Annotated in this window: 53 protein-coding genes (2 of these 53 only partly in view); 23 read left to right on the top strand and 30 right to left on the bottom strand. The window is 58.8% G+C overall.

Annotation, left to right across the window (positions count from 1 at the left end; genetic code table 11):
- From JM93_RS00545 to phnC, 7 genes are all read right to left on the bottom strand, one after another.
- A protein-coding gene (locus tag JM93_RS00545) for an alpha-2-macroglobulin family protein (RefSeq protein WP_155197513.1) crosses the window boundary here: on the bottom strand, window positions 1-5,090 show its 5' portion. Its footprint begins 433 nt before the window's first position; 5,090 of the gene's 5,523 nt are visible here — the first part of the coding sequence; it begins with the start codon at window positions 5,088-5,090; its stop codon lies off the left edge, out of view.
- Window positions 5,091-5,184: 94 nt separating this feature from the next.
- Complete coding sequence (parA, locus tag JM93_RS00540) at window positions 5,185-5,835, bottom strand: ParA family partition ATPase (RefSeq protein ID WP_145340111.1); 651 nt, start codon at window positions 5,833-5,835, stop codon at window positions 5,185-5,187.
- 123 nt (window positions 5,836-5,958) lie between these two features.
- Complete coding sequence (locus JM93_RS00535) at window positions 5,959-7,161, bottom strand: lytic murein transglycosylase (RefSeq protein WP_145340110.1); 1,203 nt, start codon at window positions 7,159-7,161, stop codon at window positions 5,959-5,961.
- A gap of 257 nt (window positions 7,162-7,418) precedes the next feature.
- Window positions 7,419-8,756, bottom strand: a complete 1,338-nt coding sequence (phnE, locus tag JM93_RS00530; protein WP_145340109.1) for a phosphonate ABC transporter, permease protein PhnE — start codon at window positions 8,754-8,756, stop codon at window positions 7,419-7,421.
- An 11-nt stretch (window positions 8,757-8,767) separates the two neighbouring features.
- Window positions 8,768-9,616 (bottom strand): phosphonate ABC transporter, permease protein PhnE, encoded by an 849-nt coding sequence (gene phnE / locus JM93_RS00525; RefSeq protein WP_145340108.1) that lies wholly within the window; start codon window positions 9,614-9,616, stop codon window positions 8,768-8,770.
- Between the two features lie 79 nt (window positions 9,617-9,695).
- The gene (gene phnD, locus JM93_RS00520; protein WP_145340107.1) at window positions 9,696-10,610 is read right to left on the bottom strand and encodes a phosphonate ABC transporter substrate-binding protein; all 915 of its coding nucleotides are present in this window, start codon (window positions 10,608-10,610) and stop codon (window positions 9,696-9,698) included.
- 60 nt (window positions 10,611-10,670) lie between these two features.
- The gene (gene phnC / locus JM93_RS00515) at window positions 10,671-11,507 is read right to left on the bottom strand and encodes a phosphonate ABC transporter ATP-binding protein (protein WP_145340106.1); all 837 of its coding nucleotides are present in this window, start codon (window positions 11,505-11,507) and stop codon (window positions 10,671-10,673) included.
- A 302-nt stretch (window positions 11,508-11,809) separates the two neighbouring features.
- Between phnC and JM93_RS00510 the strand changes: the two genes are divergently transcribed.
- The 4 genes from JM93_RS00510 (at window position 11,810) to JM93_RS00495 (ending at window position 14,187) form a co-directional block, all read left to right on the top strand.
- Complete coding sequence (locus tag JM93_RS00510) at window positions 11,810-12,463, top strand: LbetaH domain-containing protein (RefSeq protein ID WP_244300732.1); 654 nt, start codon at window positions 11,810-11,812, stop codon at window positions 12,461-12,463.
- A gap of 62 nt (window positions 12,464-12,525) precedes the next feature.
- A complete protein-coding gene (locus JM93_RS00505) occupies window positions 12,526-12,897 on the top strand; it encodes a VOC family protein (protein ID WP_145340105.1) in 372 nt (123 codons plus the stop codon).
- Window positions 12,898-12,931: 34 nt separating this feature from the next.
- On the top strand, window positions 12,932-13,504 hold the full coding sequence (locus tag JM93_RS00500) for a helix-turn-helix domain-containing protein (protein WP_145340104.1): 573 nt from the start codon (window positions 12,932-12,934) through the stop codon (window positions 13,502-13,504).
- Window positions 13,505-13,557: 53 nt separating this feature from the next.
- Window positions 13,558-14,187 (top strand): HD domain-containing protein, encoded by a 630-nt coding sequence (locus JM93_RS00495; protein ID WP_145340103.1) that lies wholly within the window; start codon window positions 13,558-13,560, stop codon window positions 14,185-14,187.
- Between the two features lies 1 nt (window position 14,188).
- Here JM93_RS00495 and JM93_RS00490 read toward each other — a convergent pair whose 3' ends face one another.
- The 3 genes from JM93_RS00490 to JM93_RS00480 all read right to left on the bottom strand — a co-directional run bounded on the left by JM93_RS00490 (window position 14,189) and on the right by JM93_RS00480 (window position 17,845).
- Window positions 14,189-15,232, bottom strand: coding sequence for a hypothetical protein (locus JM93_RS00490; RefSeq protein WP_145340102.1), 1,044 nt, complete (start codon window positions 15,230-15,232; stop codon window positions 14,189-14,191).
- A 298-nt stretch (window positions 15,233-15,530) separates the two neighbouring features.
- Window positions 15,531-16,379, bottom strand: coding sequence for a class II glutamine amidotransferase (locus JM93_RS00485; protein WP_145340101.1), 849 nt, complete (start codon window positions 16,377-16,379; stop codon window positions 15,531-15,533).
- Window positions 16,379-17,845 carry an aminotransferase class V-fold PLP-dependent enzyme gene (locus tag JM93_RS00480; RefSeq protein WP_145340100.1) on the bottom strand — a complete coding sequence of 489 codons (1,467 nt, stop codon included), beginning with the start codon at window positions 17,843-17,845 and terminating at the stop codon, window positions 16,379-16,381. The genes JM93_RS00485 and JM93_RS00480 overlap by 1 nt, the downstream gene beginning before the upstream one ends.
- A 104-nt stretch (window positions 17,846-17,949) precedes the next feature.
- Here JM93_RS00480 and JM93_RS00475 point away from each other — a divergent pair, with 104 nt between their 5' ends.
- Window positions 17,950-18,411 carry an Lrp/AsnC family transcriptional regulator gene (locus tag JM93_RS00475; RefSeq protein ID WP_145340099.1) on the top strand — a complete coding sequence of 154 codons (462 nt, stop codon included), beginning with the start codon at window positions 17,950-17,952 and terminating at the stop codon, window positions 18,409-18,411.
- Window positions 18,412-18,445: 34 nt separating this feature from the next.
- On the opposite strand, the gene JM93_RS00470 is transcribed toward JM93_RS00475, so the two are convergent.
- The 4 genes from JM93_RS00470 to JM93_RS00455 all read right to left on the bottom strand — a co-directional run bounded on the left by JM93_RS00470 (window position 18,446) and on the right by JM93_RS00455 (window position 24,247).
- On the bottom strand, window positions 18,446-21,115 hold the full coding sequence (locus JM93_RS00470; RefSeq protein ID WP_145340098.1) for an SH3 domain-containing protein: 2,670 nt from the start codon (window positions 21,113-21,115) through the stop codon (window positions 18,446-18,448).
- 241 nt (window positions 21,116-21,356) lie between these two features.
- Entirely contained in the window at window positions 21,357-21,977 is a 621-nt protein-coding gene (locus tag JM93_RS00465; RefSeq protein ID WP_145340097.1) for a substrate-binding periplasmic protein, read from the bottom strand.
- Between the two features lie 427 nt (window positions 21,978-22,404).
- A complete protein-coding gene (locus JM93_RS00460) occupies window positions 22,405-23,526 on the bottom strand; it encodes a Gfo/Idh/MocA family protein (protein WP_145340096.1) in 1,122 nt (373 codons plus the stop codon).
- A gap of 10 nt (window positions 23,527-23,536) precedes the next feature.
- Entirely contained in the window at window positions 23,537-24,247 is a 711-nt protein-coding gene (locus JM93_RS00455; protein WP_145340095.1) for a GntR family transcriptional regulator, read from the bottom strand.
- 101 nt (window positions 24,248-24,348) lie between these two features.
- Here JM93_RS00455 and JM93_RS00450 point away from each other — a divergent pair, with 101 nt between their 5' ends.
- From JM93_RS00450 to JM93_RS00420, 7 genes are all read left to right on the top strand, one after another.
- Window positions 24,349-25,503, top strand: coding sequence for an LLM class flavin-dependent oxidoreductase (locus JM93_RS00450; protein WP_145340094.1), 1,155 nt, complete (start codon window positions 24,349-24,351; stop codon window positions 25,501-25,503).
- On the top strand, window positions 25,503-26,393 hold the full coding sequence (locus tag JM93_RS00445) for an aldo/keto reductase (RefSeq protein ID WP_145340093.1): 891 nt from the start codon (window positions 25,503-25,505) through the stop codon (window positions 26,391-26,393). Before JM93_RS00450 ends, JM93_RS00445 begins: the two co-directional genes overlap by 1 nt.
- Entirely contained in the window at window positions 26,393-26,911 is a 519-nt protein-coding gene (locus JM93_RS00440) for a flavin reductase family protein (RefSeq protein WP_145340092.1), read from the top strand. Before JM93_RS00445 ends, JM93_RS00440 begins: the two co-directional genes overlap by 1 nt.
- Window positions 26,912-26,965: 54 nt before the next feature.
- On the top strand, window positions 26,966-27,556 hold the full coding sequence (locus tag JM93_RS00435; protein ID WP_145340091.1) for a TRAP transporter small permease: 591 nt from the start codon (window positions 26,966-26,968) through the stop codon (window positions 27,554-27,556).
- Window positions 27,556-28,845, top strand: a complete 1,290-nt coding sequence (locus JM93_RS00430; protein ID WP_145340090.1) for a TRAP transporter large permease — start codon at window positions 27,556-27,558, stop codon at window positions 28,843-28,845. The genes JM93_RS00435 and JM93_RS00430 overlap by 1 nt, the downstream gene beginning before the upstream one ends.
- A gap of 25 nt (window positions 28,846-28,870) precedes the next feature.
- A complete protein-coding gene (locus JM93_RS00425; protein WP_145340089.1) occupies window positions 28,871-29,929 on the top strand; it encodes a TRAP transporter substrate-binding protein in 1,059 nt (352 codons plus the stop codon).
- Between the two features lie 141 nt (window positions 29,930-30,070).
- Complete coding sequence (locus JM93_RS00420; protein ID WP_145340088.1) at window positions 30,071-30,874, top strand: ORF6N domain-containing protein; 804 nt, start codon at window positions 30,071-30,073, stop codon at window positions 30,872-30,874.
- 6 nt (window positions 30,875-30,880) lie between these two features.
- Here the strand turns inward: JM93_RS00420 and JM93_RS00415 are convergent, their stop codons facing one another.
- Window positions 30,881-31,351, bottom strand: coding sequence for a tetratricopeptide repeat protein (locus JM93_RS00415; protein WP_244300731.1), 471 nt, complete (start codon window positions 31,349-31,351; stop codon window positions 30,881-30,883).
- A gap of 18 nt (window positions 31,352-31,369) precedes the next feature.
- Between JM93_RS00415 and JM93_RS00410 the strand changes: the two genes are divergently transcribed.
- The 3 genes from JM93_RS00410 to metG all read left to right on the top strand — a co-directional run bounded on the left by JM93_RS00410 (window position 31,370) and on the right by metG (window position 35,458).
- Entirely contained in the window at window positions 31,370-32,698 is a 1,329-nt protein-coding gene (locus JM93_RS00410) for a cytochrome-c peroxidase (protein WP_208994843.1), read from the top strand.
- A 17-nt stretch (window positions 32,699-32,715) separates the two neighbouring features.
- On the top strand, window positions 32,716-33,711 hold the full coding sequence (locus JM93_RS00405) for a YeiH family protein (RefSeq protein ID WP_145340086.1): 996 nt from the start codon (window positions 32,716-32,718) through the stop codon (window positions 33,709-33,711).
- A 211-nt stretch (window positions 33,712-33,922) separates the two neighbouring features.
- Window positions 33,923-35,458, top strand: a complete 1,536-nt coding sequence (metG, locus tag JM93_RS00400; protein ID WP_145340085.1) for a methionine--tRNA ligase — start codon at window positions 33,923-33,925, stop codon at window positions 35,456-35,458.
- A 110-nt stretch (window positions 35,459-35,568) separates the two neighbouring features.
- On the opposite strand, the gene JM93_RS00395 is transcribed toward metG, so the two are convergent.
- The 5 genes from JM93_RS00395 to JM93_RS00375 form a co-directional block, all read right to left on the bottom strand.
- A complete protein-coding gene (locus JM93_RS00395) occupies window positions 35,569-37,470 on the bottom strand; it encodes a PhoX family protein (RefSeq protein WP_145340084.1) in 1,902 nt (633 codons plus the stop codon).
- Between the two features lie 382 nt (window positions 37,471-37,852).
- Window positions 37,853-39,121 (bottom strand): kynureninase, encoded by a 1,269-nt coding sequence (kynU, locus tag JM93_RS00390; RefSeq protein ID WP_145340083.1) that lies wholly within the window; start codon window positions 39,119-39,121, stop codon window positions 37,853-37,855.
- 26 nt (window positions 39,122-39,147) lie between these two features.
- Window positions 39,148-39,879, bottom strand: a complete 732-nt coding sequence (locus JM93_RS00385) for a GntR family transcriptional regulator (RefSeq protein WP_145340082.1) — start codon at window positions 39,877-39,879, stop codon at window positions 39,148-39,150.
- 74 nt (window positions 39,880-39,953) lie between these two features.
- Window positions 39,954-40,991, bottom strand: a complete 1,038-nt coding sequence (locus JM93_RS00380; protein ID WP_145340081.1) for a phosphotransferase family protein — start codon at window positions 40,989-40,991, stop codon at window positions 39,954-39,956.
- Window positions 40,992-40,994: 3 nt separating this feature from the next.
- The gene (locus JM93_RS00375; protein WP_145340080.1) at window positions 40,995-42,215 is read right to left on the bottom strand and encodes an acyl-CoA dehydrogenase family protein; all 1,221 of its coding nucleotides are present in this window, start codon (window positions 42,213-42,215) and stop codon (window positions 40,995-40,997) included.
- A gap of 176 nt (window positions 42,216-42,391) precedes the next feature.
- Here JM93_RS00375 and JM93_RS00370 point away from each other — a divergent pair, with 176 nt between their 5' ends.
- On the top strand, window positions 42,392-43,240 hold the full coding sequence (locus JM93_RS00370; RefSeq protein WP_145340079.1) for a methyltransferase family protein: 849 nt from the start codon (window positions 42,392-42,394) through the stop codon (window positions 43,238-43,240).
- Between the two features lie 49 nt (window positions 43,241-43,289).
- On the opposite strand, the gene JM93_RS00365 is transcribed toward JM93_RS00370, so the two are convergent.
- The 3 genes from JM93_RS00365 to JM93_RS00355 form a co-directional block, all read right to left on the bottom strand.
- On the bottom strand, window positions 43,290-44,144 hold the full coding sequence (locus JM93_RS00365; RefSeq protein WP_145340078.1) for a substrate-binding domain-containing protein: 855 nt from the start codon (window positions 44,142-44,144) through the stop codon (window positions 43,290-43,292).
- A 127-nt stretch (window positions 44,145-44,271) separates the two neighbouring features.
- Window positions 44,272-45,123 carry a hypothetical protein gene (locus tag JM93_RS00360; protein ID WP_145340077.1) on the bottom strand — a complete coding sequence of 284 codons (852 nt, stop codon included), beginning with the start codon at window positions 45,121-45,123 and terminating at the stop codon, window positions 44,272-44,274.
- A 122-nt stretch (window positions 45,124-45,245) separates the two neighbouring features.
- Window positions 45,246-46,139 (bottom strand): LysR family transcriptional regulator, encoded by an 894-nt coding sequence (locus JM93_RS00355; RefSeq protein ID WP_145340076.1) that lies wholly within the window; start codon window positions 46,137-46,139, stop codon window positions 45,246-45,248.
- A 96-nt stretch (window positions 46,140-46,235) separates the two neighbouring features.
- Between JM93_RS00355 and JM93_RS00350 the strand changes: the two genes are divergently transcribed.
- From JM93_RS00350 to JM93_RS00320, 7 genes are all read left to right on the top strand, one after another.
- Complete coding sequence (locus JM93_RS00350) at window positions 46,236-46,526, top strand: putative quinol monooxygenase (RefSeq protein WP_145340075.1); 291 nt, start codon at window positions 46,236-46,238, stop codon at window positions 46,524-46,526.
- A gap of 48 nt (window positions 46,527-46,574) precedes the next feature.
- Window positions 46,575-47,588: a zinc-binding alcohol dehydrogenase family protein gene (locus JM93_RS00345; RefSeq protein WP_145340074.1), complete on the top strand. Its 1,014-nt coding sequence runs from the start codon at window positions 46,575-46,577 to the stop codon at window positions 47,586-47,588.
- A 142-nt stretch (window positions 47,589-47,730) separates the two neighbouring features.
- Complete coding sequence (locus tag JM93_RS00340; RefSeq protein ID WP_145340073.1) at window positions 47,731-48,618, top strand: LysR family transcriptional regulator; 888 nt, start codon at window positions 47,731-47,733, stop codon at window positions 48,616-48,618.
- Between the two features lie 99 nt (window positions 48,619-48,717).
- Window positions 48,718-49,530: a putative hydro-lyase gene (locus JM93_RS00335; RefSeq protein WP_145340072.1), complete on the top strand. Its 813-nt coding sequence runs from the start codon at window positions 48,718-48,720 to the stop codon at window positions 49,528-49,530.
- Between the two features lie 39 nt (window positions 49,531-49,569).
- Window positions 49,570-50,607, top strand: a complete 1,038-nt coding sequence (locus JM93_RS00330; protein WP_145340071.1) for a TRAP transporter substrate-binding protein — start codon at window positions 49,570-49,572, stop codon at window positions 50,605-50,607.
- A 23-nt stretch (window positions 50,608-50,630) separates the two neighbouring features.
- Window positions 50,631-51,209, top strand: a complete 579-nt coding sequence (locus JM93_RS00325; RefSeq protein ID WP_208994842.1) for a TRAP transporter small permease subunit — start codon at window positions 50,631-50,633, stop codon at window positions 51,207-51,209.
- Window positions 51,206-52,489, top strand: coding sequence for a TRAP transporter large permease (locus JM93_RS00320; protein WP_145340070.1), 1,284 nt, complete (start codon window positions 51,206-51,208; stop codon window positions 52,487-52,489). The genes JM93_RS00325 and JM93_RS00320 overlap by 4 nt, the downstream gene beginning before the upstream one ends.
- Window positions 52,490-52,550: 61 nt before the next feature.
- Here the strand turns inward: JM93_RS00320 and JM93_RS00315 are convergent, their stop codons facing one another.
- The 7 genes from JM93_RS00315 to hisD all read right to left on the bottom strand — a co-directional run.
- Window positions 52,551-52,961: a universal stress protein gene (locus JM93_RS00315; RefSeq protein WP_145340069.1), complete on the bottom strand. Its 411-nt coding sequence runs from the start codon at window positions 52,959-52,961 to the stop codon at window positions 52,551-52,553.
- A 63-nt stretch (window positions 52,962-53,024) separates the two neighbouring features.
- Window positions 53,025-54,035 carry an Ldh family oxidoreductase gene (locus JM93_RS00310; protein ID WP_145340068.1) on the bottom strand — a complete coding sequence of 337 codons (1,011 nt, stop codon included), beginning with the start codon at window positions 54,033-54,035 and terminating at the stop codon, window positions 53,025-53,027.
- Between the two features lie 125 nt (window positions 54,036-54,160).
- Window positions 54,161-55,342, bottom strand: coding sequence for a UxaA family hydrolase (locus tag JM93_RS00305; protein WP_145340067.1), 1,182 nt, complete (start codon window positions 55,340-55,342; stop codon window positions 54,161-54,163).
- Between the two features lie 13 nt (window positions 55,343-55,355).
- Window positions 55,356-55,646 (bottom strand): UxaA family hydrolase, encoded by a 291-nt coding sequence (locus JM93_RS00300; RefSeq protein WP_145340066.1) that lies wholly within the window; start codon window positions 55,644-55,646, stop codon window positions 55,356-55,358.
- Between the two features lie 10 nt (window positions 55,647-55,656).
- Window positions 55,657-56,652 carry a zinc-dependent alcohol dehydrogenase gene (locus JM93_RS00295; protein ID WP_145340065.1) on the bottom strand — a complete coding sequence of 332 codons (996 nt, stop codon included), beginning with the start codon at window positions 56,650-56,652 and terminating at the stop codon, window positions 55,657-55,659.
- A complete protein-coding gene (locus JM93_RS00290) occupies window positions 56,649-57,401 on the bottom strand; it encodes an SDR family NAD(P)-dependent oxidoreductase (protein ID WP_145340064.1) in 753 nt (250 codons plus the stop codon). The genes JM93_RS00295 and JM93_RS00290 overlap by 4 nt, the downstream gene beginning before the upstream one ends.
- Window positions 57,402-57,405: 4 nt before the next feature.
- Window positions 57,406-57,671 carry the final stretch of a histidinol dehydrogenase gene (hisD, locus tag JM93_RS00285; RefSeq protein WP_145340063.1) on the bottom strand. Its footprint extends 1,048 nt past the window's final position, so only the last 266 of its 1,314 coding nucleotides appear in the window; the start codon falls outside the window, past its right edge; it ends in the stop codon at window positions 57,406-57,408.

Below are 57,671 nucleotides of genomic sequence, written 5' to 3'. Positions count from 1 at the left end.
ATGGCATAATCCCGGCCAACTTCGGGTTCAGGGGTCAAGGGCTGCCCTGATACACTGACGAGCATATCAGCCGCGGCCTGGCCGGTGTTTTCCGCCCGAACCTGCTCATTGGCAATCTGCTCTCCGGTAAAGTCCCAGATGAGCCGGCCCGTCTCAGTCTCGCCGTTGATCGTGACGGCATCATCTGCGGCGGCCGTATTCAACCCATCGGCGGCGAGCAGCATCCATGCCATATCCTGCGTCGAGAAATGGCTCCTGTTTTGCTGGGCATCGCGCACATAGCGCGTTGCGGGCTCGCGGAATGCGCCCGCATCCGGGGTTGAGGCTGCGTAGGTCAGAACGCCCGCACCGTCACGCAAGGCAGACCCGTAATCCGAATAGGTTCCGTTATCCGGGCGCAAGCCGAGGCTTGCGACTGCATCTGAAAACGCTATCTGTGCTCGTTCGCCCTCGCCATAAAGTGCGATCGCCGCCCCGAGCTGGGCTTTTGCCAGCGGCGTGCCGAACGCGTCCAGTTGCGCATCGATATAGTATCTAAGATCTCCCATGGAGGCCCGTCCATTGCGAGCCAGAACATAAAGCGCATAGGCCACGCCCTCCCCGCCATCATTGACATCGGTGGTATAGGCGACCCGGTTCTCAAGATTGTCGAGGGCACTGGAGAACGCGGTTTCTGCGACGCGGTACCCCTGCTCGAGCGCGCGCGTCAAAAAGTCGGCGATATAAGCATCGAGCCACAGATCGCCGCCGCCATAGCTGTTCCACAAGCCGAAGGTTCCACCGGCCGACTGATTGGCAAGCACATTTCCAATCGCCTCTGTCACCCTTTCGCGGATGGCCGCATCTTGGCCAAGCCCTGCCGCTTCGGCGACTTCGTTGAGATAGAGCAGCGGCAAGGCCCGGCTGGTGGTTTGCTCGGTACAGCCATAAGGATACCGGTCCAGCGCCTCCAGCAGTCCGGCAACATCAATACGGGCCGCACCGCCAGTGGTCAGCGTGATCTTGGCAGTCTCCGGACGCAGGCCCGCCGTTATATTGCTGTCCAGCAGCAAGCTTTCACCCTGATTGAGAGCGAAGGACGACCGGCGCACGACGTTCGGAGACGGATCCCGCACATCAAACCGCAGGGTTTCGCTGTAGATCTCCCCATCCGGCGCGGTCAAGAGCGCAGTGACTTCGCCAGATCCGAGACCGGCGCGTGTTGAAACCGGCAGAGAGATTTGCTGCCGTCCACCCGCCCCAAGGCTGAATTGTGCCGCATCCGCGGTCAGGCTGGCCGCAGCAACCGGGCCGTCCTCCACGATCTCCAGGCTGTAGCTTCCTTCCGGACCGTCGACATTGTCGATGTCGAACAGAACCCGTGTGCTGTCACCCGGCGCAAGAACGCTTGGCCCGCTGGCGGTGATGACAACCGGCGAGCGCACTTCGACGTCCGCCTCACTGTGACCGACACCGTCGGCCGACCAGGCGACCGCCATCAGGCGGATGGCGCCGTTGAACTCGGGGATCTCGAAAGACACAGTCGCCTTGCCGGCACCGTCCAGTTTTACCGGCCCGGAAAACAGCGCAACCGGCTCTTGTTCGGGTGGTGGTGCGTCCAGCCGCATGGCCCCGGCGTCTCCGCCAGACCTCACGCGGCCGCGGGAGCCCGCTGTCCGGTCAATCAAAAGACCGTAAAGATCCCGGATGTCCGTACCCAGACGGCGCTGACCGAAATACCAGGCATCCGGGTCCGGTGTCTCAAAGCCGGTCAGATTAAGTATGCCAATATCGACGGCGGCCAGAGTGACATAAGCGTCAGCGCCATCCGGGAGGTTGGAAATTTCAACAGGCACATCTAACGTTGTCGAGGGCAGGATCCGGTCCGGCGCGGACAGAGCAATGTCCAGAACACGGTCTTGCGGATCAAGCTGAAGCCACGACAACCCGATCGCACGCGCCGGCATTTGACTTTGGGCAAGGTCCATCGGCCGGTAAAGGCTTGCAGTGACATATGCCCCTGCACCCCAATCCTGTGTAACCGGAATTTCGATTTCAGCTGTCTCGCCAGTCACCTCAACGGTCTGCGTCGACACAAGGCCACCGGCCAGGACGCTGATCGAGGCAATCCCGGGCGCCTGCGTCGTCAAACGCAACAAGGCCGTCTCGCCCGGCTGATATGTCTTCTTGTCCAGTCCGACCTCAAGGTAATCCGGCGTTTCAGAAGACGCATCCGCAGAATACCACCCGGCACTGAATTCCGTGCTGGTCGCAACGGGAATTGCACCTTCGCCAAGGATTTCAAGCCGGTAACGCCCCCACTCGACCGGCAGGGAGAGCCGGGCGGGCTGCCCTGCAGACACATTGACCTCTCCATTGGCGACACGGCGGCTTAGGGTAATCGGCTCATAGGCCCAGCGGCCATCGGTCCGGTACCATTGGTAGCGACGGTCGAGTTGAGAAAGTGTCCAGGACAAACCATCTCCGGAAATGCGTTCACCGGCGGCATTGATCACAATCACATCAAATTCCGCCGGACCGCCTTCGTCGACACCGCCGTCGAATGCCGGTTTGATGCCGATTTTCGGCGCATCACCTGCCACAGGCAACTCCAGGCGGCGTTCAACATACCGGCCGCCGGCCTCAACCAGCCGGGTAACAAGCTCTCCTTCGTAAAGAGCTGTTGTCTCCGGCAGATCAGGCAGTGTGACCTCGAAGTTCAGCGCGCCGGAACTGTCCGTCGTCAGTCCCTCCGGAAGACCGTTGCGGCTTGGATAACTCTCAAGATCGCTCAAGCCAAAGACATAACCCGGGTAGCGCATCAGAGCCCGGCTCGGCCGGACGATAATATCCCCTTCCAGGCTTTGCCCGGAGGCCGGAGCCCCATACAGGAACGCAGCCGTCAGGGAGACGGATGTCGCTCCCGTGCGGCTGAAGGCGGCCGCCTCTGTTTCCAAATCGAAGTCGACCCGCTCGGGCTGATAGTCTTCGACCATGAATGTTTTCTGCGTAAGCGCGGTGTCGTCCGGGCTCAGGTGAACCGCAAAGGACCAGGTTCCTTGCTGGGCGGTGGCGCTCAACTCGAGATCGAGGAAATGCCCGCCTAGACCCGAATCTTGCACAACTTGCCTGAGATGCTCGACCCCATCCGGACGGTAGACGATAATGGTCATGGGCAGGTCGGATTGCGCGGCTGCCTTCGCGGTCCGCATGAGGACCTGCATGTGGACCGTGTCGCTGGCCTTGTAGATGCCGCGATCCGTCCATGCAAACACATCGATCGGTCCCGGTGCCGGACGGCCTTCGACGCCCCGGTCGCTCAAGTCAAATGACGGCTTCTTCAGATCCAGGAAGGAGTAGTCACCGGTATCGGTTTCCACGACCAGCAGGCCCGGTGCCATGCCTCCACGGCCTCTAAGCAGCCCGGGCTCAAACCGCGCAAAACCGTCGCTGCCGGTTTCCGTCTCGCCCAGGATCTCGTTGCTGACGGCAACAAGCCGAACCTTGGCCGCGACAACGCCTTCTGCGCTTGTAAGAGACCGGACATTGACCGTCAGGCCATTGTCCCCCGTGTAAGAGGCAAGCCCAAGGTCAGACACCAGAAACCATTGGGTTGCCAACGGCCCCCATTGGTCTTTGATGTCCAGTTTTGACCTGGCTGTCATGGCATAAATGCCCGGTTTCAGCTCGATCCCGGTTTCGCTGATCGGAATGGCCGTGGTGATCTCGGCATTCAACTCGTTTTCAGTTTCGACAATCCCGGACCAGACCTTTTCGCCGAGGTCGTCCTCGATCTGGTCGGACTGATAGTTGCCAATCTGGCGCAAGAACTTGCCGTCTCGAATGGTTGCAGCAAGCGCACGGTCGCCAATCCGGTAGATAGATGCCTCCACTTCCGTCGTGTTGACCGAAACAATCGGAATGGTCGGATCTCCGCCCGCGGGCAATACATAGGACCGGCCCATGAAATAGACCGTTGGCGACCGGTCACGGACATACACAGACAGGCTTGCCGATTTTTCCAGCTTCTCGCCATCGGCTGCGGGCAACCCGCTTCTGGCCAGGATCTCGTATCGGGCCCCATGATTTGCTCCATCGATACAGACTTGATTTCCCTCGGCCTCAATCGCAGTGGTACCGGGCCCTTGAACCGAAACATATGGCCCATAGTCAAAGGCGCTGGCCAGACGATCCGAGAACACCAGGCATATGCGCGGGGCAGCCGTATCCGCATCGACCTCGTGACTGACGATACGAAATCCGTGCCGGGCAATCATCTGGTCGTAGCGGCGACGCAAATCCGTCCGGTCTTCAAGCGTCAGGGCGAGCCGCAGGGATTTGATCGCCGGTTTCCAGTTGTCTTGCTTGGCAAGCGCGCGGCTTAACAGCTCAAGCGACCAAACCCGCTCCGATTCGGTGATTGCACGCATATATGCGTTGATCGCGGAGGAGACCGCATTGTCCCGCTTGGTCTGCCGGTCCTGCCAATTCTGCGGATTTTGAGCAAGCTGTGCCTCGGCCAGCTGGCTCCAGGCTGCGAAGTCCTCCGGTTCCAGCGCAAGAACGCCGGCGAAATCCTGCTCGGCCAGTTCTGCATTTTTGGCGGCCAGGGCCTCCTGTCCGTTGCGGCGCAGCTGATCCACCGTCTGGCCGGACAACCTTGCCTGCTCGCCGACCCGGCGCGCATACGTCGCCGCCCGGTCGATCAGGCCCGAGTCAAGGAACGCGACCTCCGCTTTCCGGTCGGCTTCCTGGGTTTCACGCGGCTGGCTGACCTCGACAACACGGCCGGCCACTGCGCCCTGAAACCCCTGAAGCTGTCCATAGTTAGCCTTTAGGAAACACCACCCCGCAGAGGTGTTGAAAGTAAAGGCGCGGCACGTCTGATCGGCAAGGCACACCCGTTTGCAAGCCTCCAGATCGACATCCTTTACCGTTCGGTAGTCTCCGCCAAAAAAATCGGCGTCATCAATGGTCACGATCCGCCGGTCTTGCGCCGCCGATGGGGTTGGAACGCCAAGTCCCATGAGGATCAGGAGGATCGGCAAGGCGCTTTTGGCCAAAAGCCCCGTGCCCTGGGCATTCTTGCGCAACAGGCCGGAAATAAACATTGCTCGTCCTCCCGATGAGACAGGAAGGATATCCGAACACGGCTTGATGACAATGCCAAGGCGCTACGGGGTAAGGACTAACCCGAATACCGGATCAGGTGGATCCGTTCACATGCTTGACGAGTTCGTCGATCAACGCCTGCATTTCCTTGGAAGCCTTGCCGGACGGGTCGGTTTCCATCACCGTGCGCCCCTTCCCCATAGAGGCGGCAAAACTCGTCCGGTTGCCGAGCCGGGCGGACAAGGCTGGATAACCGGAGGCGTTCATCGCATCGGCCATTTCCTGGGTCAGAGAGGCGCGCGGCGGTACACGATTCAACACCAAAATCGCGGGTGTATCCTCACGAGCGGCGAGTTGAAACGTCTGCTCCGTAGCCCACAGGTCCACCGGCGTCGGCTGGATAGGCACGATGACATGGTCGGCCGCGTCGATCGCCGGTTTTGCATCCGTATCGGTTTTTGGCGGCGTATCTATGATGACGAAGGCATGGTCGCGGGCAAGATTTCTGGCTTCCCGGCGGGCGCCCCACCCCGAAGCGGTGCGAAACGCCAGTCCGGTCTTATCTTCGCCCAGAACCTCTTCACGCGTTTCGAACCAGGTGCCGAGTGACCCCTGCGGGTCAACGTCCAGGATTGCAATGGGCCCATCCGCCTTCGACATCAGAGCAATGGCAAGGTGGGCAGCCAGGGTGGTCTTGCCCGATCCGCCCTTTTGCTGTGCGACTGTCAAAATGTGCCCGGCCATGTAATCCCCCAAGACTCGCTAGATCCGCATATTGCGATGCAGCGAAACCCTTGGCAACAACCCTTTCGTCGGGAACGCCAGCACCTGCGCGGCCAAGACGCGATTGTGGGCACCAAACCTTAGCTACCGCCCGCCCAGGGCATAATAGACATTCCAGGCTGGCCGGCCGGTCACCGGAAGTCCGTATTTCGCTTCCGCTGCGCGAATCCCCGCACGGGTTTTCGGGCCGACCTTGCCGTCGGGCTCGCCAACGTCAAAGCCGTTCCGGTTCAGGAGTTTTTGCAATTCCAGGCGCTGCGCGCGCGACAGCCCCGGATTATTGGTCGGCCACGGCGTCATGATTGGATCGCCGCCTTTGACCAGTTCCGACAGAAGCGCGATCGCAAGACCATAGGACGTCGAAGCATTGTAGGACCGCAGAGCGTTGAAGTTTCTGGTCACCAAAAAAGCAGGCCCGTTGACGCCCGCAGGTCGGATCAATGCCGTGTCGGCTTTGCTCCGAAACGTGCTGCCGTCCATGTTCCGCAGGCCCCGTTGTGTCCAGGTGCTCATGGACGCAAATTTCTTGCGCCCGGACGGGCCCGAATAGCCTTTGGGAACCTTGACCTCAAACCCCCAAACCCGGGTGTTCCGCCAACCGGCATTTTTCAGGAAATTCGCCGTGGAAGCCAAAGCATCGGGAACGGAGTTCACCAGATCTTTCCGGCCGTCGCCGTCAAAGTCGACCGCAAGACTGTTGTAGGTCGATGGCATGAACTGGGTCTGACCGAAGGCACCTGCCCAAGACCCCTGGAATTGATCGTGAGGGACATCTCCGCGCGAGGCGATCTGAAGGGTCTTGATCAACTCGCCCCGGAAATAATTTTGCCGGCGCTTACCCGCGCACACCAGATTGGCAAGCGCGTGCGGGGTGTAAAAATCGCCTCGGAACTGGCCATAGTCACTTTCAATGCCCCAGACCGCCAGAACCACATGCTTATCGACGCCGTAGCGCTGTTCGACCGCCTCCAGCGTCCGCCGGTGCTTTCTCAAAAGTGTTTTTCCGTCCTGGATCCGCTGTGGATCGACCAGAAACGCCATGTAATCCCAGATTTCGGTCTTGAACTCCGGCTGAGCCGTGGAGAACCGGATGACCTTTTCATCATATTTGGCGCCGGACAGCATCTTGTCGGCCACACTGGGTTGAACACCCGCGGCAACGGCCTGTTGTTTCAACGAAGCAACGCAGCTCTCAATCGCAAGAACAGGTGTCGACAAGGCAATTGCGCACCAACCGGCCGAAGCCACCAAGGTCGTTGCGCGTCCTGCGATCTTCGCGATGTGCATTCTCAGCCTCCCAATCGACGAATCGATGCAAATGACGCTGTCACGCTACCGCGACGGAAATGCGGCAAAAAGCGCTGTAGGCAGGATATCAAAAAGAAAGCCGGCTGCCTTCCTGACGGCCTGCTCGCTCAATCCCGGGACCCGGAATCGCTCGGCAACGTAGGGGCCGGATCTTGTGCGGGGCCATCTTGCCGCCCGCTCTATAAAAAACCCCGGGGGACGCCCGCCGGGGTTTCTTTGACAGTTGATGACGAAGGCTATTTGCCCTCGATGAGTTTCCGGCGCAGCCACCCCGACGTCTGGTCCATCATAATGACAACAATGATGGTCAAGACAATGATATAACTGGTGTTTTCCCAATCGCGCGAGGTTTTCATGGTCTCCACCAGCACAAGGCCGATACCACCCGCCCCCAGCGCACCGATCACCGTCGCGGACCGGGTGTTGGACTCCAGATAGTAAAGCACCTGGGACACGAACACGGGCAGAATCTGCGGGATCACGCCAAAACGATAGCGCTGCACCTGGCTCGCGCCGGTGGCCCGTACGCCCTCGACCTGCTTGTTATCGATGTTTTCCAGCGCTTCGGAAAACAGCTTGCCGAGCGAACCGGTGTCGGTGAATGCGATCGCCAGGGCCCCGGTCAGCGGACCTAGTCCGAAAGCGCGGATGAAGATCAGCGACCAGATCAACATGTCGATCCCGCGGAGAAAGTCGAACAGACGCCGGATCCCAAAACGCAACACAATCGATGGCGTGAAGTTTTTCGCAGCAAGAAACGCCAGCGGCAAACCGAATGCGGCAGCGGTAATGGTTCCCAGAACCGCCATCATGATCGTCTCGAACAGGGCAACCATGATCTTGCCGTGCTGCCAGTCCGGGTTATCCAGGAACTCATTGACGATGAACCACAAGTTGGATGTATTCGGATCCAGCCTGTCACCGCTCAACGCAAGCGCATACAGCTGGCCGGCAGACATTCCGTACAATTGGGAGTTAAACGGGAACCAGAAGTTCTCCCAACCGCCGAAATAGTTGTGCACCTCGATCTTTGTCCGCGTGATCTGCAGGCGCCGGTCAAGTGTGGGCCGGGCATCTAGCTTGCGCGGGTCGTCCCGCAGCCACTCCGGCACCGGGCCAGGCGGCAGTTCCGTTTCCACACCGTTGCTGACGGCCGTTGACAAGATCGTGCCGTACCCGGGCACTGTGAAACGTGCCGTCTGACCGTCTATTTCAATGAAGTACCCCTCACCCAGATCCACGTCGATCTGATCGCCATTCACCGAAACCCATTCAGGATAGTCGGTGGGATCATAGGTAGCGGTCCGTTCGCCCTCGATCGCGACCTCGACTTCGTCGCGGCGGATGTCCTTGACCACATGCACTTTGTAGGCAACCGAATCCGTTGCCAGAATAACAGCCCGCTCAGGGCGCGACTTTTCCAGAAGCTCGGGAACGCCGAAAGCAAACCACGTGTAGGTCAGATACGCGAAAATCGCGAGCGGAACGGCGACTGTCATCAGCGCACGGCGCTGGACATTGGCAAACACCGTATCGCGGTCGGGGACGTGTTCAGAAGTCGTATCAAGCGCCATTGGTCAGCTCCTCAATGCGCGCGATCGGATCCGACCAGCTTGCCCCGCATATAGGAGGAGAACTGGTCGATCAGCATGATGGTGATGAACAGGAGAACGAAGATGGCAGCGGTTTCATCACCGGCCCCTTGTCCCCAACCGATGGTCCTGCGCAGTTCCTGGCCGATACCGCCGGCACCGACGAAGCCCAGGATTGCCGACGCGCGGACATTGATTTCAAAGCGCAGCAGGAAATAGCTGAGGTAGTTTGGAGCGACTTGCGGCATCACGCCGAACCGGATGCGCTGAAGCCAGCTGGCACCGCAGGCAGACAGGCCTTCGATCGGCTTGCGGTCGATATTCTCGTTGACCTCGGAAAAAAGCTTTCCAAGCGCGCCAGCGGTATGAACGGCCACTGCGATCATCGCTGGAACCGGGCTCGACCCGAGAACGAAGATGAGAAACAGAGCGATGATTAGTTCCGGGAATGCGCGGGTGATATCCATGATCCGGCGGGTCACCGGAATAAGCGGGCCCCAGCTGTCGACATTGCGCGAGGACGCCATGGCCAGCACCACAGCCATCGCCCCGCCTATGAGCGTCGCCACTGCAGCGATGTTAAGCGTTTCCAGCATGGCCGGCATAAAACTGACGATCAGGCCGAAAAAGGCCGGACCGGACTGCCAGGCTTCAGCGACGATCTCTCCGGGATAGTCGAAAAACTGCGACAGACCTTGCAAAAATCCGCCAGAGTTCATCGAGTTCGATTTCGAATATCCGGACACGACGACAGCGATAACAAGCAGCACGCCGATCAGCGAATAAAGCTGACGGCGTTTGCGCAAGGACATGATCTCTTGCTCGAGGGCGGCAACGGCCATGGAAAAAACCTTTAAGGATTTGCCTTTGCATCAAAAACGCGGGCCGGTCACCCGGCCCGCGTTCAAGTCTTGAAAGCTCTTAATTTTTAGCTTTACGAGCTTCGATGATGTTGACGTAAGCCTCGTGCGTGATCGGCATGAAGCCTTTGGTTTCACCAGCTGCGATGTTGTACGCGCAATCCGGATCCATGGAGTTCATGGAGGCGATCAGGCCGGTCATCTTGATTTTGACGTCTTCCGGCAGCTTCTTGGACAGAACGATCGGGCCTTCCGGGATCACCGGGGACTGCCAGATCTGGCGCAGTTCGGTCATGTCAACCAAACCAGCGTCGGACGCCTTGCGCAGGGCACCGGAGTTGTAGCCGTCTTCCCAAGCGCCAAGACCGTCAGCCCAGGTAACACCGGCGTCGATGTCGCCGTTGGAAACCGCAACGATTGTCTGCTCGTGACCACCGGTGAAGACGACGTCGCCGAAGTATTCACCCGGCTTCATGGAGAAGCCTTCCTGCGGGATGGCGATGGACGGGATCAGGTAGCCGGAGGTGGAGTTCGGGTCACCAAAGCCGAACACCTTGCCCTTCATGTCTTCCAGCGAGTTGACTTCGCTGTCGTTGCGGGCAAAACCGATGGAGTAGTAGCCGTAGCCGCCGTCCACGTTGACCTTAACAAGGACCGGATCCACAGCTTCAGGATCGGTCAGGAAGACTTTCGCGTAACCGGATGCGCCGAGCCATGCCATGTCGAGGTTACCGCCGAGAAGGCCTTCGATAACGCCGTTGTAGTCAGCAGGTGCGAACAGCTTGACGTCAACGCCGAGCAGGTCGGCTGTCTTTTCTTCGAGGCACTCGTAAGCGCGCAGACGGTCGGAAGCGTTTTCGCCGCCAAGGATACCGATGCGGAATTCCGAGATTTCTTGAGCTTGAGCGCCGGACACAGCGTTCAGAGCAATCATGGAGACTGCTGCAAGCGCAGCAAACTTGGAAACAACGTTCATGTGGGACACTCCCCGTGACTTTTAATGAGGTGATGACGTTTGAAGGCCGGCGCGGGCTTTCTAGCCCGCTGCCGCTGCCGCCGGGGTCATCGCACCGGCGGAATTCTGTGTGCTGGATTGGCCGTTATCGATCGCGGTAGACGTTGCCGCCTCGTTGAAGCTCTCGTCCGCGCCGTAAATTTCCCGGGCGACATCTGTCGACAGCGCATCCGGGGCACCATCGAACACGATCTTGCCGTCCCGCATTCCGATCACGCGGTCGCAATAGGCACGTGCCGTATCAAGCGTATGGAGATTGCAAAGCACGATCTTGTTGTCGCGCTCGTGGATCTCCCGCAGCGCGTCCATCACGATCTTGGCATTCATCGGGTCGAGCGAGGCGATCGGCTCGTCCGCCAGGACCATGTGCGGGTCCTGCATCAGGGCGCGGGCAATCGCAACACGCTGTTGCTGGCCGCCGGACAACTCCTCGGCGCGTTTTGTGGCTTCCTGCGCAATGCCGAGGCGGTCGAGCGCCGCAAGCGCTGAATTGACGTCGTCCTTGCTGAAGATATTGAACAGGCTTTTCAAAGTGCCGTGTCCGTTCAGCCGGCCGAGCATCACGTTGGTGACAACATCCAGGCGGGGTACCAGGTTGAACTGCTGGAACACCATTGCGCAGTCACGCTGCCAGCGGCGCATCGTGGCGCCCTTCAGGCTCAAGATGTTTTCGCCCTTGAACAGGATTTGGCCGGACGTGGCCGGCGTCAGCCGGTTGATCATGCGCAAAAGCGTTGATTTGCCTGCGCCCGAGCGGCCGATAACCCCGATCATTTGCGGATGATCGATTGAAAAAGTGACCTTGTCGACGGCAGTGCGCACGCCGAAGGTTTTTGTGACGTCCTGGAACTGAATCACAAGCCGGCCCTGTTGTTGCTTTGCTCAATGTTGAGCGCACAAGAGCCACGGCTCTATTACAGTCACATGACAAGGCGGGGCGGCATCCTTGAAGTTTTGATGACTAAATTAAGTCAGTTCAATGAAGCACTTGGCAAAACAGGGTAAATTAATAAGCCGGATAAATTATAATCTTTTGCTCCTCAAGTTTTTCGGTGGTTAAAGTCGGCCTGCCTCCAAACTGGGCATTCCTCAAAAAATTCACAGAACTGTCGTCAAAATGTTGCGCGTCAAAACGGCTCACCCGCTAGGAAGACGGCTTGATGAGCCAGAACACACCGGAGCCGCGCATGCTTTCCCCCGCAGACAAACCCGCCCTCTCCTGCGATCCGTCAATCCACCCTGAAGCGCTGGTTCACGACTGCGAGCTTGGACGATGGACCGAGGTTGGCGCGTTTACGGAAATGCGGCAATCGCAAATGGGCGATTATTCCTACATCGTGCAAGATGGTGATGTGGTGTGGTCGTCCATCGGCAAGTTTTGCTCAATTGCCCGCAAGGTCCGCCTGAACCCCGGCAACCATCCGACCTGGCGGGCGTCTCAACATCACTTCACCTACAGAGCCGCCGCCTATGACCTTGGAGAGGATGATACGGAGTTTTTTGAATGGCGGAAAAAGGATTGGGTGACCATCGGGCATGATGTGTGGGTTGGCCATGGCGTGACCGTTCTTGCCGGAGTGACGGTCGGAACCGGGGCCATTTTGGCTGCTGGAGCGGTCGTTGCCAAAGACGTGCCGCCCTACACAATTGTCGGCGGTGTTGCTGCGAAGCCGATCAAGCGCCGGTTTTCGGAGCAGCAAGCAGAAGCACTGATGGACATCGCCTGGTGGGACTGGGACCATGCCATGCTCAAACAGCGCCTGCCGGACTTCCGGTCCTTGTCAATCGATGCGTTCATTGAAAAATACCGCTGAATTCAGCCTTTGACTGCAATTCAGGCGCGCCTTACTATACAGCGCATGAACAGAGTTGCATCATGCCACCGCCGCTGACACGGCTTACGCTATACGTTGCGGACACGACAGACGTGGCACATTTTTATGGTCGTCACTTCGGCTACATCGCGCATCCCAAACCCGGCGGTCTGATTGAGCTCCATCCTCCCGGTGAGGGAATTCATCTGCTGCTACACCCCCTTGCCAAAGGCCGAAAGTCCGGCCAAACGCTGGTCAAGCTGTCGTTTTACGTCGTGGATGTGGAGGAGGCCAAAGCAACCTTTGCCGCCCAGGGCCTGGATTTTGGCCCCACCCATCAAGGGGACGGATATCAGTTTTCCAATTCGCGCGATCCGGCCGGAAACGCGATATCGATCACCAGCCGTGTTTTTGCGCCCGAGCCGATTGCGTGACGGCCCGGAGGCACCGGCCAGCCATCATTTGCACATGAGCCAAACCGTCGAAGTCCTCAAGCAAAACCTCGGTCCGTCTGTGAAGCGGTGGCGGCTGGTCAATCGCGTCAAACAGGAGGCGCTCGCGCTGGATCTGGGCGTTTCACAGTCCATGATATCGCGGTGGGAAAGCGGACGCACCGAGCCAGAAGGGCGCGAGCGGTCGCGGCTTGTGCGGATTGTTCTCGCACGGCCCAGTACGGCGGCCGACAAAGCTCTGCTCGAGCTTGTTTCGGCATCAGCCGACCGCGTACACCTTGTCTGCGATCTCACGCACCGGCTGCTGGCCGTTTCCCCGGCGCGGGCGCGCGAATGGCATGCCCCGGTCTCGGCGCTCAAGGGTACCTCGCTTTGGTCGTTCGCGTCCGATGGCATCCAAGAAGCCGAACACCGCCTTGACGCGGCCGGCTGGTTCGAGCCACACGCGCCTGACATCGTCTTTCAGACCGAGCGCGCGGATTTTACGGCGATGACCATTCCCGAAAGCCGCGTGAAAATAACACGTGTTCCGCTATCCGACGGTTCGTATGCAAGGCTGGTGCGCGCTGTTGAGGTTGCCGCCGCCTGAATAAAAAATTCAGGGCATCGCCACGAACCGGGTCACTGCGTAGATTAGCGGCCATGACGCACAAAACCGACAGCGACGATCCCGCCACAATTGACCATGGCCGTTTGTCCGGCATTCTTGCTTTTTTGCAGGCAGCCGAACAACTCAAGGACACCTTGCGCTCCGGACGGACCCGAACCGGACGAGCGGAGAGCACTGCGGAGCACAGCTGGGGCCTGTGCCTGTTGGTTGTTTTGTTTGGCAGGGACCTGCCCGGAATCGATGTCGAAAAGCTCTTGAAGCTGTGCGTTGTTCATGATCTTGGCGAAGCCATTTCTGGTGACGTTCCAGCCCCGGCGCAAAAAAGCGGAGACCGTCGGCGGGAACGGGAAAGGCGGGATTTTCAAAGCCTTTGCGCGCCTCTGCCCTCCGCGCTAGCGGGCGATTTGCTAAGCCTTTGGGACGAGTACGCCGAGGGGCGGACCGAGGAGGCACGCCTTGCAAAGGCCTTTGACAAACTGGAGACGATGCTTCAGCACCTGGTCGGCAAAAATCCGCCGGATTTTGATTTTTCTTTCAACCTTGCATATGGGCGCCGGGAGACAGATTTTCATCCCCTAACCCGGGCCCTGCGAGAAAAAGTCGACGAGTTGACCCGGGCCAGACTGGACGAGCGCCGCCCGACACCAGCCCGGGGCGGTTGATTTAAACGTAGGCGCTCAAAGAACGAACGCGTACACCGGCGGTGCCGGATTTTACATCTACCTGGCCAGAATCGAGCGAGACAGCGCGCTGCCGCGCCTCCACCTGGTTTGAGCCGACCTTTAGATGCTCCAGTCCAACCATGATTTCGTTCCACTCGGCCGTACAGTTCGAGCTGCCGAATTTGGCGGTCACACGCTTCATCACCATGGCCTTCAAGTCGACCTGTGTGCCGACCCAATTGAAGCAGCCCCAGTTGGAAATGATGTTGTATTTGTCGAACTGCATGCGCAGGCCGTAAACGGATTCGCACTTACCACCATAATAGGTGTCCATGTTGAAGCCGTAGATCGACGAAAAATCCCAGCCGAACTTTTTTACGTAACTGGAGTCCTTGAAAGTCCGGGTCACCGGCCCGTGAAAGGTTTCGGTGGTCTCGCCCTTGATCGTGCGATCATGGTCCTTACCGGACAGCTCAAGTTTGCCTGTGTCACCACCTGCCTTGATCTTCAGGCTCTTTTTGGATCCGCTCTTGATCTGGATCGAGCCGTCCTCCGAGGTCAGCTCAATGGCATCCGACACCGTGGTGGTCATTGTGCCGTCGACATCAAGAGCATAGTCGCCATTGGTCATCTGGTGGTAGTCGGCGGTCTCGAGATACATTTTTTCGCCGGACCTGATCAGGATCCGGCCATCGCAAGCAAGCAGGATACCCTCTGCACCGCCCGCAGCCTGTGTGTAGGCGGCCTCTTCATCGCCTTCATCGTGAATGTGCTGCGCGGGATAGATGTCTTCCACCATGCCCTCCGCATGCGCACCGCGCTCAAAGTCCGAGTATTCGCCGAGCCGCAACACCGCACCTGGAGCATGCTCCGTTGTCTTGTCGCTGTTCGGCACGAACAGGAAGGCGTACCGCGTCTGCGCACGGTCGCAGCTCTCCTGAGGTGCATCGGGTGCGTCCGGCTGCTCTGGAAACGGCTTGTGATGGTGTGGCGGACGATGCGGATGGCGCAAAGTGTCCAAGTGATCCCAGGCATGCAGGGCCATGTGTCATTCTCCTTATTATTATTTTGCCGCAAAAAATTCCGGCGTCCGTTGTCAGGATTCACCGGAATAACTGCGATAAGCTGGAGTGACACACCTGCACCAAATCAGGATGTGCTGCGCGTCACAAATCAGTCATAAAACTGAATTTTTGTTACGCCAACTAACCTAAAAGCGAAGCAGGAACAGATGCTTAATAATAATGAAATCAAATTGACTTAACGCATTGTTTTCGTTGCGTAAGTTTGACTAATTGGTCAAATTTTAGCTTTTGAATACCTGCTATGCAGGCAGACTTTCGCTAGCCAGTACCGCTTTCGACGAACCCTCTGCCAACGTCAAAACAACCCTTTGGTGTATTTCCCTTCGAAGAGGCGACCTTGTCGGGAAAAAACCGGCCTACAGAAACTGTCCCATTCCGAACAGCGATAAAGCTGCCGCTTTCCACTTCGAGCCACTCGCCCGGAGCCTCATCAAGTGGTTCAGACACAATCGATATGCCGTCACCGTAGCAGCGGTAATAGAGCGTTGGTGCCAGATGGTCTGATGCATAACGCGCGGCATAGAGTGTTTCGCCGTCGGACCAGCAAGATGCAAAGCGCATGAAAGGCGCACCGCCTTGGGTCCGGGCCATGTCCTCGAGTTCGCGCACGGCCCTTGCCATGGCGGGCACGGGTTCTTCGGACAGACCATATCCGCATGCGATCAAGAACAGCGCTTCGCTGTCGGTCGCACCGGTCCGGTGCGCATAAAGAGCGTCGGGAATGAGATTGTCGATGCGGCGCCGAAAATGGTCATAGCCGCCAATCTGGCCGTTATGCATGAAACTCCACCGGCCGACCGTGAAGGGATGGCAATTGTCGCGTACTGTGGCCGTGCCTGTCGAGGCGCGCACGTGGGCAAGGAAAACCGACGCCTTCACATGATGCGCAAGCTGCAGCAGGTTCGGGTCTGACCAAGCCGGCCGAACATCCTTGTAGACGCACGGCGTGAGCCGTTCACCGTACCACGCCGCTCCAAAACCGTCCGCGTTCACGGACGTCTTGCAGCTCAAGGCGTGGCGGCTTTGTTCAATCAGGGAATGCTGGGGATCGCAAATCAGCTCTTCAAGGTATTTCGGAGCGCCGCTCCAGGCTGCCCATCTGCACATTATGCCGCCTCTTTCGACACCTTGAACCGTGCGGTGGTCTCATCACAGCTGTAGGACAGGCAAACCGGATAAGGGTTGCGGGTCAGTTCGTCGACCGCACCAATAACGAAATCGGCCTTTTCGCCGGTCATCAGAGCGCTGAGATTCAGCCGGGTCCAACCGGGCTTCTGCAGCTCTTCGCCATCCAAGATGCTTTGCCGGATGGCACTTGAATCTGCTTCGCCGATTTCGAGCAAACGGTGCGCATATGGGCCCGCACAGGCGCAGCCGCCCCGCGCTTGTATGCCATAAACATCCGACAGCATTCGGGTGACAAGCTGCTGGTGTATGTAGCCGCCGTTTTCGAGATCCTTTACCCGGAACGAGACCATCGGCAACGGCGCGTGCGCATTGGGCTTCCCCATAAATTCGATGGCCGGATTGTTTTTCCAGACGCTCAGAGCCTTTGCCCGCAGCTCCTGATGGCGCGCGTCGAGACAAGCTTGCCCGATCGCCTCCTTTACCAGAAACACCAGGGCTGCACGTATGTCGCCGACAACATTTGGTGTACCGGCCTCTTCACGAGAGGCAATGTTCTGAGAATAATCGTGTGCCCAAGGAGAGACAAAGCGGACGGTGCCACCGCCCGGAAACACCGGAATGTTTTTGGCAACGGCGTCCTTGCGCACAATCATGACACCTGAGGCGCCAGGGCCTCCCGGAAACTTATGTGCGGACACGACGACCGCATCCTTTTCCGCATCCGTGCCAGCCTTCATATCAATCGGCAAATACGGTCCGCTTCCGGCGCAATCCCAAACGCTCAACGCGCCATATTTTTTCAAAAGACGGGTGACGGCATCAGCATCAGTCACGATGCCGGTTACATTCGACATCAGCGAAAACGCTCCGACAATCAGTCGCTGATCTCCAGCCATATTCAAGACATGCTCGAGTTCGGCCAAGTCCGGGCCGCCGGCCGGTGCCTCACCGATCTCGACAACATCGGCGCCGCTCTCACGCCAGGGCAGAATGTTGGAATGATGCTCATACGGCCCAAGAATCACCAGCGGCATGGCCTGACGGCGCACGGCATCGCTGACACCCAAAAGATGCACCAGCCGATTAAGGCCGGCCGTAGCACCGGAGCCGGTGAAGACAGTCGCAAACGCATCCGTTGCGCCGCAGCAGCGCGCAATTTCAGAGCGCGCCCGCTCGCGCAGACGGGTCATGTAGCTGCCGCACCAAGATGCTTCGGTGTGACTGTTCGCATAGTAGGGCAAGACATTGTCCATCACGAAGGTCTCGATCTGGCGCAATGCGCGGCCGGAGGCGACGTAATCGGCATAGATAAGCGTTTTTGGACCGAACGGACCGTCAATGACAGCGCCCTCGCCGATCAATCCGGCCTGCAGGCGTGCGATCAGATCCGGCTTCTGCAAATCGGTTTTGAATGCATCCAGAGCAGACGGCTCATTCGTTGTCATGATCACCTCCAAGTCTATTTGAGACGATCATATGACCCTACGCACTGTGATTTCCTCACCTAATTTTATTGCTGTGACCCTAAAATTGTGTCATTTGAACTTTTATGAGCCAAAAAATCGATCATATTGACCGCGCGCTCCTGAGAGCCTTGCAAAAAGATGCCAGATTGTCGCAGCGTGACCTGGCCGACCAGGTAGGCCTGTCGCAAAATGCCTGTTGGCGGCGATTGAAATCCTTGAATGAAAACGGACTGGTCAAAAGCCATACCATCCGGCTCGATCCGGCAGAACTCGGGCTCACTTTGACTGTCTTCGTCATGATCCGTACCCGCCATCACTCGCGGGACTGGCTGGATACCTTCCGTACGGAAGTCTCCTCGATCCCCAATGTGATCGACTTTTACCGGATCGCCGGAGACTACGACTACATGCTCAAGGTCATGGCCGAAGACATGAACGCCTTCGACCGGATCTATCAGCGGCTGATCACCAAAGTCGATCTGGATACCGTAACCTCGTACATGACCATGGAGGCGATCGCGGACAGCCGCGATGTGCCGATTTGACGCCGCTTGGGGCTCTTCCCCCTCCGTTCTTGTGTTAGCGCCTGCGATGACCGCCGCCGCGGCGGGCGCCGCCCCCGCGGTTTGCAGGGCGCGCCTGCGGCCGCGACTGTGGCCTGTTCCGCTGAACAGTCCGCTGACGCTGTACCTGCCGGTTTCCGGCGTCCCGGGCCCTGTGATCCCGGTTCAGGTGCGCGGGCGCCTGCGGCCGTTGTGCCGGGCGGGTTGCAGGCCGCTGAGCCGGCCGATTGGCTGGACGGCTGACATTCGGGCGATCCGCCGGCCGGGTTTCGGCCGGACGATTGGCCGGACGATTCGCTGGGCGGTTGGCGGGCCGTTCGCCGGCAGGCAGGTTTGCCGGACGGTTCGGACGGTTCTGGATCCGGTCGCCTGCCGGACGGTTGGCGATGGCTGCCCCGACACCGGCGCCTGCCGCCGCCCCGCCGATCGCAGCGCCCAGATTGCCATTCCCGAGATTTCCTGCTCCAAGGTCATTGGCCCGGTCCCGGATCTGGTCCCGGCTCGGACGGGCAACTTCCGACCAGCGTCCGCCTTCAAATTTTTGCCAGTCCTCGCCGGTGCGCCGATAAACCGAGCCATCGCGACCCGCAAAGACATCTCCACGCCGGTCGAGCGAGGCAAGACGTCCCGCATTCCCGGTTTTCTGCCAGCGCTGCACGGCTCCCGCCTGAATGTCGCGTGTCCGTGCCCATTGCGGACCGGACACGACCGAACCGCCCCAGGAGCCATAGATCCCGCGCGCACCGCCAGCCACGACACGGTTCCCCGTGCGTGGATTGTAAGCGGAAATAAACCCGGCACTTCCGCGCGGACCGCTGATCGCGCCGCCGCGGATATACCCGCCGGTGCGTGGATTGTAGATCCCGCCGCCAGCAATGCCACGCCGCGGTCCGTAAGCGTATCCATACCGGCCATATGTGCCGCGTACAGGGTTGTAAAACGCCCCGATGCCGTAGGTGACCGGACGGGGAAAATAGATCGGCCGCACGCCAGGCCGGTACCATGGCCGGTACCAGTATCCGGTGCCATAAACGAAAACGCCCCATGATAGGAAGCCGGTCAGATACCCCATCGTGTACCCGTACCAGACGGCGTCCGGCTCGCTTTCATAAACACGGACATAGGTCACGTTATAGACCGGGGATGCCGGCGGGATGGTATAGATTTCGTCGGGAACGGCAGCCGCCACTTCAAACGGGCCTTGCGGGCTTTCGCCGACAAACCAGACACCGTTCTGCAACACATAATATTTGTCGCCGACCTTGATGACCTGCTCATTGGTGTTCACCGCGTAGGACATTCGGGTCCCGTCGATTTCGGCGAATTCCGGATCCCCGGCATAGGCAACATCGGCGCTGAGAGTGCCAAGTTCAACACGTGCCGTGGTGGGAATGCTGGCCTTCAGCCGGGCTTGCGCTGCCTCGGATGTAGACGGCACGGATGCGCGGACCGAATAATAGGGCGCATCTTCTGGAATATTCAGAAAATCGCTTGGAAGGTCCGGCGTCGTAAACACCCAAGGTCCCTCGAGAGACGCGGATTTGAACCAGCGGCCAGAGACCAGGATGTACCAGGTTGAGGTCTCTTTCAGGAAGAAAACATCGCTGTCGGTGTTGGAGGCCCATTCAAGCCCAGTGTTTGGCACCGGTTCGAGTTTCGGCTCTCCGTCGAAAACAATCATTTCCGCAGGCGTGTCGGAATAGATTACCTTTGGCGGTACGTTGTCCGGAAACGGCTCTGCCGGAATGGCCTCACGTGTCTCGCTCCAATTGTCGTCATCCGGCAGGTTTGTAATCGGATCGGGCAAGGTTTCAACGGGTGTCCAGCCGGTCTTGATATCGGAGCTGGTCAGCCAGGATTTTTCGTCGCGCAGATAAAATGCGCCGTCCCCGGTTTTTAGGATGTCCCAATTGGTATTGACGACAAAGCTGAGACCTGAATCCCCTTTCACCGGTCCAATGATAGGTTCACCATCAGTTTGAACCAAAATGGCGGGTTCGGTGCTGATGAAGATCGGTGGTGCGTCTTCACCCAGGCCCTGCACATCCTCCATACGTTTGTATTCGGCAAGGCTTGCGGTGATGCGGTCTTCTTGCAGCGTGATCGTACCCGTCGGCATAATCTTGCCGACTTGCAGGGTCAAATCGGTCAGGTCGGCCCGGTCAAGCGCAGAAAAATCCAACTCCGTGACCAGAAGATTGCTGACAACAACCTCTTCTGTACTCGTGTCGGCTTGCGTGTCACCACTGACCCCGATCACCCCAAAGACCGGATTGTCCTTGTCGTCTTTCACGTATTCGGCCGCAACGAGGGCCTTGAGCTTTTTGAAGTTCTCCCAATCGGTGATTTGCGGCTGATAGAGGACAAGTGTCGCGCCGTTGCCTGTCTCATAACTGCGCGGCCAGCCGGTTGTTTCCTCCGGTTCTGTCAGTTGCAGATAGTTGCCTGACACGAAGCCGTTTTGCCCGTTATATGTGACCGAACACCAGGCGCCGGAATCGTCGCACTCACCCAGCTCGACCTGGGATCCATTGGGCAAGGTCCCGAAAGACCCAAAGCCGGTCCCCGGTCCTTCCCGAAAATTCACATTTGCCGTCGTAACGGCAGGCGCAGCCAAAGCACCATTCACAAAAACGGTTTGTGCGGCCATGCAGCCGGAAACGAGCACAGTAATGAATTTCTTCATGCAAATACGGCTCTCCCTGAACGCGCCCGATCAGACATAGAGCCTGTGCCGGCGCAAGATGTATCTAGTCGGCAGCCTTATGAGACGGTTTGTTATGACGCCCTGAGAACGTTACGTCAGAACCGCAAAACGCGCGTACGTGTTTCCATGTAGGGGCGGCAAGAAGTTGGAAAGACGCTATCGAAATCCGGCGAGCTGCTCCGTTCAGCCCTGATGCCGGCGCAAAAACCCAACAAGACCGCTAGTTGGTGTAACGCTTAAGGATCTTTTCGACTGCCCCTGTCTCAACCAGGTGTGAAATGGCTGCATCCAGCATCACCACCACATCTTCGGGCAAATGGCGGCTAAACATGACCCAATGGTCATAGGAGTGGAACTTGGCTGGCGCGACGATCAACCCTTTGTCTTTCCACTCCTGGTCGAGATAATAGTTTAAGCCAAGACTATGATAATAAAACGCTTTCACGCGTCCTTCAGCGACCAGATGCAACGCCTCATCTGGCGTTTGAACCAGTATTGGCTTTTCATTGCCCGCCATTTTTCGCTCGAGAAAACGGGTCACTCCGGCTCCCCGCAACGCTACGATTGGGGAACCGTGTTTTGAAAGGTCTTCAAAACTTTGCGCCGGAGGTGCCTCTGACGCACGAACGCCAACCACATGGAAAACACTGTAAAGCGGCTGTGAACTGAAGATGAAGCGCTGCTCCCGAGAGGCGTTTTTAGCAGCACCACAATCTAGATCCGACGTCCCCTGATCAAGGTTGACCAGCATGCGTTTTCGCGGGGTAAATTGTTCGGGAAATTCAAAGACAACTTTGCCACCCAGGTGGGCTTCAATAGCGCGGTAAAGATCGGGACATATGCCGGAAGCCTACGGGTCTGTTGACCCGTACTTTGGCTGTGTATCTTGGAAATCGACGGTCAGACGAACCGGATTGTCTGACTTCGCCTCAATGGAAAAGAAAACCCAACAGACGGCAATCCACATGCAAAAGAACGTCTTAGGAAAGTTTCCGTGTAGAAACACAATCCGACACCTCTCGGTTTAGACTGGGCGCTTGTATGGAGTTGCAGCAGCTTTACGTATAGCACATCCGTTTTAAGCCGAACGAACAAATATCGATATTGGTATTATATTGAGCTTAAAGACCTATTGAGCAAAAAGCTTAAAATTGTAACCAACGCGCAACACTTGACCGAAACGACCCAACAAACACCGCCGGCCGTCAGGCTCCGGCTGCCCGCCGCCTCACTGCTCACATCCAGCCATCGCCCGAAACCAGATTGCCTCAGGCAGCAGACGACAGTTTGCCCAGTTGAACCGGAACGGTCTGCCCGGTACGGGCAGACTGCTGGGCAGCAAGGCCCATTGCAACAGCGCGCCAACCGTCCTCCAAGGAGACTTCAGGCACCGCCGTTTGACCGCGCACAAGCGCCAAAAACCGTTCGTGCTGATAAAAGGTCGACCCATTGTGGTCCCCGGCAGCAAGCAAGTCCGGATCAACCGGCACATCGATCACCTGAGGCCCCTTCGGTGCTCTCGGGCTGACAACAAGTTGCGGGACTGGCGGCTGGCCAAGGGTCGGCGGCCAGAACCTGCCCGGTCCGGGAACGAAGGCTTCGATTTTCCCCGCAGGTCCAACAGCTGAGATTTCTTCCTGATATCTTGCGCCCTCAGCAAACATGCAAAGTTCCAGCATGGCGCGCGCGCCACTCTGGAACTCTGCGATTACATAACCATGATCCAGAACGTCTGGCGTTTCCCCCTCGTAGCGCTCGGTCAAGTGGTTTGTCGCCTGCCCGCCCGAGGCCATGATCCGCACCGGCTCGGATTTCAGTATCAGGCGCATCAGATCAAAAAAGTGGCAGCATTTTTCAACGAATGTGCCGCCGGAATAGCGGTTAAACCGGTTCCAGGCGCCGACCTTGTCCAAAAACGGAAACCGGTGCTCGCGGATTGTCAGCATGGAAATACCTCCGGTCGCCTCGTGGGCGCGCTCGATCAAGGCGGCGATTGGCGGCATGTAGCGGTATTCCATCGCCACCCACACGGGCGCGGGATAAGCCGCCCGGAATGCCTCCAGACGCTGCAGATCCTGCGGATCGGTGAACAGCGGCTTTTCGACCAGAAGCGGCAGCGGACGGGTGGCGCGGATTTCCTCCATCTGAGCGACGTGATGGTGGTTCGGACTGGCGATCAAAATGCAGTCGAGAGAGGAAACCTCCAGCAGTTCGGCGACAGACCCGACCATCTGCGCGTCTGGCGCAATGCGCGCTGCGCGGGCGGCCATTTCGACATCGGGCTCAAATATTACGCTGACGCGGGCGCCGGGCAGCAATGCGATATTGTGCAAATGCTCCTGCCCCATCATGCCACAGCCGATGATGCCGTAGTTTACAGTCGCGGACATTCAATGCTCCTTACTTCAGACGCTGCACGTAGAGCGCCTTGTCCGGGTCGAACCAGGTTTTTGAAAACTCTATGGGCACTGGTCCGTTCGACCAGCTGAGCCGCTCAATGTAGCCGGTGACGGCTCCGGGCTCTTTCGGGAACCGGTCGGGCGCCCAATCCGGCACCGCGCCGATCCCGACCCTGTCCTCTGCCCGGGTAATCCAAAAGCCAAGCTGCTTTTGGTAGGTGTGATAAAGCGAATCCGAAATCTGCTCCAGGGTGAGCAGTCCTGCGCTGGCATCCAGCCAAATTTCCTCAACAGCGATGACCGCGTCGTTCAAATAGCGCAAACGGCGAATTCGGGTACCGGTCTCGGCAAGGCCGAAGTGTTTGAGATCCGCAGGCTTTTCAAGGCGGTCGACGCTCAGGATATCGGCGCGGGGCAACCCGCCGCCGGAATGCAATTCCAACCGGAACATGGCGTAAACGCTGTTGGTCTCGCCAGCCTGCCGGATGTAATTGCCCGATCCCTGAACCCGTTCCAGGAGCCCTTTATCGGTCAATTCGGCCAAGGCTTTGCGCAACGTGCCAACCGAGATGCCGAGGTCGTTCGCCATGTCCCGTTCGGGCGGCAAACGCTCGCCATCAATCAAGCGCCCAGCCGCGATGTCACGGATCAGCAGCTCGCTGATCTGAACATAAAGCGGCAGGGCATTCGCGCTTTGCGACGCGGAATTCATGAGGTGCAACAACCTGTCTTCCAAAAATTGATACACTATTGATTTACATCAAAGCGGATGCTACGCAAGAAAAAACGACACGGAATTTGGGGAGAACACATATGACCGTAGTCCCGGTCACATCACCAGATCTGGATGGGGCGGAAGTTTCCTGGTTTTCAGCGCTCTGCTCGGACGACTACCAGTTTCTCGGCATCCCCGAAGGTCACTTGCGCTCGTCCTGGGAGCACTGTTCTGAGATCGTAAAAACGGCTGAAATACAGGGCTTTCGCAACATTCTTTGCCCATCTTCCTACCAGGTCGGCCAGGACACACTGTCTTTCGTGGCCGGCTGCGCACCGATCACAGAGCACATCAACATGCTGGCTGCAGTGCGCTGCGGCGAGATGCAGCCGATCATGCTGGCACGCACCATCGCGACCCTCGATCACATGCTGAAAGGCCGTCTGACGGTCAACATCATCTCGTCGAATTTTCCGGGCGAGGAAGCCGACAGCAGCTACCGTTACCAGCGCTCGCGCGAGGTGGTTCAGATCCTCAAGCAGGCCTGGACCCGCGACGAAATCAACCACGAGGGCCAGGTTTATTCATTCAAGGGTTTGACGACGGATCCGGCACGCCCCTATCAGACCGGCGGACCGCTGCTCTACTTCGGCGGATACTCGCCGGACGCGCTCGACCTGTGCGGCGAGCACTGCGATGTCTATTTGATGTGGCCGGAAAAGACCGAGGAGCTGGAAGGCCGCATGAAAGCGGTCAACGCGGTTGCAGAAAAATATGACCGGACACTCGATTATGGGCTGAGGGTCCACATGATTGTGCGCGATACCGAACAGGAAGCGCGCGAATATGCCGACTATATCGTTTCCAAGCTGGATGCCGATCAGGGCAAGGAAATCCGCGAACGCGCGCTGGATGCCAAATCGCTGGGCGTCAGTCATCAGGCGAAAAACCGGGATGTGGCCGATGACGACGGCTACATCGAGCAGAATCTTTGGACCGGTGTTGGCCGCGCGAGGTCCGGCTGCGGTGCCGCGCTTGTCGGCTCGACCGATCAGATCATGTCCAAGATCGAAACCTATCAGAAAATGGGTATCCGGGCCTTCATCTTCTCCGGCTATCCGCATATCGAGGAGGCGGAGCATTTCGGATCCCGCGTCATGCCGAACCTGAAGACCATATCCCTTCCGCACGCTTACGGCCGCGTTCCGGTCGACACCCCCGCAACACCTCTTGGCAATGGAGTCCGACGCTGATGCAACGCCTTTCCCTGACCCCGGATCTGGAATTCAGCCGATTGGTCTATGGCATGTGGCGTCTTGGCGACGGCACCGACACGTCGCCGGCGCATGTTGAAGCCAAAGTCCAGTCCTGTCTCGACCAGGGTATTACCACCTTCGACCAGGCAGATATTTACGGCGGCTATCAGGCCGAAGCCTTGTTGGGCGCCGCCCTGAAGGCCAACCCGTCCCTGCGGGCGAAGATGGAAATCGTTACCAAATGCGACATCATCGCCCCGATGGGGCGGTATGCATCTGCAAGCGTGAAACACTACGACACCTCGCGTGCTCATATTGAACAATCGGTCGAGACCTCGCTCCGGGAGATGGCGATCGACACGATCGATCTTCTGCTGATCCATCGTCCCGACCCGTTGATGGACCACCATGAGACAGGTTCAGCGCTCGACGATCTCGTCAAGAGCGGCAAGGTGCGCGCCGTCGGCGTGTCGAATTTCCGCCCATGGGACTGGGACCTGCTGCAGTCGGCGATGACGACGAAGCTCGCGACCAACCAGATCGAAATCAGCCTGTCGGAAATCGGCCCGTTCACCAATGGCGATCTGGCCTTCCACCAAAAACTTGGAACCCGCCTGATGGCCTGGTCGCCGCTTGGCGGCGGATCCGTGATGACCGGCCAGGGCCAACTCGGCAGCGTTCTGGATGAAATCGCGGCCGATGCGGGCGTCGACCGGTCCGCCGTTGCAATCGCGTTCCTTCTGGCACATCCGGCCGGAATCATCCCGGTCATGGGTACCAACAATCTGGAGCGCATCGGCAAGATCTCCGACGCCATCAAAGTCAAGCTGGATCGCGAAACCTGGTACCGCCTGTACGAGGCGGCCCTTGGAAAAGAGGTGCCCTGATGACCATGCAGACATCCAATCATCCTGTCACCTTTGCGCCGGACGCTGAAAACACCCGCCTCCTGCGGGATGCTTTCGGGCGGTTTGCAACGGGCGTCACCGTTGTCACCACAGCCACCCCGGACGGGCCTGTGGGGATCACGGCCAACAGCTTTTCCTCCGTTTCACTTGACCCGCCATTGGTCATGTGGGCACCAGACAAGGGATCGCGCCGCTTCCGCTACTTTGAGCCGGCCGAACACTACGCGATCCACATTCTCAGCCACCACCAGGCAGAGCTGTGTCACGGCTTTTCAAAGAATGCGCATGCATTCGACGACCTGGAACTGACCAGCAATGCACGGGGGGTTCCCCTGATCGAACATTGCCTTGCACGCTTCGAATGTGAACGCGTGGCCGCTTATGAAGGTGGCGATCACCTGATTGTTCTGGGTAAGGTGGTGAAAGCTGAAATGCGCGAGGGGGACGCGCTGACATTTTACGCCGGGAAACTCGGCCAATTGGCGCACAAAAAATAAGGCGCATTGCGGCAGGCCTTCAAAACGGCCGCCGTTTTGAATGGGAGGGCCCACATGGGCGCATTGCTGGCGGTGCTCAAGCCGCTCGGGTGGTTTAACGCATTCGTCCTGAAAATCGGGCGGGCCATCGGTGTTGTGGCCATGGCGGCCATGGTGGTCGCCATTTTGATTCAGGTCGTCTTCCGCTACGGTTTTAACAACGCCCTGCCCTGGCCCGATGAGGCCGCGCGATTCTGCATGCTCTGGATGACCGGGCTGGTGGCCCCAACAGCCTTCCGGCGCGGCGGCTTTGTTGCCATCGACATGGTCCCGCTGGCGCTGCCCCGGACAATTGGCGCCCTGCTGAACCTGTTCCTGCTCATTGTCTGCCTCACGGTTCTGACCGTTGCCGTGCAGATTGGCTACAAAGAAGTCACCGGATTCGGCGGCAAGTTCGCCACAGCATCCTTGTACCTGCCCTTGAACCTCGGCTTTTCCGAATGGTTCCGTATTCCGCGCAGCTGGATGATGGCCTCGCTTTTGGTCGGCGTCGCTCTGCTCATTTCAGTCAATATCGAGTTGATCCTGCGCAACCTGATCAAGTTGCTCGGTGGCTCCAAGGAGTTGCCGGCGATCCCCGATGCCGAGATGGCAGGAGCCGAATAATGCTGATCTGGTTTCTGCCCGTCTTTCTTGTGCTTCTCATGGTTGGCCTCCCGGTGTTTTTCGGGCTGCTGGCCGCCCCGGGCATATTGTTGTGGCTGAATGGCCAGGAACGCGATATCACCTTGCTATACCGCAATGTTTACAATGGGATGGACAGTTTTCCTCTCATGGCGATCCCGTTCTTCATGCTGGCCGGAGAATTGATGAACCGCGGCGGCATCACGCTGCGCCTGGTCGAGTTCAGCCAGGCCCTGATGGGCCATCTGCGCGGCGGGCTGGCCCATGTAAACGTTCTGTCTTCCATGCTGTTTGCCGGCCTGTCCGGCTCCGCCGTGGCCGACACGTCCGCGCTCGGCTCCATGCTGATCCCGGCCATGGAAAAACAAGGCTACACTCGTAAATTCGCGGCAGCCATCACGGCCGCAAGTTCGGTCATCGGCCCGATCATCCCACCATCGGGCATCATGATCATCTACGCCTATGTCATGGGCGAGAGCGTTGCGGCCCTATTCCTTGCCGGCATCGTTCCCGGTGTCATGGTCGGCATCGGTCTGATGGTCATGATCAAGGTTCTGGCGGACAAGTATGATTTTCCGGTCGCGAGCCGGAAATCCACATGGGGTGAGCGCGGGCAGGCCTCGCTGAAAGCATTCTTCCCGCTGATGACCCCGGTCATTATCATGGGCGGCATTCTCGGCGGTATCTTCACGCCCACGGAGGCTGCGGCTGTTGCGGTCGCCTATGCGCTGATCATTGGCCTGTTCGTGCTGCGTACCCTGAAAGTGGGCGACATTCCCGACGTCTTGAACCGGGCCGGCATCACATCCGCCGTCGTGCTGCTGCTGGTCGGGGCTGCCATGGCCTTCAAGACAGTCGTCTCCTTGTCCTATGCGCCGCAGATCCTCGCCGACTTCATTCTCAGCCTGTCGGAAAACCCGCTTATCCTGCTGTTCCTGATCAACATCCTGCTGTTCATCGTCGGCATGTTTTTGGATGCAGGCCCGGCAATCATCATTCTCGGACCGATCCTCGGGCCGATCTTCCTCGATCTTGGCGTAGACCCGATTCATTTTGCGATCATCATGAGCGTCAATCTGACCATCGGGCTGGCGACGCCGCCCATGGGGCTTGTGCTGTTCGTCGCAGCCTCTGTGTCGGGCGAAAAGGTCGAGACCATCTCAAAGGCGATCCTGCCGTTTCTGGCCGTTGAAATCGCGGTGATCTTCCTGGTCACCTATTTCCCGGCGTTTTCCATGACAATTCCGCGTTTGACCGGATTTGCAAACTGACTTGAGCACCAAGGGAGGACTATTCATGCTCAAATCGACCCTAAAATGCCTGACGGTGGCGGCAATGCTCGCCGGGTCAGCGCTCAGCGCCGCAGCTGCGGACTATACGCTGCGCGCGACCGCAAACTCGAATGAGAACGATGAAGACTATGACGGCCTCGTTGTCTTCAAGAACTATGTTGAGGCAGCCTCGAACGGTGCGATCGAAGTCGAGCTTTTCATCGGTACACAGCTGTGCTCAAACGGTGCCGAATGTCTGCAAGGTGTGGCAGACGGCTCCATCGATATTTACATCTCCACCTCTGGCGGGGCGTCGGGCATCTTTCCATACGTTCAGGTTCTCGACCTGCCGTATCTGATGGCCGATGACCGCATCGCAGAGCATGTGCTTCAGGGCGATTTTACGCGCACCATGCGCGATATGGCCCTTGAAGACAGCGACAACATGATCCGGCTGATGACCGTGGGCAACACGGGCGGGTGGCGCAACTTCGCCAACACGAAGCGCCGCATCGCCGAGCCGGCCGACATGGAGGGCCTGAAGATCCGCACCGTCGTTGCGGACCTGCCGCAGGAGCTCGTCAAGGCGCTTGGCGCCTCCCCGACCCCGATCCCGTGGCCGGAGCTGTTCACCTCGTTCCAGACCGGTGTTGTCGAAGGGTCCAAGAACGGCATCACCGACATTATGGGCATGAAGTTCCCCGATGCCGGCCTGCAATATGTCACGCTGGACGGCCATGCTTACATGGGCGCCCTGTGGTGGATGAACAACGAGAAATTCCTGTCGATGCCGGAAGATATGCGCCGTGTCGTGGTCGACGGCTTTTATGCGCTTCAACAGGCAACCTTCGCGTCCCCGAAGCGCAAATCGATCCAGGCATATGAGGACTTTGTTGCAGGCGGGGGCGATCTTTATGTTCCGACCCCCGAGCAAAAGGAAGCTTTCAAGGAAGCCGCAACCCCGGTCTATGACTGGTTCAAGGAAAATGTTGCCCGCGGCGACGAAATTTTCGGTGCGCTCACCGAGGCCGTGGCAGAAGCTGAACGGGAAGTTGGTTCTGATCGTCAGGCCGATCTGAACTGACCGCAAAGGCTTGCGAAGGGGCCGGATTTCCGGCCCCATTTTTTCGCAACCGGCAGCAAACCAAATTTCATTAAAACAACCAGTAGATTAGCACGGCCGTCAAATGCTACCCATTCGAGATCTCTGACACCGGAATAGCTCATGGCCGCCGCTTCTTCACCGATTACCAAGCTTGAACCGCCGCAAATTTATGAAATCCGCGACGAAGCGGTCGTGCTTGACTCAGATCTTGCCCGCCTGTTCGGCCTGTCGACCTCAAAATTCAATCAGCGTGTCAAGGCGCATCTGGAGCGGTTTGAGGGCGGCTATGCCTTTCAACTGACTGAAGATGAGGCGGAAATCTTGATATACCAATCTGGTACATCAAGTGGCCATGGCGGACGCCGGACACCACCCTGGGTGTTCACCGAACATGGGGCGGCAATGGCGGCAACGATAATCCGCACGCCTGAGGCTGTTGATGCAACCCGGTTCATCATCAAGACTTTTGTTGCAGCCCGAAAGTCCGGTATCGGCCCGAAAGCAGCCTCTCAGGCGCTGGTCGCCAAACAGGATGCCCTGCCCGCTCCGGATGGGACGAAAGAGGGATTGCTTGTCAAACTGGACGCGGCTCTTGGAAGGGTTCTGGACGCCATAGCAGATCCGGCATCAGACACGACAGTGCGCGATGAAGCGCGGGCGATTGCGCTTGAAGGGTTGAATGCGGTGAAGGCGCATCTGCGCAAACAGGGGGTGCAGAACGAAAAAACGCTGGCCGAGATCCAAAAGCTCTTAAAAGAGGCCGAAGCCATCGACGCAGAGGTCACGGCCAAGCATATTGAAAACGATCACAGGCGCCTTGCCTATCTCGCGAAGCAGTTGCGCATCGTCATCGAAGTTCAGCGCTACATGGAAAATGGCAGCGTGGATGGGCTCCTGGCGGTGCTGAAAGACCTGGGAGGCTGAAGCGGCTCAGCGGAACGGATACATCCAGACCTTGTAGTCGCTGACAAGAACATGGGCTTTTTCAATCTCTTCCGGTGTCATTTTCTTGACGACCTCCTCCAGCGAGATGGCCGCATCCGGATCGCCTCCGATGGCCGACAGCGTGTACCACATGTAAGCGCGCACAAGATCAGGCGCCGGCATCCCGCGCCCCACCTCGTAATACCACCCAACACCCGATTGAGCGCCCGGGTGTCCCTTCATGGCGCTGCGCAGATACCATTCAAACGCCCGTTGATCGTCCCGCTCGACACCGAGACCCATGGCATACATGACGCCGATCAACTCCTCCGCATCGGCATTGCCGGAACGGGCGGCAGGCCAAAGCGCTTCATAGGCGGCTTGGAACTGCCCCTCTTCCATCAGGTCGCGCGCATCCTCGATTTCTGCAAAGGCAGCACCCGTCGCAACAAGCATTCCGAAAAGACTGGCGCTCAACAGGTTTCTCATTGTGTCTTGTCGCTCTCCCTGTTGGCCTTAAGCCTTTGCACATACGCCGATGCGGCGCACTCGGAACCGGTTCTTCCGCCGCCGCTGACCGCTTACGACTTCATCGTGTTCGATCAGAAGCAGGCCGCGCTCGGGCAGCTGTTGTTTTACGACAAGATCCTGTCGGGCAACAAGAACATCAGCTGCGGCACGTGTCATCACCCGGCTTTCGGGACAGGCGACGGTCTGTCACTTGGCATTGGGGAAGGCGGAGACGGACTTGGACCGAAACGCACGGCTGGGCGCGGCGAAAACCGCATAAAAAAGCGTATTCCCCGGAACGCCCCAGGCCTTTGGAATCTCGGCGCCAGGGAATTGACTGTCACGTTTCATGACGGGCGCTTGTCCGTCAGCGATATTTACGAAAACGGCTTCAATTCACCTGCAGAGGAGTGGCTGCCGACAGGGTTCAATTCCCTGCTCGCCGCCCAGGCCGTCTTTCCCCTGGTTGCGCAATTCGAGATGGCCGGAAACCCGAAGGAAAACGAGATTGCCGGTGCCGTTCACGACCGGATCGATGCGGCCTGGCCGATTCTTGCCAAGCGCGTGCGTGTGATCCCGGACTACGGACGGAAATTTGTCGGTGCTTTCGACCATATCAAGTCGCCCGAAGACGTCACGATCGTCGACATCGCCAATGCACTGGCCGCTTTCCAGGCAACCGAGTGGCAAAGCTTCGACAGTCCGTTCGACCGGTATCTGGCGGGCGATTCCAACGCGCTTTCGAACCAGCAAAAACAAGGCCTTGATCTGTTTTTCGGGAAAGCCGGGTGCGCGCGTTGCCACTCCGGCCCGCTTCTAAGCGATCAGAAATTCCATGCCCTCGGCCTTCCTCCCTTCGGTCCGGGCCGCACCCGGCGGTTTGATCCCATGGTGCGCGATACCGGGCGCATGGCCGAAAGCGACCGCCTGGAAGACGCGTACCGCTTCCGCACGCCCATGCTTCGCAATGTCGAACTGACCGCTCCGTACGGCCACAACGGCGCCTACCCAACGCTGGAGGGCATTATCCGCCATCATCTCGACCCTAACGGAATGCTGGCCCGGTGGAGGCCGGAACTCGCTGATCTGCCCTCTGCCCCCTGGCTGGAGGCAATCGATTTTGTGGTTTGGCAGGACAGCCGCGAGTTGGCGCGCCAAAAACGCGTCCGCGACGTCGTGCCGACCCCTGTTTCGAATGCCGAAATCGATGCTATAGTGGCATTTATGAAAGCGCTTACAGGCACAGATTCCGTCGCCTCCCCACCTCTTGGAATTCCTCAGACTGTCCCGAGCGGACTGCCGATCGACAAATAACAACAAGGACGTTTCAAATGATCGAAACGCTCAAGGCCCGGGCGCAAGAGCTGTTTCCCGGCTTTGCAATAGCTGGCCTCGTTGCCATCGCCGCACAGTTCTTGAATGAACACTACGGCGCGCCGGCCATGCTGATGGCAATCCTGCTCGGCATGCCGCTCAATTTCCTGGCCGAGGAAAAACGCACTGCGGAGGGTGTCGCGTTTTCCGCCAAAACACTGTTGCGGATTGGCGTGGCGCTGCTGGGTGTCCGGATTTCGGTTGAGATGGTGCAATCGCTAGGGCTGCCCATGCTGATTGTCATCGTAAGCGGGGTCGGCGCTACGATCGGGTTTTCATTGCTGATCGGTCGATTGTTCGGCCGTGACCGGCTGTTCTCGTTTTTGTCTGGTGGGGCCGTTGCCATCTGCGGCGCGTCGGCTGCCATGGCAATCGGGTCTATTCTTCCCAAGCGCGAGCATGCCGAACGCGATCTGGCCTTCACGGTGATCACCGTCACCGTGCTTTCCACCCTGGCCATGATCTTTTATCCGATCCTGACCAGCTATCTGAAGCTGAACATGGACCAGACCGGCGTCTTTCTGGGCGGCACGATCCATGATGTCGCCCAAGTGGTGGGGGCAGGCTTTTCCATCTCCGAAGAAACCGGCGATCTGTCGACCTTGGTCAAACTGATCCGGGTGACGTTGCTGGCCCCGGTTGTTTTCATCGCGGCTCTCATTCTGCGCAGCAGCGTGGAGCCAGGCACAAAACGCCCGCCCCTGATCCCCGGGTTTGTGATTGCCTTCTTGGTGCTGGCAACGCTCAACTCCTTTGGGCTGATCCCCACTTTTGTGAGCGAATTCGCAAGCCAGGTGGCCAGCTGGGCGCTGCTGGCGGCGATTGCCGCTGTGGGCATGAAAACGTCCATTCCAAAGCTGCTGGAAGTCGGCGGCCCGGCAATTTGGATGGTCGTGACCCAAACGGCGTTTTTGGCCGTGTTTGTACTCGCCGGTATTTGGCTGCTGGGCTAAACCACGCCTGCGCGCGGGCTTTGGTCCGCGGCGGCAGCACCTGTGAAATTTCAGCGTCAAGCGCCTAGATGAGCCTTGAGCCCTGCCACCAACCGCGGCCGGGGGTTTTCTTGTGACGGTGAGTGTGAAATATAGCCAGCACCCTCATTTTCGGCATGCAGTGCAGTCCCGCATATTGGCTGCCCGGTAACCTGATATTCGAAAGCGACTGATGAAGAGCTACATCACCACCCCGATCTATTACGTCAATGGCGCGCCGCATATCGGCCACGCCTACACGTCGATTGTCGCAGACATCCTGAAACGGAACCGTCAGGCGCAAGGGGTTGAGATGCTGCTGTCGACCGGCGTTGACGAGCATGGCCAGAAAAACCAGGAAGCGGCCGCCGATCTCGGAATGGAAATCAGCGCCTATCTCGACATGCGCTGCGCTGAGTTCCGGGAAGTTTTCGACAAGTTTGACGTTCAGTACGACTATTTCGTACGCACCAGCCGCGATGGCCACAAGCAGGCCGTTGCGGATATGGAGCAATCGATTTTCGACAAGGACCTGATCGTCAAGCACGCCTACACCGGGATCTATTGCAAGGGCTGCGAGGAGTTCAAGAAGGAGAGCGATCTGACGGAAGACGGCCAGTGCCCGTTGCACCCGACCATGAAAGTCGAGCAGACGGACGAGACCAACTACTTCCTGAAGATGGAGCCGTTCCGCGAGCGCCTGTTGAAACATATCGAGGACAATCCGGACTTCGTCACGCCGCCCGCCTTCCGTACGGAACTGAAGCAGATGCTGTCGGAGCCGCTGGAAGACCTGTGCATCTCCCGCCCGAAATCGCGCGTGACCCTGGGCGTCGAACTGCCGTTTGATACGGATTTCGTCACCTATGTCTGGTTCGACGCACTGGCCAACTACCTGACCAACATTGGCTGGCCGGAGGACGGCTACCAAGACTGGTGGGCCGATGTCGAGCATCTGATCGGCAAGGACATTCTGAAACCACACGGGGTTTATTGGCCGATCATGCTGATGGCGGCCGGTCTTCCGCTGCCGAAACGGCTTTCGGTGCACAGTCACTGGACGGGTGCAGGCGGTGTGAAAATGTCGAAGTCCATCGGCAATGTGGTCGATCCGAACGAAGTCATGGAGATGATGGGCGTCGATGCCCTGCGCTGGTATCTTGCCCGGCACATGCGGGCCGACAGCGACAGCCAGATCTCGGTCGAACTGATCCGCCAAACCTATAACAGCGAGCTGGGCAACAAGATCGGCAATCTGCTGTCGCGCGTTGCCAAGTTCTCGAACAAGAACTTTGACGGCAAAGTGCCTCAGCCGGGGCCCCTCACCGCGGAGGATGAAGCGCTGCGCAAGACCGTTGTTGACGCCGTAGCCGGGTTTGCCAGCTGGATGTACCTACCCGACATTCCGGGGCGCGTTCAGGCGTTGGTGACAGCGGCCGAAGCCATGAACGAGTATATCGACCAGCAGGCACCCTGGTCGCTGTTCAAGAATGAGGAAACCCGCGAGCGCTGTGCCACCGTGCTTTATGTCACGCTCGACTTGCAGCGCATCTTGTTCGAAGCCTTGACCCAGGTGATTCCGGGCTCGGCGAAAAAGGCTCTTGAGATGCTGGGCGCACCGGAAGTCGCAACGCCATGGAAGGCGGAACTCGACAAGCTGGCAGGCGGCACGCAGCTCGGCGAGATCGTCGCGCTGTTCCCAAGGGTGAATGCACCCGAAGCCGCCTGAACGGCCTGCGCCTTAGAGAAACAAAGACCGCGGATGTCGCCATCCGCGGTCTTTTTGTTTGAACGCATCTCTGTGCAGCCGCCCGGATTGAACGGCTGCAGCAGAAATCGTTAGCCAACCTTGGCGTTGTCGTCACGCTTGACAGCAACGATCGCAGAGCGCGGCAGGCTGCCTTCGCCGTCCGGGAAAGGCTTGCCCGGATGCTGGATGCCAACAAACATCGTGCGCTTGTCGGAAGACCAGGTCAGGCCGGTCACTTCAGAGCCTTTCGGGCCGGTCAGGAAGCGGCGGATTTCGCCGGTTGCCGGGTCACCAGCAAGCATCTGGTTGTTGCCCATACCAGCGAAATCGCCTTCGTTCTTGTCGTTGCCGTCCGTTTGGATCCAGATCAGACCCGTTGTGTCGATCTGCATGCCATCCGGCGAGTTGAACAGGTTGCCTTCGTTGATGTTGGCAGATCCGCCGTAGGCACTGTCGCCGTGAACGGTCGGGTTTCCGGCCATCACATACAGATCCCAGTCGAAGGTCGCCTTGCCGTGGTCATCGCCATGCGGACGCCAACGGACGATCTGGCCGTAGTTGTTGGCTTCGCGCGGGTTCGGACCGTTGACGGACGTGTCGTCACCACCGGCATTCGCCTTGACGCCGCGGTTCTTGTTGTTAGTCAGGCAGCAATATGCCTCAACCGCCGTCGGGTTGACCGCGATCCACTCCGGACGGTCCATGGTGGTGGCACCAACCTTGGAAGCCGCCATACGCGTGAAGATCGCGATTTCGGCCTCGCTCATGCCGGTCGCGGTCGGGGTCAGCGCAACCCAGGACCCGGTCAGATCATCGTTGAAGCGGGCAGCAAACAGCTGGCCGTCACGCATCAGGGTCGACGTATCGCCACCCGGAACGTAGATGTCGCGGGAGACCCACTTGTACATGAACTCGCCACGCTCATCGTCGCCCATATAGACCACAAGGCGGCCTTCCGGGGTCAGAGCGGTTGCAGCGTTCTCGTGCTTGAAGCGGCCGAGCGCTGTGTGCTTGACCGGGGTCGAATCTGGGTTCGCCGGATCGATTTCGACGATGTAACCAGCCCGGTGCGGCTCATTCGGGTTCTTAGAGATGTCGAACCGCTCGTCGAAGCCGTGATAGTTGTAGCGGCCCGGTTCAACGTCGGTCTTGACGCCGTAGCGCTTGAACCCGTCCATGACTGCTTCGTCGGCCGATACTTCTGCGGTTGCGCCGAAGTAACCGTTGAAGTTTTCTTCACAGGTCAGGTATGTGCCCCAAGGCGTGCGGCCGGACCCGCAGTTGTTGAAGGTGCCGAGCGACTCTGTACCGGTGCTGTCGGCAGCGGTCTTCAACAGATCATGACCGGCAGCCGGACCGTCGATTTTCATCGGTGTGCGGTGGTGAATACGGCGGTTGTACGGGCTGTCGACAACGACTTCCCAACCGTTCTCACCTTCGGCGATTTCCATGACTGAAACGCCCTGGATGTTCTGCAGCAGAACAACATCGTCAGCCGAAGCAGGTTGACCTTCCTGCCCGGCCGGCAGGTTGATTTTCGGGTTCGGGTATTCACTGTTTACGACGAGGATCTCGCGGCCACCGACGTTGAACAGTTCCATACCGTCGGTGTTTTCACCGAAAATACGGTCGGACCCTTCGGTCGGGTGCCCCGTTTCAGCATTGAATTCCGGAGCGTCTGAAAACAGCGGATCGCCCCAGCGCACGAGAACGTCCCACTTGTACCCAGCTGGAACGTGCACGGTTCCGTCCGTCTGGATCGGGAGCTGGTCAAACGCAAAGCGTGACGTCTGCTGTGCCAGCGCCGTCGTGCTCTTCAAAAGGCCCGTGCCCATGACCGCAGCACCGGAGCCGAATGCAAGAACGCCTGACAGGAAACCGCGGCGGGAGATCGCGCTCTCAACAACGCGGTCAAACTCTTGCTCGTCCGGACGCGGAAAGTTCATTTCATCCCATTCGTCTGCAGACATTTCTTCATGATAATCGCTCATCTCGGTCTCCCTGTTCTGGCTCAATCATCAACCTGATTTGGCTGGAAAGGTGGATTCGATAGCAGGAGGACCGTGACAGAATGACGAAAAAATACCTAGAATCGGGCGCGGATAGTAAAAACCGTGTGCACATCCATAAATTTTATTTGCCAGCAAATAAAATCCGCCCCGGCAACTCCTTTTGCCAGCTTCTTTTTGGGTATTGAAGCGGGTCCAATTAAGCGAAGTCTTCGCAAACTCGACGTGTTTCGAAAAAGCACCCGCGCCAGTAGATTTTCTCCTCTAGGGGAGCACCAGACGAACACGACAGCTCCAGCAGAAAAACCTGCCCCGGCGTCTTGGCCCTGTTATTCCGACGGTCTGCCGCATGGCATGCAGCTGATCAGGTAACAGCCTGGCGCGCGTGAAACTGCGGCTGGTCCCACACGCCGGTCGCCATTATGTCTTTGAGCGCTGCAATTGCGTTCCAGATATCCTCATAGCCCACATAAGGCGCAGCGAACCCGAAGCGCAGAATGTCCGGCGCCCGAAAATCCCCGATAATACCGCGCGCGATCAAAGCCTGCACGATTGCATAACCTTGCGGATGGGTGAGCGACACCTGGCTGCCGCGTTCCGCGCTTTCTCTCGGGCTGGCGAGCTCAAAGCCGAATGCGCCCAATTCCTGGTCGACAAGCTGTATGAACAGGTCGCCCAGCGTGCGATTCTTCGCCCGCAGGACCTGCATGTCGACGCCGTCAAACACGGTGAGCGCCTCTTCGAGCGCGATCAGTGACAGTTGCGGCGACGTCCCTGCGAGCATTTTCTCGATGCCTGCATGCGGGGCGTAATCCTGCGCAAACGCAAATGGCCGGGCATGGCCATGCCACCCGGCAATTGGTTGATGTAGGTCCGGCAAATGATGGCGGGCGACGAACACAAAGGCCGGCGCGCCCGGGCCGCCATTGAGATACTTGTAGCCGCAGCCGACCGCAAAATCCGCACGGCAACCATTGAGGTCGACGGGCAATGTGCCGGCCGAGTGGGCCAGATCCCAGATAACCAGACCGCCCAACTTCTGGACTGTTCTGGTCAGACCCGCCATATCGTAAATGGCGCCGGTCTTGTAGTGCACATGGGTGAGCTGTAGCAGCGCCAACCCGTCTCCCGCCTCTTCGATTGCAGCCTGGACGTCTCCCGGCTCGACACAGCGCAGCTCGCAGCCCATCAGCTCGGCAGCTTCAGCGTTGATATAGACATCAGTCGGAAAGTTGCCCTTCTCAGAGACGATGATTTTACGCTCGGGCCGCTTGCGAAGCGCCGCAATCAGAAGCTTGAAAAGATTCACCGAGATGCTGTCGCAGACAATCACCTCGTCGCGGTCTGCACCAATCAGGCGCGCGATCGCCTCCCCGGCCCGTTTTGGCGCCGGATACCAGCCAGCATCGTTCCAGCTCCGGATCAGCCCCTTGCCCCACTCCTCGTTTATCGCTTTGGCGAGGCGAGGCTTAACAGATTTCGGTAAAGCGCCGAGCGAATTGCCGTCCAGATAGATCACGCCTTCCGGGAGGTCGAACCGATCCTTGAGGTGTTTCAGCGGATCCCGTTCATCAAGCGCAAGACAGTCGGCCTGACTGACGGAGCGGGACGGGCTTTCGACAACAGACGGCATATTTGATCCTGTCAACTAAAGTGCGGTCAGGCCGCGTGATCGGGAGTTCCGTGACTCTGGCGAACGGCGCGGTAGACGCCAAGTGTTTCGCCGACATGAAGCTTCAACAGCAGGCGGGCTGTTTCCGTGTCGCGGTCAAGCACAGCGCGCATCAGGCGTTCGTGTGACAGACCGTTCATGGCGTTGTGCAGCCGCGACATCAAAGTGTCGTCCGGCGCCCGGCCAGCCTGTTTCGCGGTGATCAAAGGGGCGATGGTCATATGAAACTGATGTCGGCGCAGATGATCCCAGACTTGGTTGTAGAGCCGCTTTTGCCAGACTGAACGCGCCGCATTGATCAGCGACAGGTGGAAGCCCCGATGGCGGGCATCCCAGTCCCGCAGGTTTTCCAGAGTCAGATCGCTAAGAATGTTCGCTGCACGCGAGAGCCGGTGATGCGCTTCAACAATACCGACTTCCCAGTCCTCATCGCCAAGGCGCATTGCTTCTTCCAGCAAGGGCTCTTCAAGCACCAAACGTGTGTTCAGCAAATCCGAAATTTCGCCCTCCGAAATCTCGGCGACAAAAAACCCGCGATTGGGTTTCGAGATCACCAGCTGTTCGGCCTCGAGCCGCTGCAAAGCTTCGCGCAAGGGGGTCCAGCCAATGTCATGCATCTCGCGCAGCCGGTCATGGCGCAACGGCGCACCAGGCGCAAGTTGCGCATCCAGAATGTGCTGGCGGAGAGTGAGATAAGCGGCTTCAGCTTTGGACGTCATACACTTTCAAATTATATATATTATACGATTTCTCTCTTTATTATATATAATTTTGGATTGCGCAAGACAGCCGGTCAGCTGCCGTGTTTGCCATCAATGATCTCAAGCGCCCGTATGGCAAACCGCTGTGCAAGAGGCCCCAGCTCCGCGGCCCGCGGATCCGCTGCACTGCCAGCCTTCGCACGATCCGAAATCCCGACGAAAATCACGGCAAACCGAAACAGTGCGAACGCTTTGTGAAACGGCAAAAGCTGAGCCGGGAAAGTCACTTGTGATTGATAGCGCGCGATAAAATCCCTTTCCTGAGGCAGACCCGATCCGGAAACATCCAGGCCGAAAATGCCGCCATACTCATCCGGTGCAGTGTGCCACGGCATGCAGCAAAACCCCAGATCGGCCATCGGATGGCCAAGCGTCGACAATTCCCAATCCAGGATCGCGACCACCTCTGGCTTTTCCGGGTGAAACAGCATGTTGCCGATCCGGAAATCACCGTGCGCCAGGCGGACCAAACCGTCGTCTTCCGGCGTATTGTCCGGCAACCACTGACACAGATGATCCAGCTCAGGAATGCGGCCCGTCCCGGAGGCTTCGTACTGACGGCTCCATCGGTTAATTTGGCGGGCAAAATAGTTGCCCGGCTTGCCATAATCGCTCAGACCGACATCCGCCGGCAGCACCGCGTGCATTTTCGCCATTGCATCGGCAACCGCCATCCATATAGCCCGGCGGTGTTCGCGCGGCACGCTGCCCAGCGCCGCGTCATCAAGAACACGGCCTTCGACCCGCTGCATCAGATAAAACGGCGTCCCGAGTGCCCCAGGGTCCTCATGAAACAGCAACGGCTCGGCCACGGGCACCGATGTTCCCGACAGTGCTTTCAGGACACGGTACTCCCGGTCGATTGCATGCGCGCCGCGCAGGATCGGTCCGTTTGGCTGCTTGCGCAAGACGAGGCGCTCAGCCCCCCAATCGACGAAATAGGTCGGGTTCGACTGCCCGCCCGAAATACGCTGGACAGAAAACCGTCCGGCCGGGCCGAGTTCGTTCCTCAGAACCTCTTGCAAGGCATGGCGCTCGAAGTCGAGGCCGGCGAATTCGACATCCGCCATGGATCAGCCCTCCTCCGCCGCGCCCGCAACATCCCAGCGCCAGAAGTCGTTTTGCTCTTCCGACAGCACCCGGTCCAGCACCATCTTGTGGACTTCATCAGCGCCATCGACCAGCCGCGCCTGCCGGGCGTACCGGTAGATCCATTCAAGCGGTGTGTCGGTCGAATAGCCACGCGCGCCATTGATCTGGATGGCGATGTCCGCTGCCCGGTGGAGCAGATTGGCGACATGGATTTTGGCCATGGAAATCTCCTTGCGGGCGTAGCTGCCGCGGTCAATTTCCCAGGCTGCCTTCATGACCAGCAACCGGCCGGTCTCGATCGCCATCGCGAGATCGCCCAGCATGATGCGCACGCTCTCGCGCTCCGCCAGACGGACGCCAAAGCCTTCCCGCTTTTCGGCGTAGTCCCGTGCAATCTCGGTGCAGCGTTTTGCAAGACCCAGCCAGCGCATGCAATGAGTGAGACGCGCAGGTCCGAGCCGCACTTGCGTGGCCTTCATGCCCCGCCCCTCCCCGATGAGCACATTTTCGGCCGGGATCTCGAGACCGTCGAAAACCAGTTCACAATGCCCGCCATGCTCTTCCGGCCCCATAATGCCGATCCGGCGCTCTATCCGCCAACCCGGCTGGCCGGCATCAAACAGCATGGCGGTTAGGCCGGCTTTGGGATCATCGGACGTGCGCGCAACAAGAACGAAGTGCTGTGCGCCCTCTGCTCCCGTGATGTACCATTTGCGCCCCGTTACAATGTACTTGTCCCCCTGGCGCTCAGCCCGTGTCCGGATCATCGACGGGTCGGATCCGCCTCCTGGATGCGGCTCCGTCATGGCAAAGGACGACCGTACCCGGCCCTCGACAATCGGTTGCAGCCACCGCCGTTTTTGCGCGTCCGTGCCGACCTTTTCCAGAAGCATCATGTTGCCGTCATCAGGCGCTGCGGAATTGAAAATCACAGGACCGAAGATCGACCGGTTCATTTCCTCATAACACACCGCCATGCCGACCTTGTTCAAACCGCCACCACCGGTTTCCCGGCGCAACTGGAGACACCACAGCCCTTCGGAGCGGGCCTTGGCACGAAGCGCCTCGAGTGGATCGCGGGCGATATTGCCGTGTCCGTCATAAGCACCCTGGTCGCTTTCCAGCGGAATGACATTGTCTGCGATGAACGCGGCGATGCGTGCGCGCAGATCCTCGATCTCCGGCGATATCGTGAAGTCCATGGTTCCTCCCAACTACCGCCATGGATGTGAAGGGCGGCGCAGTCTTTGGTCACAGCTTGCAGGCAAACCGGATGGCGCGAAAGAGGGAACCGCCAGAGGCCTTCTCAAGATGTTTCAAACTGCGACAGACCGGCACAGGCCTTTCCTCTTGCTGCTGCGCGCATACTTCCTTGTCCATGCAAGACACCAAAGCAAAACTGGCCCGCTTGTGGCAGCTGGTATCCGGTCTGTTTCAGGCACCACCGGGCATGGGCCGGATTTCCCTGGCTTTGCTATATGGCGGGGTGTGCCATGCCATATTCACGGCGGCGGTGCTTGCCATGATCACCGCCATGTTTTTCGGCATGTCACAAAGCTTGGGCTCGGTTCCCTGGCCCTGGGCGCTTGCCGCGAACGCCTTTCTCGTTTTGCAATTCCCGCTTGCCCATTCGTTTCTGTTGACCGGGAGTGGCCGGCGGATCCTGGAGCGCCTCGCTCCTGCCCCTCACGGCAAGACCTTGGCGACAACCACATATGCCATCATTGCATCCTGCCAACTCCTGGCATTGTTTGCTCTGTGGACCCCGAGCGGCATTGTCTGGTGGCGGGCAGAAGGCGGGCTATTCTGGCTGATCGTGTCGGCGTACGCCGCTTCTTGGCTGGTGCTTATGAAAGCCAGCTTCGATGCCGGCGCCGAAGTTCAATCTGGTGCGCTCGGCTGGATGTCGCTGGTCCAGAAGATCAAGCCGGTGTTTCCGGACATGCCCGAAACCGGGCTGTTCCGCATCATTCGCCAGCCGATATATGTAGCGTTCGCCCTGACCTTGTGGACCGTCCCGGTCTGGACGCCCGATCAGCTGGCGCTCGCGCTGAGCTACACCGCCTATTGCCTTCTCGCTCCGCGGCTGAAAGAGCGCAGGTTCTCCGCGATCTATGGCGCGAGGTTCAAGGTCTATCAGTCGCGCGTACCCTATGTGATCCCCCGCTTTTTGTCATTTTCCCGGTACCATTCAAGTTCCGGCCGGGCCAACAGCGGCAAAGAATAAAAAAGCCCCGACAAGCAATTCACGAGGCCTTTTATTGCAGACTGGCCCTTTACCGGCCGTGCCAGAACTGATCTGGAATGGCTGCGATCTCCTTCGGAAGCAACGGATTTTCGATCTCAAACCGGATCCGATCATCGATCTTAGCTTGCTCGAACACTTCCTTGATACGCGGGTGGTTTTCGAAATACTCCATGAAACTGCCATCCTCATAAGCGCGCGTAAACCCCTGCATCAGGATGTCGTAGCGTTCTTTGTCGTCCTTGTTCAAAAACAAGAACATGTCGAACGGGTATACGATTATGATGGACTCATCGATCGTAAGGCTTGGCATTTCGCCGCTGCGGGCCGACACCTCTGCGTAAGGTTCGGCAACGCCCCGCGCGAAACCATCAATTCGGCCACCCTCGACCATCTTGAAAAGATTTTCGTATTTGGCGTCTGAAACTTTAAGTCCAGCCGCTTCCAAAATCTGGGTGTCGGGCCAGCCTGTGCCGGACCCAATCGAGATGTTCTTCAAGTCCTCTATGGTCTTGACCGCAGCCACCTTGTTCTTGGAGTCTTCGCTAACGATCAGGACGCGATGGCCAAGCAGGCCACGTTGCAGCGGGATTGGAACAGTCGCCAGCTTGTCGAACCGTTCCTGATCAATTCCTGAGAAGATGATGTGAAAGTCCGCACTCCCGGTGGCGAGCTCCTCTAGGAGACGGGACTGGTTGGCTTCGCCGACCGAAGCTCGTGACACGGTATGATCTCCGTCGGCTTTTTGAAGCGCCAATTCGATCAGGCCGAACTCGTAGCTGTTCAAGCTGCTGTCAGCGCGCTCTTCGCCAACGAGAAATTCCAATGCGTGGGCCGGAGTAAAACTCAATCCGGCTAGGACTGCCGCAGTCAACAAGGTCTTCATAGTTTGCCTCCCAATCAATGGAGCACTATTCGGGGGGCAGATCTCTTACTTTAAGGTTATTGGTATTTTTCAACAGTGTTTGAAACCTGTATTACTATTAACACGTTGTTTCATTCAGATCGCATGTTCAACGATGCCAATATTTGTCCGGTATATTTTGAAAGGCTTCGGGCAGGAAAGGATTCTCGATGTCAAAACGGACCCTGCGATCGAGGTCCGCCTGCAAAAATACGCTGCGAATCCGCGGGTGTCCTTCGAAATAAGTCATAAAGCTGCCGTCTTCATAAGCGCGCGTCAGGCCTTGCAACAAAATATCGTGGCGCTTTTTGTCTTGCTTGCCGACAAAGAAAAAGGTGTCGAACGGATAGGCCAGCAACAGCCGGGTGTCGATGGCAAGACCCGGCATGTCCGCCGCGCGCACCGCAACCTCCCGATAAGGTTCCGCAACGCCGCGAGCGTACCCGGCGATCCGGCCTTTATAAACCATCTTGAAGAGGCTCTCATAGTCCGACTGCGCGACCGAAAAACCCGCATTCTCCAGGATGGAGGTGTCTGGCCAGCCGGTTCCCGACCCGATCGGAACCTTTTTCAGATCTTCCAGGGTTTCAACGCCCGCCAGCCTGTCCTTATGCCTTTCGCTGACAATCAGGATCCTCAGCCCCAACAAACCACGCTGCAAGGGAACAGGAACGGTCAAAAGCCGCGCATGCCGCTCCCTGTCGATGCCTGAAAAGGTCACATCAAAGTCTGCAACGTCATTCATGAGCATCAGCAACACCCGGCTTTGGCTCGAATTCGGGTGCGCGACGATTTCGAGCGTGTGGTCACCCTCCGCTTTTTGCAAGGCGAGTTCAATCAATCCGATTTCGTAGTCGTAACGGCTTTCATCTTCGCCAACGATACCAAGACGGAAGACCTCCGCAAGGCATCCCGACACGGAAGCAAACACTGCCAGCAGACCCAGAAGGAGACGGTTCATCAGACGTTCCCAAACAACGCACCAACACTAACCGAGCGGATATTGACATTACGTTTCCAGAAAAAAGGACAATGCAAGAACGGCGATGGAATGACTTGCCAAAAATGGCGAGGGTCCATTGTTCAAACGACCCTGTCGTCAATCGCCTTTGCCAGATGTTCGGCCAAGGCCCGCACGCGGCGGGGCTGCGCCCGTGCCGGCGGAAACAGCAATTGCAACGGAACGCTGGGCGCGGAAAAAGAGCCAAGAACCTCGATCAACCGGCCAGCAGCAAGGTCTGGGCCGGCATCAATATCCGATTTCCAGGCGATCCCGCCGCCCTCTACGGCCCATTGCCGCACCAGTGCCCCATCATTTGATACACGGTCGCCACGAACGGCAATGGTTTGTGCCGAATGACCGAACCCAAATCTCCAGAGATTGTCGAGATTGAGCCCGAAGCGCATGATCAGACAATTATGTGCCCTGAGATCGTCAGGTCGCTGCGGCTCGCCGTTGTCAGCCAGATATGCGGGTGATGCACAAACGATCCGCCGCACCGGCCTCAGCGCACGCCGGCGCAAACTTGTGTCGGTGACTTCGCCATAACGTATTGCCAAGTCAAATCCCTGTCCGACCACGTCAACGTATCCATCTGACAAGTGCAACTCTATTTTGATCTGCGGGTGCCGCTGCTGAAACCGGTCAAGTGCATCGGAGACCACCAGGCGCCCCGTGTCACTTGGTGCGCTGATGCGGATCGGTCCGGACAGTGTTTGTGCGCCGGCCTTTATCTGGCCATCGAGATCCGCCACCTCGCTCAGCACACGCCGCGCCCCCTCCAGAAGCGTGCGGCCTTCTTCGGTGAGGCTGAGGGCCCGTGTTGTCCGGTTCAAAAGCACCACACCATAGTGGGCTTCGAGTGCGGACAGGCGTTCAGAAACGGTGGTTGGTGACAGGCCACGCTCGCGAGCGGCTGCAGTGAGACTGCCTTTCTCATTGATCAAGACAAACAGGGCGAGGTTATCAAGCAGCATTATTCGGTATTTCCGGATTATATTTGCGGAACTTACTTATTTATCCGGCTGTGGCAAGGAGTTAAATCTTGATCTGCACAAAACAGGACAGATCGCATGAGCAACTTGACCATCATCGCCAACATTCACGCAAAACCGAACCAGATTGACCTGGTCAAATCCGAGCTGCTGAAGCTCATACCGACTACCGTGAAAGAGCGCGGGTGCCTGACTTACGAACTGCACCAGAACACGGCAGATCCAGCGCATTTCACCTTCACCGAGATTTGGGAAACCCGCGAACTCTGGCGGGACCATATGAATGCGCCGCATCTTGCCGCCTACATGACCGCCACCGAAGGAGCCATCGCCGAATTCTCCCTGACCGAGATGACCAAAATCGGCTGACAGCCAGGACATTTGGTCGAACTTCGCCTTCATACAAGGACAAAACTCATGAAAGCCGTTGGCTACAACTCTCCTGGTCCGATCGACCGGGCTGACGCTCTCGTCGACTTGACACAGGACGTTCCGGAAGCCCGCGGGCATGACCTGCTGGTCAAGGTGCTTGCCATTTCGGTCAATCCGGTCGACTACAAGATACGCATGTCCCGCGCCGCGGACGATGGCATCCCGGTTGTGCTGGGCTGGGACGCAGTAGGCGAAGCCGTTTCTGCCGGGGAAAAGGCGTCCGGATTTCAACCGGGTGACCGTGTCTGGTATGCTGGATCGATTAACAGGCCCGGCACGAATTCCGAATACCATCTTGTGGACGCCCGGATCGTCTCCAAGGCTCCGGCTTCGGTTTCCCCGTCAGACGCTGCCGCCCTGCCACTGACTGCACTGACGGCCTATGAGATGCTGTGGGACCGGCTGAAAGTGGATGTGCCGGTGCCAGGCGCGGCAGAAGCGGCCGTAATCATTGGCGGCGCAGGCGGTGTCGGCTCCATAACGATCCAGCTTCTGCGTGCACTGACCAGCCTGACAGTCATTGCCACCGCCTCGCGACCGGAAACGAAGGCTTGGGTAAAGCAACTTGGCGCGCACCACGTGATCGACCATTCGAAGCCGCTGGCACCTCAGGTCGAAGAACTTGATGTCGGTGCGCCAGGGTTTGTATTTTCAACCAATGAGTCTGCCAGTTATGCGCAAGATGCGGCAGACATGATCGCTCCGCAGGGACGCTTTGGGCTGATTGATGATCCCGAGCACTTTGACATCATGCCGTTCAAGGCAAAGTCCGTCTCGATCCACTGGGAGCTGATGTTTACAAGGTCCTTGTTTCAAACAACGGACATGAAAAGGCAGAGCGATATCCTGCAACATGTCGCGGAGCTTTTGGACGCTGGTCAGATTCGGTCAACCACCACGGAAAGCCTCGGCAATATTTCAGCGGGTAACTTGATAAAGGCCCATCAGATGCTTGAAAGCGGCAAAGCGCGCGGCAAGATCGTTCTTGACGGCTTTTAACCTGCCAAAGCCTGCAGAAAACGCACCAGAACCGGCCCCCTCCAACTGGTTTTGACCTGCCGCATACATTTCCAAACGCCCTGCCTCACCTCTTTCCTTCGCCGCAAAGCTCTGCGATGGTTGCGGTTTTCGGGGCGTTTGAATGTTACGGATCAATCTGGACCAGCTGCGGACATTCCTGATCGTCGTGCGCAGCGGCGGGGTGGTGAAAGCGGCACAGTCGTTGAACCTCACGCAACCGGCAGTCACGGCCCGCATGAAGAACTTGGAACAGACGCTCGGCACCCAGCTGTTCGACCGTTCGGCCGGGCATAACCGGCTCACCAAAAAGGGTGAATTGCTGCTTCAATATGCACTCAAGCTGGAAGTTCTGTCGAACCAGATAGAACGTGACATCGTCGATCCTGCCCACCTTGAGGGCCACTTGCGGCTTGGGGCGTCAGAGACGATCGCCCAAAGCTGGATGCCCGACTTCATCACCGAATTGTCACGCCGCTTCCCGAAGCTGCAGATCGAGTTCAATGTCGATGTTTCGGTCAATCTGCGCAACGCATTGCTGGCCCGCGAAATCGATCTTGCCTTTTTGCTCGGTCCGGTTTCGGAATTTTCGGTCGACAACATCGCGCTGCCGGAGTTCGAGCTCGGCTGGTATGCCTCTGTCAATGTTCCCGATGACCGCAGCGAAGCTGCCGGGCTGTTCGGCAAACCGGTCATCACCTACGCCAAGAACACCCGTCCCTACCGGGAGCTGCGTGACAAGGTTCAGGAAAAAGCGGGGGCGGATGTTCCGCTGTTTCCCTCGTCCTCATTGTCTGCGGCGATCCGCCTGGTCGAGTCCGGACTGGGTGTTGGGGCATTGCCGCGCGTCCTTGCACAGCCTTACGTTCAGGCCGGGACCTTGAAGACATTCGATCCGGGCTGGGGACCTGAACCGCTGACTTTCACCGCGTCCTTCATTGCGGATCCGCGCAGCCAGATGGTTGAAAGCGCGGCGCTTCTGGCCGCTGAAATCGCTTCGCAGCATGTTTAGAGCATAAAAAATATTTATATGAAATTGCCAATTTTATTGATTTGACCAACATCCTCCTCGCGGACATGCTCGAAATGACGCAGGGAGTGTGGCACGAAAATGAGCAGTTTCGAACAGATACGGACCTTGATCCCGGCCGAGGCGCGGGCCGCGATCCGCACGGGCGCATATGGTCGGCATACGGCCGGCTTGGCCGCCGGATATCTTCAGGCCAATCTGGTGGTCCTGCCCGAAACCCACGCACTCGATTTTGCACGCTTTTGCCAGCGCAACCCCAAGCCTTGCCCGGTTGTTGGCATGACAGATGCCGGCAGCCCAAAGTTCCGGACGCTCGGCCAGGATGTAGACCTGTGCCGGGATGTGCCCTCCTACAATGTCTATGAACACGGCGTGCTGACGGCGACGGTACCCGACATCTCGGATTTGTGGCAGGACGACTTTGTCGGCTTTGCGCTCGGCTGCTCTTTCACCTTCGAAAACGCATTGATCGCGGCTGGAATTCCGGTTCGTCACATCGACATGGACACGACCGTTCCCATGTACCGCACGTCAATCGCCTTGACCCCGGCCGGGCCATTCTCCGGCACCATGGTCGTCAGCATGCGGCCAATTGCGGAAGCCCGTGTCTCTGAGGCCATTGCGATTTCCTCAAGATTTCCACTCGCCCACGGCGCACCGGTACATACAGGCAATCCTGGAGACATCGGCATTGCAGACCTGCGCACTCCGGACTGGGGCGAGCCTGTCGACATTGAGCCCGGTGAGATACCGTGTTTTTGGGCCTGCGGGGTCACGCCCCAAGCGGTTCTCCTGGCCGCCAGCCTGCCGATGGTCATCACCCATACTCCCGGACACATGCTGATCACCGATGTGCCGGAAACCGCAGACATTCCGGTGATCCAATCCGACTGAAAACAAAAAACCTTCCAGCCCCTCTCAGAGGAGACCGATATGACCAAGCACCTTTCCATCCTTTTGGCGTCCACCGCCCTTCTTGCCGCCCCAGCCAGCGCCGAAACGCTATCCGTGGTTGGCAGCTGGTCCGGCCTGCCGCTGCACAAGGAATTCGAAGCCCCCTTCTGGACGGAAAAACTTCCGGCAGCGTCCAGCGGTGAAATCGAGGTGGACCTGACAACGCATAACCAAATGGGCCTTGGTGTCGCCGATGTCTTCCGGCTGCTGGGGGATGGCGTTTACGATGTCGGCATGACGGTCGCCGACTACGCGGTGGCAGATGCTCCGGAGCTGGAAGGCCTTGATGTGCCGCTCCTGGCGCTGAACGCAGACGATGCGCGCGCGATGGTCAATGCGGCCCGCCCAATGGTCGCCGATATCTACAAGGACCGGTTCAATTCACACGTCCTGGCGATCGCCCCCTACCCGCCGCAAGTGGTGTTCTGCAATGCCGAAATCGGCAGCCTCGATGATCTTCAGGGCAAGAAGGTGCGGGCATCCGGGCGCATGACGGCGATTTTCCTGGAAGCGCTCGGCGCGGAAGGCGTCAATGTCTCGTTCTCAGAAGTGCCTGGCGCGCTTCAACGCGGTGTTGTCGATTGCGCGGTCACCGGCGCAGGGTCGGGCTATTCGGCCGGTTGGTGGGAAGTGTCCACCCATCTTTTGCCGATTCCGCTCGGCGGTTGGGATTCTGTCGTGACGGCCATCAATATGGATCGCTGGAACAGCTTGAGCGATGAAATGAAGGCCACGATCGAGGCCGAAATCAAGACCGGGTTCGAAGACCCCGCCTGGGCCGTCGCCCAGGATGCGCTGGTCAACGACATTGCCTGCCTGACAGGCAATGGAGAATGCCCGGCCGGTGATGCGCGGGGCATGACGCTTGTGGAAGTATCCGATGCCGACTTCGAAAAGGCGCGTGGCATTTTGATCGGCGAAGTGCTGCCGGATTGGGCCGAACGGGCCGGCGGTGACTGGGCGCAGCGCTGGAATGCCAGTGTCGGCGAAACCGTCGGCGTTCAGATCGCCAACTAAGCGCTGATAAAGAGGAGACGGCGGTGCCCGGTTTAAGCGAAACGATTATTGACCGGCTAAGGGCTACAAACCGGCTCATCGCGCTTGCGATGGGCTTGGTCCTGTTGCTATGCGCCGTCTTCATCCTTGCCGAAATCGCCCTTCGGCTCCTGGGGGGCAGCCTTGGAGGGACAGACGAGATCGCGGGCTATGTTATGGCCATCGTAACGTCATGGGGCATGGCCTATTGTCTCTTGGAGCTCGGCCATGTGCGCATCGACTTTCTGCGCGGGTGTTTCGCATCGCGTGGCCGGGCGGTTCTTGATCTCATCTGCATGGCAACGCTGGCGGCCGTTGCGTCCGTGATCGCCTACAAGTGCTGGCCGGTTGTCGAGCGCTCCCTGGCGAATGGCAGCCGGGCAAACACACCGCTTGAAACACCGTTGGCGCTAGTTCAAGTGCCGTGGTTCATGGGATGGGCCTGGTTTGCCCTTTCAGCCTGGATCACGCTCGTCGCGGCAACATTCCTGGTGCTTCAGTCCCGCTTGAAGGAAGCGGAAAGTGTTGCAGGTGTTTTCGCGGAAGCGGACGCAGCTGCCCGTGAGGCGGAGGCTGCAACATGATTGGAACCTTGTCAGTCTCCCTGCTCGCGCTGTTGTCGATTTCCCTGCCCGTGGGGGTCGTGCTGTTCCTGCTCGCCTTTGGAATTGATCAGTTTTATTCCTCGTTTCCCTTGATACGCGGCCTTGGAAACATGGTCTGGTCGTCTTCAAAATCGGCCACCTTGATCGCCATCCCGTTTTTCGTGCTGCTTGGGGAGATCCTTGTCCGCTCCGGGATCGCAAGCCGGACTTACTCGGCATTGGACCGTTGGTTCTCTTGGCTTCCAGGCGGTTTGATTCACGCCAATGTGGCAACCGCGACAATGTTCTCGGCCACGTCCGGCTCGTCTGTTGCAACCGCGGCAACCGTTGCGACCGTTGCCATGCCACAGGCTGAACGTCTTGGATATGATCAGCGACTGTTTTCCGGCGCTATTGCAGCCGGAGGCACGCTCGGCATCATGATCCCACCATCGATCAACCTGATCGTCTACGGCTTCTTGACCCAGACCTCGATCCCGCAGCTTTTTCTGGCGGGTCTCGTGCCGGGCCTCTTGCTGGCGCTTGCCTTTCTGGTGGTGACCGCCTTGATTTGCGCGATCCGGCCCGATCTCGGCGGAACCCGGCGTGTCTTTCCCTTCATCGACATGCTCAAGGCGCTCACGGAGCTCCTGCCGATCATCATGCTGTTCACCTTGATCATCGGGTCGATCTATATGGGATGGGCAACCCCGACGGAGGCGGCCGCTGTGGGCGTAGCTGGGGCCATGCTCATTGCAGCGCTCACGAGCGGCATTACCTGGAAGATGATGGAAGCCAGCCTTCTGGGAACGATCAAGATCACGGCAATGATCATGCTTGTTGTGATTGGCGCTTCGTTCTTGAACTTCACGCTTGCCTCGGCCGGTCTCGGCCGGGAGTTACAGGAGTTCCTCGGGTCTCTCGGGCTGACGCCATTCTGGACACTTCTGGTGATTGTTGCGATTTACATCGTGCTCGGGTTTTTCATCGAAACGCTGTCGCTGATGGTGGTGACGATCCCGATTATTGTGCCGCTGGTTCTCGAGCTTGGTTATGACCCGGTTTGGTTCGGCATCTTGATGATCGTACTCATTGAGATGGCGCTTATCACGCCACCAGTCGGGCTAAATCTTTATGTGGTGCAAGGCGCCCGGCGCAGCGGCTCCATGAGCGACGTGATGCTGGGTTCCATACCCTTTGTGCTTACCATGGGCCTGATGGTCGCCGCGCTTATCGCGATGCCCGGAATTGCCCTTTTTCTCCCCGCCGTCCTGCAATAGCGGCGGGGCTCCTCCCACCTTTGGCCCCGCACTTCGGCGCGGGGTCTTTTGTTGGGGACGTTCAGTCTCGAACGACGAACACCGAACATCCCGCCCGGCGGACGACGCGCGATGCGGTTGATCCGAGGAAATAATCCTGGGCGGTCGGGTGATGCGATCCGACAATGATGAGATCGACATCGTTTTCCTCGGCAAAGGCTGCAATCTGAACGCCCGGCTTCCCGCTCACGACCTGGCACCGGATGCTGTCATCTCCGCCGGTTGCTTCGCGCAGCTTGGCCTCAACCTTCTGGGTCAGGTGATTGTCGACCTTCATGGTCACGAACTCAGAAACGAAACCCGGAATGTTCTCCAAAACGGTCAAAAGGGTGATCTTGCCGTCTGCCGCCATCAGATGGCGCGCATTTTCCAGCTTGCGGGCGATCAGCGTTTCATGATCCAAAGCGACCGGTATCAAAACATGCTTGTACATCGGATCGTAATCCTCCCCTTCTGAAACTCATCCAGCAATGCCGTGACCTGTTGCCGGTCAGGTTCAGCTGTGACCTTCTGCAAGCCTTCGGACCGCATCGACATAACGGACCGGTACATCTATGCCCTCCGCCCGCGCCCTGGCAATGGCGGCAGCGCGGCGGCTGCCGGGCAGGCGCGCGCCCTCCATGGTTTCAATGAGGCCGAGCAGCGCCTCGATGCGGGCGCCGAAATGCGCCGTGTCCATCGGTTTCATGGCAATCAGGAACTGGCCGACACCGGGAGGCGACCCGTCGGCGGAAAAGAACGAGGAGGCTTCGGTGCTTTTCGAGGCCCCCGTCATGACCGAGGCCAGAATTTCGACCATCAGCGCCAGCGCCGTGCCCTTGGCTTCGCCAATCGGCAGCATCGTGCCCTCGAGTGCGGCTTCGGCGTTCGTGGTCGGGTTGCCGTCCTTGTCGAGCGCCCATCCCTCCGGAATGTCCTTTCCGGCCTTGCGCGCATTCATCACCTTGCCCCGGGCCACCCGTGATAGGGACAGGTCCACGACAAGCGGATCCTTGCCCGGCCGGGGGGCGGCGAACGCGATCGGATTGGTGCCGAACACGGGATCCTTGGCTCCGAACGGGGCCATCGCCGCCGGCGCATTGGCCACCATGATCGCCATCAGTCCCCTTTCGGCGAGTTTTTCGACCTGAACTGACAGGGCGCCGCAATGATGCGACCGCGTGATGCCCATGGTTGCACAACCATGCTCCGATGCGATCCCGGAGCCTTTCTTGATGACGGCATCAAGCGCGGGATATGCAAACCCGAAACCGGCATCGGCGAGAAGGCTGGAGGTGCCTTTCTGATGAATATGGACCTCGGCGGAAGCGCGGATTTTCCCCGACTGGACTTGTGCGGCGTAGTCCTCGACCCGCGAAAATCCGTGTCCCACTTGCCCCTCCGCCTCAGCGGCGACAAGCGCATTGGCAACGGACTGCGCGGCTAGGTCTGGAACAGCAACGGCCAGGAAGGCGGATTTGATCAAAAGTTCTGCGTTACAAAGGCTCAGTCGTTCGGTGGCTTCCATAAGTATTCATGCTTTCCAAAGACGATAGATCGCCGACACTTATTTCAATTTCTGGGCCTTGGCGATGGCCAAACCGAAATGCTGGAAATCTGGTGGCTGGCTTCCAGCCACCGGATCAGTTGGGGTTAGGCGCTGCGGTAGAGTTTGGTCATGGAGAACTCCCGGTGACCGAGCGCTTCGGCAGCGGTGTTCCGGCCATTGGCGGTGCGGCAGATCATCTCGATCAGCGCATCGCCTGCCTCATCGATGGTCATCTCCCGCCGCAAGATGCCGGAGACATCCACATCGACGTGCTCGCTCATGGTGCGGACCGTGCGCGGGTTGGCGGTGATCTTGACCACCGGCACGATCGGGTTGCCCACCACATTGCCTTGGCCCGTCGGGAAGGTGTGGATCACGGCCCCGCCCGCGGCCATCAGCGTCACGCATTCCGCTGCGGCAGAAGACGAGTCCATGAAGTAGAGGCCATTGCCCGACTTCGGCGCTTCTGCGGGCTCCAGGATGTCGATGTACTGCGAGGTGCGGCCGATCTTTTCCAGGTTTCCGAGGGCCTTTTCCTCAATGGTGGTCAAGCCGCCCTCGATGTTGCCCTTGGTCGGCTGGCTGTCGGAAAGGTCGTCCGTCTGATGCGCGAAGATGACATCATCCTGATAGGCCTTCCACATCTTGTACCAGCGCTCACCAACTTCCTCGTTGATCGCGCGCTTCTGGCAGATGTGTTCCGCGCCGGTGATCTCGGACGTTTCGCCGAAGAAGCCCGTGATGCCCTCCGGCAGCAGCTTGTCATACATGTTGCCGACGGTGGGGCAGGAGCCGAGACCTGTGGTGGTGTCGCTCTCGCCGCATTTGGTGGAGACCCAGAGCTCGGAAATGGAGCACTCTTCGCGCTGGTATTCCGACGTCTTGTGAACGAAGTCCTTCGCGGCCCAGGAGGCGCGGCGGATGGTTTCAAAATCACCGTTCTGTTCGATGGAGAACTCGGCGACCGGCTTGCCGGTCTCGCGGATGCCGTCGGCGATGCGCTTGGTCCAGCCCGGCTCGATGCCGATGACCACGACGGCCGCCACATTCGGGTTGGCGCCGGTGCCGATCATGGTGCGGAAGTGCAGCTCCAGATCTTCACCGAACTGAAGGCGGCCATAGGCATGGGGGATGGCCAGCGTGCCCTTGACGTTGTTGGCGACCGCCTCACAAGCGGCGTTGGAGATGTCGTCGACGGGCAGAATGACCACGTGGTTGCGGACCCCGACCCGGCCGTTTTCGCGCCGGTAGGCTTTCACCGTCATGTTGGAGTATTTGGTAGACATTTCGGGCGGCTCCTTACCAGCGCTTGGTTTTGCAATTGTGGGTGTGGACGTGGGCGCCCTTGGGGATGTCGGCGATGATCTTGCCGATGTCTTCGCCGTACTTGATGGCGGTATCGCCATTGCCGAGATCTTTCAGCGCGATCTTGTGGCCGATCGGCACATCCGCGCCGGCGGTGAGACGAAACGTGGAATTGTCATGGGTGACGCAGCACAGCATGTCGGTGCCTTTGGTCAGCCCTTCCACAACCACCACCCCGACATTGTCGGCATGTTCGTGGACGAGAAGATGGGGAATTTCAGACATGAACGTCTCCTCAAGTGTCTGGTGTGAGTAGAATTTTCGGAACAGCGACCGCGCCCTGGCGCAGGTCGGTGAAGGCCTTGAGGCCGTCGGACAGAGGCCGGGTCTCGGTCCAGTCGAGCGCGCCCAGCCGGCCATCGAACATGGCCCTGGCGGTCTCGCGGAAGTCTTCGGCGGTATAGGTGTAGGTGCCGATGAAGGTGATCTCCTGCAGCGTCATGCGCCGGATATCGAGGCCGCCCTCGGCCGACCCGAGCCCGATGTGACTGATGACACCGCCGGGCCTGGCCAGTTTTGTTGCCGTTGCCCGTGTTGCGGCATAGCCGACGCCGTCGACGATGAGATCGTAGTGCCCGCCCGTCTCCGCCTGCTCCGGTGTCAGGACCTCGATCCCGCAGGAGGATTTGAGAAACCCAGCCCGCTCTGCATTGGGTTCGATCAGGCGGACCTGACTGATCCCCTGAGCCTTCAGGGACAGAGCCGCCCCGAGCCCGATGGCGCCGCCGCCAATCACCAGCGCTTTCGCCTCTGCCGGATCTGACATCAAGGCGCGTTTGGCGAGACGCACGGCATGCCAGCCGCAGGCAACCGGTTCGGCCAGCGCCGCCTGGGCATCACTGATGTGATCCGGCACCACGACCAGGTTGCCTTCCGGCATGCTCAGGTATTCAGCAAACCCGCCTTCGCGCGGCGGCATGGAGATGATCTGCCGGTCCGGGCAGAGATTGTCCCGCCCGGAGCGGCAGGCCTCGCATGTGCCGCATGTCACTAGCGGATTGACAGTCACCCGCTTGCCTTGAAGGGGACCGGACATAACGGTTCCGGCAACTTCATGTCCGAGGATGAGCGGTGCCGGGCGGCGTTCGTCATGGCCGAGAAAGGCATGCATGTCGGACCCGCAGATCCCGGTGTGCGCCACCTTGATCAGTGCATCGCTTGCCGAAGGCGCCGGATCGGCAACATCCCGGTAAGCCTGCGTTTCCGGGCCGGTATAGACAAGGGCTTTCATTTTGCGGTGAACCCCCCGTCGACCATGAGGACCTGCCCCGTGACATAGCGGGACGCCTCCGAGCACAAAAACAGGATCGGGCCGTCAATGTCGTCGAGCGCGCCATTGCGGCCGATGCAGGTCTGGGCAGCATTGCGCTGCGCCCGGTCTTCGTCGCCGAAGACGGCCGCCGTCAGCTCTGTCGGGAAGAAGCCGGGGCCGATTGCGTTGGCCGTGATCCCGTCCTTCGACCAGGCTTCGGCCATGGCCCTTGTCAGTTGGCCGATGCCGCCCTTGGACGCGCCATACGCGATGCCGCCCGGGAACGCCCGTGTTGTCTGAAGGGACGCGAAGTTGATGATCCGGCCCCAGCCCTTTTCCTTCATGGCAGGCGCAAAGGCCTTGCTCAGGAAGAACGGCACGGTCAGATTGAGCATCATGGTGATGTCCCACCCGGCATCGGTCACCTCATCGGCGGGCTCGCGGGTGTTGATCCCCGCGGCATGTATCAGAATTTGAGGTGGGCCGAATGCCTCGGCGATACTGTCTACAATGCTGGCAAGACGCTCGCGATCGCTCAAATCGGCCGCCACGGCTGCGGTCGACCCGCCGGCTTCCTGCCGCCACTCATCAAGGTCAGACGCACGGCGGGCAACACCGACCACAGACGCGCCCGCCTGGGCGAGAACCGTTGCCGCGCGCCGGCCGAGACCGGAACTGGCGCCGGTCACGCAGGCAACTTTTCCCGAGACGCTAAACAGACCGGACATGGCCTTACTCTGCCGCCTCCGCACTCAGGTCGAAGTTTTCGCCGGGGAAGTATTTCCGCAGCCGGATGTCGGCGGTGCGGGCGTGGCCTTCCATGCCTTCCAGCCGCGAGATCCGCGCGGTTGCCTCGGCGACGGGCTTGGCTCCTTCGCGGGTGGCCCGCTGCCAGGTGACGATCTTCATGAACTTGTGGACCGACAAGCCGCCCGTGTAGGACGCCGCGCCTGATGTCGGCAGCACATGGTTTGTGCCCGACGCCTTGTCCCCAAAGG

This window comes from Roseibium hamelinense (assembly GCF_007830545.1).
Classification (GTDB): Bacteria; Pseudomonadota; Alphaproteobacteria; order Rhizobiales; family Stappiaceae; genus Roseibium; species Roseibium hamelinense.
This window is presented reverse-complemented; position numbering and strand designations above follow the sequence as displayed.

Excerpts from the sequence above, each read along its gene's own strand:
- JM93_RS00420 (WP_145340088.1), top strand. The coding sequence starts at position 30,071 with ATGGCCGCCGCTTCTTCACCGATTACCAAGCTTGAACCGCCGCAAATT.
- JM93_RS00305 (WP_145340067.1), bottom strand. The coding sequence starts at position 55,342 with ATGTCTACCAAATACTCCAACATGACGGTGAAAGCCTACCGGCGCGAA.
- JM93_RS00485 (WP_145340101.1), bottom strand. The coding sequence starts at position 16,379 with ATGTGCAGATGGGCAGCCTGGAGCGGCGCTCCGAAATACCTTGAAGAG.
- JM93_RS00430 (WP_145340090.1), top strand. The coding sequence starts at position 27,556 with ATGCTGATCTGGTTTCTGCCCGTCTTTCTTGTGCTTCTCATGGTTGGC.
- JM93_RS00440 (WP_145340092.1), top strand. The coding sequence starts at position 26,393 with ATGACCATGCAGACATCCAATCATCCTGTCACCTTTGCGCCGGACGCT.
- JM93_RS00375 (WP_145340080.1), bottom strand. The coding sequence starts at position 42,215 with ATGGACTTCACGATATCGCCGGAGATCGAGGATCTGCGCGCACGCATC.
- JM93_RS00290 (WP_145340064.1), bottom strand. The coding sequence starts at position 57,401 with ATGTCCGGTCTGTTTAGCGTCTCGGGAAAAGTTGCCTGCGTGACCGGC.
- JM93_RS00345 (WP_145340074.1), top strand. The coding sequence starts at position 46,575 with ATGAAAGCCGTTGGCTACAACTCTCCTGGTCCGATCGACCGGGCTGAC.
- JM93_RS00470 (WP_145340098.1), bottom strand. The coding sequence starts at position 21,115 with ATGAAGAAATTCATTACTGTGCTCGTTTCCGGCTGCATGGCCGCACAA.
- parA (WP_145340111.1), bottom strand. The coding sequence starts at position 5,835 with ATGGCCGGGCACATTTTGACAGTCGCACAGCAAAAGGGCGGATCGGGC.
- JM93_RS00510 (WP_244300732.1), top strand. The coding sequence starts at position 11,810 with ATGAGCCAGAACACACCGGAGCCGCGCATGCTTTCCCCCGCAGACAAA.
- phnE (WP_145340109.1), bottom strand. The coding sequence starts at position 8,756 with ATGGCGCTTGATACGACTTCTGAACACGTCCCCGACCGCGATACGGTG.
- JM93_RS00385 (WP_145340082.1), bottom strand. The coding sequence starts at position 39,879 with ATGACGTCCAAAGCTGAAGCCGCTTATCTCACTCTCCGCCAGCACATT.
- JM93_RS00340 (WP_145340073.1), top strand. The coding sequence starts at position 47,731 with ATGTTACGGATCAATCTGGACCAGCTGCGGACATTCCTGATCGTCGTG.
- JM93_RS00490 (WP_145340102.1), bottom strand. The coding sequence starts at position 15,232 with ATGGCCCTGCATGCCTGGGATCACTTGGACACTTTGCGCCATCCGCAT.
- JM93_RS00505 (WP_145340105.1), top strand. The coding sequence starts at position 12,526 with ATGCCACCGCCGCTGACACGGCTTACGCTATACGTTGCGGACACGACA.
- JM93_RS00315 (WP_145340069.1), bottom strand. The coding sequence starts at position 52,961 with ATGTACAAGCATGTTTTGATACCGGTCGCTTTGGATCATGAAACGCTG.
- JM93_RS00435 (WP_145340091.1), top strand. The coding sequence starts at position 26,966 with ATGGGCGCATTGCTGGCGGTGCTCAAGCCGCTCGGGTGGTTTAACGCA.
- phnD (WP_145340107.1), bottom strand. The coding sequence starts at position 10,610 with ATGAACGTTGTTTCCAAGTTTGCTGCGCTTGCAGCAGTCTCCATGATT.
- JM93_RS00380 (WP_145340081.1), bottom strand. The coding sequence starts at position 40,991 with ATGGCGGATGTCGAATTCGCCGGCCTCGACTTCGAGCGCCATGCCTTG.
- JM93_RS00310 (WP_145340068.1), bottom strand. The coding sequence starts at position 54,035 with ATGGAAGCCACCGAACGACTGAGCCTTTGTAACGCAGAACTTTTGATC.
- JM93_RS00535 (WP_145340110.1), bottom strand. The coding sequence starts at position 7,161 with ATGCACATCGCGAAGATCGCAGGACGCGCAACGACCTTGGTGGCTTCG.
- JM93_RS00335 (WP_145340072.1), top strand. The coding sequence starts at position 48,718 with ATGAGCAGTTTCGAACAGATACGGACCTTGATCCCGGCCGAGGCGCGG.
- JM93_RS00370 (WP_145340079.1), top strand. The coding sequence starts at position 42,392 with ATGCAAGACACCAAAGCAAAACTGGCCCGCTTGTGGCAGCTGGTATCC.
- JM93_RS00450 (WP_145340094.1), top strand. The coding sequence starts at position 24,349 with ATGACCGTAGTCCCGGTCACATCACCAGATCTGGATGGGGCGGAAGTT.
- JM93_RS00365 (WP_145340078.1), bottom strand. The coding sequence starts at position 44,144 with ATGAAGACCTTGTTGACTGCGGCAGTCCTAGCCGGATTGAGTTTTACT.
- JM93_RS00425 (WP_145340089.1), top strand. The coding sequence starts at position 28,871 with ATGCTCAAATCGACCCTAAAATGCCTGACGGTGGCGGCAATGCTCGCC.
- JM93_RS00500 (WP_145340104.1), top strand. The coding sequence starts at position 12,932 with ATGAGCCAAACCGTCGAAGTCCTCAAGCAAAACCTCGGTCCGTCTGTG.
- JM93_RS00300 (WP_145340066.1), bottom strand. The coding sequence starts at position 55,646 with ATGTCTGAAATTCCCCATCTTCTCGTCCACGAACATGCCGACAATGTC.
- JM93_RS00360 (WP_145340077.1), bottom strand. The coding sequence starts at position 45,123 with ATGAACCGTCTCCTTCTGGGTCTGCTGGCAGTGTTTGCTTCCGTGTCG.
- JM93_RS00495 (WP_145340103.1), top strand. The coding sequence starts at position 13,558 with ATGACGCACAAAACCGACAGCGACGATCCCGCCACAATTGACCATGGC.
- JM93_RS00405 (WP_145340086.1), top strand. The coding sequence starts at position 32,716 with ATGATCGAAACGCTCAAGGCCCGGGCGCAAGAGCTGTTTCCCGGCTTT.
- JM93_RS00350 (WP_145340075.1), top strand. The coding sequence starts at position 46,236 with ATGAGCAACTTGACCATCATCGCCAACATTCACGCAAAACCGAACCAG.
- kynU (WP_145340083.1), bottom strand. The coding sequence starts at position 39,121 with ATGCCGTCTGTTGTCGAAAGCCCGTCCCGCTCCGTCAGTCAGGCCGAC.
- JM93_RS00295 (WP_145340065.1), bottom strand. The coding sequence starts at position 56,652 with ATGAAAGCCCTTGTCTATACCGGCCCGGAAACGCAGGCTTACCGGGAT.
- JM93_RS00320 (WP_145340070.1), top strand. The coding sequence starts at position 51,206 with ATGATTGGAACCTTGTCAGTCTCCCTGCTCGCGCTGTTGTCGATTTCC.
- JM93_RS00460 (WP_145340096.1), bottom strand. The coding sequence starts at position 23,526 with ATGTCCGCGACTGTAAACTACGGCATCATCGGCTGTGGCATGATGGGG.
- JM93_RS00455 (WP_145340095.1), bottom strand. The coding sequence starts at position 24,247 with ATGAATTCCGCGTCGCAAAGCGCGAATGCCCTGCCGCTTTATGTTCAG.
- JM93_RS00480 (WP_145340100.1), bottom strand. The coding sequence starts at position 17,845 with ATGACAACGAATGAGCCGTCTGCTCTGGATGCATTCAAAACCGATTTG.
- phnE (WP_145340108.1), bottom strand. The coding sequence starts at position 9,616 with ATGGCCGTTGCCGCCCTCGAGCAAGAGATCATGTCCTTGCGCAAACGC.
- JM93_RS00445 (WP_145340093.1), top strand. The coding sequence starts at position 25,503 with ATGCAACGCCTTTCCCTGACCCCGGATCTGGAATTCAGCCGATTGGTC.
- JM93_RS00330 (WP_145340071.1), top strand. The coding sequence starts at position 49,570 with ATGACCAAGCACCTTTCCATCCTTTTGGCGTCCACCGCCCTTCTTGCC.
- JM93_RS00355 (WP_145340076.1), bottom strand. The coding sequence starts at position 46,139 with ATGCTGCTTGATAACCTCGCCCTGTTTGTCTTGATCAATGAGAAAGGC.
- JM93_RS00475 (WP_145340099.1), top strand. The coding sequence starts at position 17,950 with ATGAGCCAAAAAATCGATCATATTGACCGCGCGCTCCTGAGAGCCTTG.
- metG (WP_145340085.1), top strand. The coding sequence starts at position 33,923 with ATGAAGAGCTACATCACCACCCCGATCTATTACGTCAATGGCGCGCCG.
- JM93_RS00395 (WP_145340084.1), bottom strand. The coding sequence starts at position 37,470 with ATGAGCGATTATCATGAAGAAATGTCTGCAGACGAATGGGATGAAATG.